This is a genomic window from Streptomyces litmocidini (assembly GCF_014649755.1).
Classification (GTDB): Bacteria; Actinomycetota; Actinomycetes; order Streptomycetales; family Streptomycetaceae; genus Streptomyces; species Streptomyces litmocidini.
In genome coordinates this window covers 1-54,373 of sequence record NZ_BMTQ01000005.1, presented here as the reverse complement: position 1 = coordinate 54,373, position 54,373 = coordinate 1, and the positions used below count along the sequence as shown (strand labels likewise).

General features: G+C 72.4%; 59 protein-coding genes. 36 read left to right on the top strand and 23 right to left on the bottom strand.

The features are described 5' to 3' along the window. The first annotated feature begins 80 nt into the window (after positions 1–80). From IE180_RS12535 to IE180_RS12525, 3 genes are all read left to right on the top strand, one after another. A complete protein-coding gene (locus tag IE180_RS12535) occupies positions 81–1,679 on the top strand; it encodes an ABC-F family ATP-binding cassette domain-containing protein (protein ID WP_190156929.1) in 1,599 nt (532 codons plus the stop codon). Between the two features lie 364 nt (positions 1,680–2,043). Next, positions 2,044–2,265 carry a helix-turn-helix domain-containing protein gene (locus tag IE180_RS12530; protein ID WP_006123601.1) on the top strand — a complete coding sequence of 74 codons (222 nt, stop codon included), beginning with the start codon at positions 2,044–2,046 and terminating at the stop codon, positions 2,263–2,265. Between the two features lie 133 nt (positions 2,266–2,398). Beyond that, positions 2,399–3,199 (top strand): enoyl-CoA hydratase/isomerase family protein, encoded by an 801-nt coding sequence (locus tag IE180_RS12525; RefSeq protein ID WP_190156928.1) that lies wholly within the window; start codon positions 2,399–2,401, stop codon positions 3,197–3,199. Between the two features lie 170 nt (positions 3,200–3,369). On the opposite strand, the gene IE180_RS12520 is transcribed toward IE180_RS12525, so the two are convergent. Beyond that, on the bottom strand, positions 3,370–4,056 hold the full coding sequence (locus tag IE180_RS12520) for a hypothetical protein (RefSeq protein WP_190156927.1): 687 nt from the start codon (positions 4,054–4,056) through the stop codon (positions 3,370–3,372). A gap of 93 nt (positions 4,057–4,149) precedes the next feature. Between IE180_RS12520 and IE180_RS12515 the strand changes: the two genes are divergently transcribed. From IE180_RS12515 to amaP, 5 genes are read left to right on the top strand one after another with little or no spacing between them, the layout of a single operon-like run. Then, complete coding sequence (locus IE180_RS12515) at positions 4,150–4,626, top strand: Asp23/Gls24 family envelope stress response protein (RefSeq protein ID WP_190156926.1); 477 nt, start codon at positions 4,150–4,152, stop codon at positions 4,624–4,626. Positions 4,627–4,668: 42 nt separating this feature from the next. Beyond that, positions 4,669–4,860: a hypothetical protein gene (locus IE180_RS12510; protein WP_190156925.1), complete on the top strand. Its 192-nt coding sequence runs from the start codon at positions 4,669–4,671 to the stop codon at positions 4,858–4,860. Between the two features lie 9 nt (positions 4,861–4,869). Continuing rightward, on the top strand, positions 4,870–5,235 hold the full coding sequence (locus IE180_RS12505) for an Asp23/Gls24 family envelope stress response protein (protein WP_229860457.1): 366 nt from the start codon (positions 4,870–4,872) through the stop codon (positions 5,233–5,235). After that, the gene (locus tag IE180_RS12500) at positions 5,232–5,885 is read left to right on the top strand and encodes a DUF6286 domain-containing protein (protein ID WP_190156924.1); all 654 of its coding nucleotides are present in this window, start codon (positions 5,232–5,234) and stop codon (positions 5,883–5,885) included. Before IE180_RS12505 ends, IE180_RS12500 begins: the two co-directional genes overlap by 4 nt. Then, positions 5,882–6,469 (top strand): alkaline shock response membrane anchor protein AmaP, encoded by a 588-nt coding sequence (gene amaP / locus IE180_RS12495; protein WP_190156923.1) that lies wholly within the window; start codon positions 5,882–5,884, stop codon positions 6,467–6,469. The genes IE180_RS12500 and amaP overlap by 4 nt, the downstream gene beginning before the upstream one ends. Positions 6,470–6,472: 3 nt before the next feature. On the opposite strand, the gene IE180_RS12490 is transcribed toward amaP, so the two are convergent. The 6 genes from IE180_RS12490 to IE180_RS12465 form a co-directional block, all read right to left on the bottom strand. After that, positions 6,473–7,228 carry an SDR family oxidoreductase gene (locus tag IE180_RS12490; RefSeq protein ID WP_190156922.1) on the bottom strand — a complete coding sequence of 252 codons (756 nt, stop codon included), beginning with the start codon at positions 7,226–7,228 and terminating at the stop codon, positions 6,473–6,475. 4 nt (positions 7,229–7,232) lie between these two features. Next, positions 7,233–9,017 carry a glycoside hydrolase family 15 protein gene (locus IE180_RS12485; RefSeq protein WP_190156921.1) on the bottom strand — a complete coding sequence of 595 codons (1,785 nt, stop codon included), beginning with the start codon at positions 9,015–9,017 and terminating at the stop codon, positions 7,233–7,235. Between the two features lie 34 nt (positions 9,018–9,051). Continuing rightward, on the bottom strand, positions 9,052–9,867 hold the full coding sequence (locus tag IE180_RS12480) for an SURF1 family cytochrome oxidase biogenesis protein (RefSeq protein WP_190156920.1): 816 nt from the start codon (positions 9,865–9,867) through the stop codon (positions 9,052–9,054). 81 nt (positions 9,868–9,948) lie between these two features. After that, positions 9,949–10,182 carry a metallothionein gene (locus IE180_RS12475; protein WP_086830155.1) on the bottom strand — a complete coding sequence of 78 codons (234 nt, stop codon included), beginning with the start codon at positions 10,180–10,182 and terminating at the stop codon, positions 9,949–9,951. Between the two features lie 63 nt (positions 10,183–10,245). Then, positions 10,246–11,220 carry a DEDDh family exonuclease gene (locus IE180_RS12470; RefSeq protein ID WP_190156919.1) on the bottom strand — a complete coding sequence of 325 codons (975 nt, stop codon included), beginning with the start codon at positions 11,218–11,220 and terminating at the stop codon, positions 10,246–10,248. Between the two features lie 212 nt (positions 11,221–11,432). After that, positions 11,433–12,056 carry a TetR/AcrR family transcriptional regulator gene (locus IE180_RS12465; RefSeq protein ID WP_190156918.1) on the bottom strand — a complete coding sequence of 208 codons (624 nt, stop codon included), beginning with the start codon at positions 12,054–12,056 and terminating at the stop codon, positions 11,433–11,435. Positions 12,057–12,154: 98 nt separating this feature from the next. Between IE180_RS12465 and IE180_RS12460 the strand changes: the two genes are divergently transcribed. The 8 genes from IE180_RS12460 (at position 12,155) to IE180_RS12425 (ending at position 19,584) form a co-directional block, all read left to right on the top strand. After that, positions 12,155–12,952, top strand: a complete 798-nt coding sequence (locus IE180_RS12460) for an acetoacetate decarboxylase family protein (RefSeq protein WP_190156917.1) — start codon at positions 12,155–12,157, stop codon at positions 12,950–12,952. Then, complete coding sequence (locus IE180_RS12455; protein WP_190156916.1) at positions 12,952–13,836, top strand: SDR family NAD(P)-dependent oxidoreductase; 885 nt, start codon at positions 12,952–12,954, stop codon at positions 13,834–13,836. Before IE180_RS12460 ends, IE180_RS12455 begins: the two co-directional genes overlap by 1 nt. 11 nt (positions 13,837–13,847) lie before the next feature. Further along, complete coding sequence (locus IE180_RS12450) at positions 13,848–15,140, top strand: amidohydrolase family protein (RefSeq protein ID WP_190156915.1); 1,293 nt, start codon at positions 13,848–13,850, stop codon at positions 15,138–15,140. Continuing rightward, a complete protein-coding gene (locus IE180_RS12445) occupies positions 15,137–16,399 on the top strand; it encodes an amidohydrolase family protein (protein ID WP_190156914.1) in 1,263 nt (420 codons plus the stop codon). Before IE180_RS12450 ends, IE180_RS12445 begins: the two co-directional genes overlap by 4 nt. Before the next feature lie 24 nt (positions 16,400–16,423). Beyond that, complete coding sequence (locus IE180_RS12440) at positions 16,424–17,140, top strand: VIT1/CCC1 transporter family protein (RefSeq protein WP_190156913.1); 717 nt, start codon at positions 16,424–16,426, stop codon at positions 17,138–17,140. Between the two features lie 102 nt (positions 17,141–17,242). Next, on the top strand, positions 17,243–17,860 hold the full coding sequence (locus IE180_RS12435) for a sterol desaturase family protein (protein WP_190156912.1): 618 nt from the start codon (positions 17,243–17,245) through the stop codon (positions 17,858–17,860). After that, a complete protein-coding gene (locus IE180_RS12430; protein ID WP_190156911.1) occupies positions 17,857–18,522 on the top strand; it encodes a lysoplasmalogenase in 666 nt (221 codons plus the stop codon). The genes IE180_RS12435 and IE180_RS12430 overlap by 4 nt, the downstream gene beginning before the upstream one ends. An 18-nt stretch (positions 18,523–18,540) precedes the next feature. Further along, positions 18,541–19,584, top strand: a complete 1,044-nt coding sequence (locus IE180_RS12425; protein WP_190156910.1) for a zinc-dependent alcohol dehydrogenase family protein — start codon at positions 18,541–18,543, stop codon at positions 19,582–19,584. Positions 19,585–19,887: 303 nt separating this feature from the next. Here the strand turns inward: IE180_RS12425 and IE180_RS12420 are convergent, their stop codons facing one another. Further along, the gene (locus IE180_RS12420) at positions 19,888–21,213 is read right to left on the bottom strand and encodes a CoA transferase (protein ID WP_190156909.1); all 1,326 of its coding nucleotides are present in this window, start codon (positions 21,211–21,213) and stop codon (positions 19,888–19,890) included. 91 nt (positions 21,214–21,304) lie between these two features. Next, on the bottom strand, positions 21,305–22,837 hold the full coding sequence (locus IE180_RS12415; protein ID WP_190156908.1) for a S8 family peptidase: 1,533 nt from the start codon (positions 22,835–22,837) through the stop codon (positions 21,305–21,307). A 273-nt stretch (positions 22,838–23,110) separates the two neighbouring features. Between IE180_RS12415 and IE180_RS12410 the strand changes: the two genes are divergently transcribed. The 3 genes from IE180_RS12410 (at position 23,111) to moaA (ending at position 26,245) form a co-directional block, all read left to right on the top strand. Further along, positions 23,111–23,482, top strand: a complete 372-nt coding sequence (locus IE180_RS12410) for a DUF485 domain-containing protein (protein WP_190156907.1) — start codon at positions 23,111–23,113, stop codon at positions 23,480–23,482. Further along, positions 23,479–25,104: a monocarboxylic acid transporter gene (locus IE180_RS12405; protein WP_190156906.1), complete on the top strand. Its 1,626-nt coding sequence runs from the start codon at positions 23,479–23,481 to the stop codon at positions 25,102–25,104. The genes IE180_RS12410 and IE180_RS12405 overlap by 4 nt, the downstream gene beginning before the upstream one ends. A 151-nt stretch (positions 25,105–25,255) precedes the next feature. Further along, complete coding sequence (gene moaA / locus IE180_RS12400; protein WP_190156905.1) at positions 25,256–26,245, top strand: GTP 3',8-cyclase MoaA; 990 nt, start codon at positions 25,256–25,258, stop codon at positions 26,243–26,245. Between the two features lie 82 nt (positions 26,246–26,327). Here the strand turns inward: moaA and IE180_RS12395 are convergent, their stop codons facing one another. Continuing rightward, positions 26,328–26,564: a hypothetical protein gene (locus IE180_RS12395; RefSeq protein ID WP_190156904.1), complete on the bottom strand. Its 237-nt coding sequence runs from the start codon at positions 26,562–26,564 to the stop codon at positions 26,328–26,330. A 134-nt stretch (positions 26,565–26,698) separates the two neighbouring features. Continuing rightward, positions 26,699–27,025, bottom strand: coding sequence for a DUF3099 domain-containing protein (locus IE180_RS12390; RefSeq protein ID WP_030691671.1), 327 nt, complete (start codon positions 27,023–27,025; stop codon positions 26,699–26,701). A gap of 169 nt (positions 27,026–27,194) precedes the next feature. Between IE180_RS12390 and IE180_RS12385 the strand changes: the two genes are divergently transcribed. Beyond that, positions 27,195–27,473: a GlsB/YeaQ/YmgE family stress response membrane protein gene (locus IE180_RS12385; RefSeq protein ID WP_190156903.1), complete on the top strand. Its 279-nt coding sequence runs from the start codon at positions 27,195–27,197 to the stop codon at positions 27,471–27,473. A 58-nt stretch (positions 27,474–27,531) separates the two neighbouring features. Here the strand turns inward: IE180_RS12385 and tyrS are convergent, their stop codons facing one another. The 3 genes from tyrS to IE180_RS12370 are packed head-to-tail and all read right to left on the bottom strand — an operon-like array spanning position 27,532 to position 31,764. Beyond that, positions 27,532–28,800 carry a tyrosine--tRNA ligase gene (gene tyrS / locus IE180_RS12380; protein ID WP_190156902.1) on the bottom strand — a complete coding sequence of 423 codons (1,269 nt, stop codon included), beginning with the start codon at positions 28,798–28,800 and terminating at the stop codon, positions 27,532–27,534. 52 nt (positions 28,801–28,852) lie between these two features. Beyond that, positions 28,853–30,244, bottom strand: a complete 1,392-nt coding sequence (locus IE180_RS12375; RefSeq protein ID WP_190156901.1) for a metallopeptidase TldD-related protein — start codon at positions 30,242–30,244, stop codon at positions 28,853–28,855. Continuing rightward, positions 30,241–31,764, bottom strand: a complete 1,524-nt coding sequence (locus tag IE180_RS12370; RefSeq protein WP_190156900.1) for a TldD/PmbA family protein — start codon at positions 31,762–31,764, stop codon at positions 30,241–30,243. The genes IE180_RS12375 and IE180_RS12370 overlap by 4 nt, the downstream gene beginning before the upstream one ends. A 254-nt stretch (positions 31,765–32,018) precedes the next feature. Between IE180_RS12370 and fabG the strand changes: the two genes are divergently transcribed. The 3 genes from fabG (at position 32,019) to IE180_RS12355 (ending at position 34,105) form a co-directional block, all read left to right on the top strand. Continuing rightward, positions 32,019–32,738, top strand: coding sequence for a 3-oxoacyl-[acyl-carrier-protein] reductase (fabG, locus tag IE180_RS12365; protein WP_190156899.1), 720 nt, complete (start codon positions 32,019–32,021; stop codon positions 32,736–32,738). 5 nt (positions 32,739–32,743) lie between these two features. Further along, positions 32,744–33,520 (top strand): enoyl-ACP reductase FabI, encoded by a 777-nt coding sequence (gene fabI / locus IE180_RS12360; RefSeq protein ID WP_030691677.1) that lies wholly within the window; start codon positions 32,744–32,746, stop codon positions 33,518–33,520. Between the two features lie 165 nt (positions 33,521–33,685). Next, complete coding sequence (locus IE180_RS12355) at positions 33,686–34,105, top strand: hypothetical protein (RefSeq protein ID WP_190156898.1); 420 nt, start codon at positions 33,686–33,688, stop codon at positions 34,103–34,105. Here the strand turns inward: IE180_RS12355 and IE180_RS12350 are convergent. Continuing rightward, positions 34,041–34,763 carry a FadR/GntR family transcriptional regulator gene (locus tag IE180_RS12350; protein ID WP_190157360.1) on the bottom strand — a complete coding sequence of 241 codons (723 nt, stop codon included), beginning with the start codon at positions 34,761–34,763 and terminating at the stop codon, positions 34,041–34,043. The genes IE180_RS12355 and IE180_RS12350 overlap by 65 nt on opposite strands. Before the next feature lie 63 nt (positions 34,764–34,826). On the opposite strand from IE180_RS12350, the gene IE180_RS12345 reads away from it, so the two are divergent. The 4 genes from IE180_RS12345 (at position 34,827) to IE180_RS12335 (ending at position 37,294) form a co-directional block, all read left to right on the top strand. Continuing rightward, complete coding sequence (locus tag IE180_RS12345) at positions 34,827–36,266, top strand: CynX/NimT family MFS transporter (RefSeq protein ID WP_190156897.1); 1,440 nt, start codon at positions 34,827–34,829, stop codon at positions 36,264–36,266. A gap of 17 nt (positions 36,267–36,283) precedes the next feature. Beyond that, complete coding sequence (locus IE180_RS37165; protein WP_256341457.1) at positions 36,284–36,400, top strand: SGM_5486 family transporter-associated protein; 117 nt, start codon at positions 36,284–36,286, stop codon at positions 36,398–36,400. Between the two features lie 136 nt (positions 36,401–36,536). After that, entirely contained in the window at positions 36,537–36,740 is a 204-nt protein-coding gene (locus IE180_RS12340) for a hypothetical protein (RefSeq protein ID WP_190156896.1), read from the top strand. Between the two features lie 35 nt (positions 36,741–36,775). Further along, positions 36,776–37,294 carry a SixA phosphatase family protein gene (locus IE180_RS12335; protein WP_190156895.1) on the top strand — a complete coding sequence of 173 codons (519 nt, stop codon included), beginning with the start codon at positions 36,776–36,778 and terminating at the stop codon, positions 37,292–37,294. A 127-nt stretch (positions 37,295–37,421) separates the two neighbouring features. Here IE180_RS12335 and serB read toward each other — a convergent pair whose 3' ends face one another. Further along, positions 37,422–38,639 carry a phosphoserine phosphatase SerB gene (gene serB, locus IE180_RS12330; RefSeq protein WP_190156894.1) on the bottom strand — a complete coding sequence of 406 codons (1,218 nt, stop codon included), beginning with the start codon at positions 38,637–38,639 and terminating at the stop codon, positions 37,422–37,424. 197 nt (positions 38,640–38,836) lie between these two features. On the opposite strand from serB, the gene IE180_RS12325 reads away from it, so the two are divergent. Then, positions 38,837–41,401 (top strand): ABC transporter ATP-binding protein/permease, encoded by a 2,565-nt coding sequence (locus IE180_RS12325; RefSeq protein WP_190156893.1) that lies wholly within the window; start codon positions 38,837–38,839, stop codon positions 41,399–41,401. 62 nt (positions 41,402–41,463) lie between these two features. Here IE180_RS12325 and IE180_RS12320 read toward each other — a convergent pair whose 3' ends face one another. The 3 genes from IE180_RS12320 to IE180_RS12310 all read right to left on the bottom strand — a co-directional run bounded on the left by IE180_RS12320 (position 41,464) and on the right by IE180_RS12310 (position 44,346). Then, positions 41,464–42,255 (bottom strand): transglycosylase SLT domain-containing protein, encoded by a 792-nt coding sequence (locus tag IE180_RS12320; RefSeq protein WP_190156892.1) that lies wholly within the window; start codon positions 42,253–42,255, stop codon positions 41,464–41,466. A gap of 292 nt (positions 42,256–42,547) precedes the next feature. Beyond that, positions 42,548–43,651 (bottom strand): S-adenosylmethionine:tRNA ribosyltransferase-isomerase, encoded by a 1,104-nt coding sequence (locus tag IE180_RS12315; protein ID WP_190156891.1) that lies wholly within the window; start codon positions 43,649–43,651, stop codon positions 42,548–42,550. Further along, complete coding sequence (locus tag IE180_RS12310) at positions 43,651–44,346, bottom strand: SDR family NAD(P)-dependent oxidoreductase (RefSeq protein WP_190157359.1); 696 nt, start codon at positions 44,344–44,346, stop codon at positions 43,651–43,653. The genes IE180_RS12315 and IE180_RS12310 overlap by 1 nt, the downstream gene beginning before the upstream one ends. A gap of 173 nt (positions 44,347–44,519) precedes the next feature. Between IE180_RS12310 and IE180_RS12305 the strand changes: the two genes are divergently transcribed. From IE180_RS12305 to IE180_RS12295, 3 genes are all read left to right on the top strand, one after another. Continuing rightward, positions 44,520–45,665 carry a GAF domain-containing sensor histidine kinase gene (locus IE180_RS12305; RefSeq protein WP_190156890.1) on the top strand — a complete coding sequence of 382 codons (1,146 nt, stop codon included), beginning with the start codon at positions 44,520–44,522 and terminating at the stop codon, positions 45,663–45,665. Further along, complete coding sequence (locus tag IE180_RS12300) at positions 45,658–46,305, top strand: response regulator (protein WP_190156889.1); 648 nt, start codon at positions 45,658–45,660, stop codon at positions 46,303–46,305. Before IE180_RS12305 ends, IE180_RS12300 begins: the two co-directional genes overlap by 8 nt. Before the next feature lie 152 nt (positions 46,306–46,457). Beyond that, positions 46,458–46,697 carry a chaplin gene (locus tag IE180_RS12295; RefSeq protein WP_190156888.1) on the top strand — a complete coding sequence of 80 codons (240 nt, stop codon included), beginning with the start codon at positions 46,458–46,460 and terminating at the stop codon, positions 46,695–46,697. A 150-nt stretch (positions 46,698–46,847) separates the two neighbouring features. Here IE180_RS12295 and IE180_RS12290 read toward each other — a convergent pair whose 3' ends face one another. After that, positions 46,848–47,639, bottom strand: a complete 792-nt coding sequence (locus IE180_RS12290) for an Rv1486c family protein (protein WP_190156887.1) — start codon at positions 47,637–47,639, stop codon at positions 46,848–46,850. 135 nt (positions 47,640–47,774) lie between these two features. Between IE180_RS12290 and IE180_RS12285 the strand changes: the two genes are divergently transcribed. From IE180_RS12285 to IE180_RS12270, 4 genes are all read left to right on the top strand, one after another. Next, entirely contained in the window at positions 47,775–48,572 is a 798-nt protein-coding gene (locus IE180_RS12285; RefSeq protein WP_190156886.1) for an ABC transporter ATP-binding protein, read from the top strand. Positions 48,573–48,648: 76 nt separating this feature from the next. Beyond that, a complete protein-coding gene (locus IE180_RS12280) occupies positions 48,649–49,077 on the top strand; it encodes an NfeD family protein (RefSeq protein ID WP_190156885.1) in 429 nt (142 codons plus the stop codon). A 118-nt stretch (positions 49,078–49,195) separates the two neighbouring features. Further along, positions 49,196–50,134, top strand: coding sequence for an SPFH domain-containing protein (locus tag IE180_RS12275; protein WP_190156884.1), 939 nt, complete (start codon positions 49,196–49,198; stop codon positions 50,132–50,134). 92 nt (positions 50,135–50,226) lie between these two features. After that, positions 50,227–51,000: a sulfite exporter TauE/SafE family protein gene (locus tag IE180_RS12270; RefSeq protein ID WP_190156883.1), complete on the top strand. Its 774-nt coding sequence runs from the start codon at positions 50,227–50,229 to the stop codon at positions 50,998–51,000. 123 nt (positions 51,001–51,123) lie between these two features. On the opposite strand, the gene IE180_RS12265 is transcribed toward IE180_RS12270, so the two are convergent. The 3 genes from IE180_RS12265 to IE180_RS12255 form a co-directional block, all read right to left on the bottom strand. Then, positions 51,124–51,630, bottom strand: coding sequence for an HNH endonuclease (locus IE180_RS12265; RefSeq protein WP_190156882.1), 507 nt, complete (start codon positions 51,628–51,630; stop codon positions 51,124–51,126). A gap of 165 nt (positions 51,631–51,795) precedes the next feature. Next, entirely contained in the window at positions 51,796–52,335 is a 540-nt protein-coding gene (locus tag IE180_RS12260; RefSeq protein ID WP_190156881.1) for a YbhB/YbcL family Raf kinase inhibitor-like protein, read from the bottom strand. 44 nt (positions 52,336–52,379) lie between these two features. After that, positions 52,380–53,162 (bottom strand): sporulation protein, encoded by a 783-nt coding sequence (locus tag IE180_RS12255; protein WP_190156880.1) that lies wholly within the window; start codon positions 53,160–53,162, stop codon positions 52,380–52,382. 88 nt (positions 53,163–53,250) lie between these two features. Here IE180_RS12255 and IE180_RS12250 point away from each other — a divergent pair, with 88 nt between their 5' ends. After that, on the top strand, positions 53,251–53,913 hold the full coding sequence (locus IE180_RS12250) for a DNA-3-methyladenine glycosylase (protein WP_190156879.1): 663 nt from the start codon (positions 53,251–53,253) through the stop codon (positions 53,911–53,913). The last annotated feature ends 460 nt before the right edge of the window (positions 53,914–54,373 follow it).

The window sequence follows — 54,373 nt, the reverse complement described above, 5'->3', positions numbered from 1 at the left end:
CCATTCTCCCCGTGCATTAGCGGCGTCGAAGCCCTCCACCCCGTCCTTCCGCCGTATCCCCACCGCCCTGGAGTCTGTCCGTGATCACCGCTTCCGGCATCGAGCTGCGCGCCGGCGCCCGAGTCCTCATCGAGTCCGCTTCCTTCCGCGTCGCCAAGGGCGACCGCATCGGCCTCGTCGGCCGCAACGGAGCGGGCAAGACCACCCTCACCAAGTGCCTCGCCGGCGAGGGACAGCCGGCCGCCGGCACCATCACCCGCTCCGGCGAGGTCGGCTACCTCCCGCAGGACCCGCGCACCGGCGACCTCGACGTCCTGGCCCGCGACCGCATCCTCTCCGCCCGCGGCCTCGACGTCCTCCTCAAGAAGATGCGGCAGAACGAGGAGCGCATCGCCACCGGTTCCGGCTCCACCCGCGACAAGGCGCTGCGGCAGTACGAGCGCCAGGAGACCGAGTTCCTGACCAAGGGCGGGTACGCGGCCGAGGCCGAGGCCTCCACCATCGCCGCCGCCCTCGGCCTGCCCGACCGGGTCATGGGCCAGCCGCTGCACACCCTCTCCGGCGGTCAGCGCCGCCGCGTCGAGCTCGCCCGGATCCTCTTCTCCGACGCCGACACCCTGCTCCTCGACGAGCCCACCAACCACCTCGACGCCGACTCCATCGTCTGGCTGCGCGACTACCTGAAGACCTACCGCGGCGGCTTCATCGTCATCTCCCACGACGTCGACCTCGTCGAGACCGTGGTGAACAAGGTCTTCTACCTGGACGCCAACCGCTCCACGATCGACGTCTACAACATGGGCTGGAAGCTCTACCAGCAGCAGCGCGAGGCCGACGAGAAGCGCCGCAAGCGCGAGCGCCAGAACGCCGAGAAGAAGGCCGCCGCGCTCAACTCGCAGGCCGACAAGATGCGCGCCAAGGCCACGAAGACCGTCGCCGCGCAGAACATGGCCAAGCGCGCCGAGCGGCTGCTCTCCGGCCTGGAGGCGGTGCGCGTCTCCGACAAGGTCGCCAAGCTCCGCTTCCCCGAGCCGGCGCCCTGCGGCAAGACCCCGCTGACGGCCGAGGGGCTCTCCAAGTCCTACGGCTCGCTGGAGATCTTCACCGACGTGAGCCTCGCGATCGACAAGGGCTCGCGCGTCGTCATCCTCGGCCTCAACGGCGCGGGCAAGACGACCCTGCTGCGCCTCCTCGGCGGCGTCGAGAAGCCCGACACCGGCGAGGTCACCCCGGGCCACGGCCTGAAGCTCGGCTACTACGCCCAGGAGCACGAGACGCTCGACCCCGAGCGGACCGTCCTGGAGAACATGCGCTCGGCCGCGCCGGACCTCGACCTCGTCGACGTGCGCAAGACGCTCGGCTCCTTCCTCTTCTCCGGCGACGACGTCGACAAGCCGGCCGGAGTCCTCTCCGGCGGCGAGAAGACCCGGCTCGCGCTCGCGACCCTCGTCGTCTCCTCGGCGAACGTGCTGCTCCTCGACGAGCCCACCAACAACCTGGACCCGGCCAGCCGCGAGGAGATCCTCGGCGCGCTGCGCACGTACAAGGGCGCCGTCGTCCTCGTCACCCACGACGAGGGCGCCGTGGAGGCGCTCGACCCGGAGCGGATCATCCTGCTCCCGGACGGCGTCGAGGACCTGTGGGGCGCGGACTACGCGGACCTGGTGGCCCTCGCCTGACCCTCCGAGGGGCGTCCCGGGCCCCGTCCGGCCCCGGATGATCATCCGGGGCTGGATCATTCGGCTCATGCGTGATCCTTCATCTGAGTGAGGATCTCTCGTACATCCCGGCGCGGTGCTCTGCCGAATCCTTCCGGCGGACCCGCGCCGTACGTGTGTTCCCTTTGCCGCGCTGACCTGGCACTTCCCGTACCGACCGGTTCGAAGGCGCGTTTTTGACCCCGCGGAATCAGGGCTTCCGTTCGTGATGGCGGCGTACCCGTCCACGAACCCGGCGGCACGGACCTTGTCGAATGGGTGGCCAGGACGGACGGGAGGGGTGATCATGAGAAGTCCAGAGCGCACTTCCCATGAGGAGGCACGGGTGGCCGAGACTCTGAAGAAGGGCAGCCGGGTGACCGGCGCCGCGCGCGACAAGCTCGCGGCAGACCTGAAGAAGAAGTACGACTCCGGTGCGAGCATCCGGGCGCTGGCCGAGGAAACCGGCCGCTCCTACGGGTTCGTCCACCGGATGCTGAGCGAGTCCGGAGTCACGCTGCGCGGACGCGGCGGAGCGACACGGGGCAAGAAGGCGGCCTCGGCCTGACATCGGGGCGGCTCGACCGGTCCACCGGGACCTCCCGGTGGACACCCGGTCGACCCTGCGGTCGGCCAGGTGGTTACTGTGCAGTCACTTAGCATGTCGCATGCAGTGCTGCACCGGAACCGGAGGCGCCCCCATGACCACGCTCCACGACTCTGAGCTCGTGTTCGACAAGGACGGTGTACGGCTCACCGTCGAGGACGCCGTTGCCACGGTGACCCTGACCAATCCGGCGAAGCGCAACGCCCAGTCTCCCGCTCTGTGGCGGGCGTTGACGGAAGCCGGCCGGTCGTTGCCCGGCAGCGTGCGGGTCGTCGTCCTGCGCGGCGAGGGCAAGTCCTTCTCCGCCGGACTCGACCGGCAGGCGTTCACGCCCGAGGGCTTCGACGGCGAGCCGTCCTTCCTCGACCTCGCGCGCGGTTCCGACGAGGACCTCGACGCGGTCATCTCCGCGTACCAGGAGGCGTTCACCTGGTGGCGCCGCAGCGACCTCGTGTCGATCGCGGCCGTCCAGGGCCACGCCATCGGCGCGGGCTTCCAGCTCGCCCTCGCCTGCGACCTGCGGGTCGTCGCCGAGGACGTGCAGTTCGCCATGCGCGAGACCAGCCTGGGCCTCGTCCCGGACCTGACCGGGACGCACCCGCTCGTCTCGCTCGTCGGCTACGCCCGCGCGCTGGAGATCTGCGCCACCGGCCGCTTCGTGCACGCGGAGGAGGCCGAGCGCATCGGCCTCGCCAACCTGGCCGTGCCCGCCGACGAGCTCGACGCGGCGGTACGGGACCTCGGCGCCGCCCTGCTCGCGGCGCCCCGCGACGCGGTCAACGAGACCAAGGCGCTGCTCCAGGGCGTCTCCGGCCGCTCCTACGAGGAGCAGCGCGCCGCCGAGCGCGCCGCCCAGGCCCGCCGCCTGCGCGACCTGGCGGGCCTCGGCGACTGACGCACGCGCGCGTCAAGGGTGCTCGACGCGCGCGTGCGGCGCTTCGGGCGCGCCCGCCCGTTCGGCGCAGCGCCCACGCGGGCACCCGTTCGGCGCAGCGCCCGCGTACGTGCCCCCTCGGCGTGGCGCGCACGCGCGCGTGCGGCGCGGCACTCGGGCACGCGCGTGTTTCAGCGCAGTTCCGACACCAGCACCGTGACCGCGGTCGCCCCGTCGGCGGCCGCGGTCGCGGCGTTCCGGGCGGCGCGGGCCACGTCCAGCGGACGGTGGCCCGCCGTCACGGCCAGCTCCACCCGCATCCCCTCCGGGCCCCGGTGCACCGGCGGCCCCCAGGTGTCCGTCACGCCCGCCACGCCCTCGACCCGCAGGACCGCCAGGGCCACCGGATCGTCCGTCGCCGGGGCCGGCCGCCCCGGCGGGGGAGCGTCCTGACCCGCCTCCGGCCCGAGGTCGAGCAGCTCCGTCACCCGCAGGTCCACGGCCGTCACGAGCAGCCCGAGACCGTCCCGCGCCGCCCCGAGCAGGGCCGCCCGCAGCTCCTCGGCCAGCTCCGGCAGCGGACGGCCCGCGACCGCCCCGAAGTCCGCGGTGATCCGCAGCAGTCCCGGCCCGAGCGCGCCCGGCGGCACCGGGAACGGCTCGGCCCCCGCCGCCCCCTCGTTCTCGGCCTCCAGGTCGGGCCCGACCCGGATCCTGCCCGGCACCACTCCCCGTACCGCCGCGGCGGCCGGGCCGAGGGCCCCCCGTACCGCCCGCTCGGTGATCCACGTGCCGTCCCCGGCCGTGCCGAGCGGCAGCAGCCTGCCCGGCGCGAGCCGCTCCCGTACCGCCGCTGTCCATCCTTCAGCCGTCGTCATTCCCCCAGCCTGCCGCATCCGTGGCGCGAATTGGGGCAACCGCCCTTAATGTGGGCGAGGAACCCCGAAATATGACAGAAGGGGCTAGATCTCATGACGGACACCACTCACTCCGGAGAGCTCGCGACGGACGAGTCGCGTCGCTCCTCCATGACCAAGCGCGGGGGCGGCCTGGCGGGCGCCCGGGGCCGGACGACCATCGCCGACGGGGTCGTGGAGAAGATCGCCGGTCTCGCCGCGCGCGACGTCGACGGCGTCCACGCCATGGGCAGCGGTCTCTCCCGCACCTTCGGCGCCGTCCGCGACCGGGTCCCCGGCACGGGCGGCAGCAAGTCGAACGTCACCCGGGGCGTCAAGGCCGAGGTCGGCGAGGTGCAGACCGCGCTCGACCTGGAGATCGTCGTCGTCTACGGCGTCTCCATCGCCGACGTCGCCGGTGACGTCCGGGAGAACGTCATCGCCGCCGTGGAGCGGATGACGGGCCTCGAAGTCGTCGAGGTCAACATCGCGGTCAGCGACGTGAAGCTGCCCGAGGACGAGGAAGAGGAGCCGGAGCCCCGGCTCCAGTAGGCGTCGGAACCCCGGCGACAGGGGCCAGGGAAGGGACTCGGAATGAGCATGGCGATGGTCGGCCTACTGGCCGGCATGGCTCTCGGATTCGCCGGATACTTCGGCGGCTTCGGAGCGTTTCTGGTGATCGCGGCCCTCGGCGCGATCGGCTTCGTGGCCGGGCGGTTCCTCGACGGGGACCTCGAACCCGGAGACCTGTTCCGAGGACGCGACCGCGGCGACCGGCGGCGGTGACCCGAGGTGGTGACGGACCTGGCAGACGATCCGGTACGGGACGGAGTGCGGGACCGGGGGGCGACCACCATCGCCGACCGCGTCGTCGCGAAGGTCGCCGCCCGGGCGGCGAGGGAAGCCCTCGACTCCGTCCCCGAAGGGGGATCGAAGCCGCACGCCTCGGTCGTCGTCCACCGGGACACCGCCCGTGTCTCGGTGAGCCTCGACCTCGACTACCCCTCCGACGTCGGCCGCCAGTGCGGCGCCGTCCGGAACCGGGTACGCACCCGCGTGGAGGAACTCGTCGGCCTGGAGGTCCATGAGGTGGCCGTCCACGTCGAGCACCTCCACTCCGCGCACACCCGTCACACCTCGCCGAGGGGCCGCCTCGCATGACCACCACCCCGGAAACGGACCCCACGGCGAACGCGGGCCCCCAGGCCGGACCCCCGGGCGGCGCGGCGGCCGTCCCGGCCGACGCGCCGGTGCCCCGCGCCCGCCGCTTCTGGGCCGTCCGCCGCATCCCCGCCGCCCTCCTCGCGGCCGTCGTCCTCGGCGCCGCCGGGCTGCTCCTCTACGACGTCGCGGCCGTACGGGCCGACCGCTCCGCCATGTCCTGGCGGCGCCGGCTCGCCCACGCCCTGGCGACCCGCCCGCTCGACGACGTGGTGATCGTCGTCGGCGCCTCCGTCGCCGTCCTGCTCGGCCTGTGGCTCCTCCTCCTGGCCCTCACCCCCGGACTGCGCGACGTCCTCCCCATGCGCCGCGAGCACACCGACGTGCGGGCGGGACTCGACCGCAAGGCCGCCGCCCTCGCCCTGCGGGACCGCGTCATGGAGGTCTCCGGGGTCCAGTCCGTCCGGGTGAAGGTCGGCCGGTCCAAGGCCCGCGTCCGGGCGGTGTCCCACTTCCGTGCCCTCGACGAGGTCCGCGCCGACGTGGAGACGGTGCTCGCCACCGGGATCGACGAGCTCGGCCTCGCCCGCCCGCTCGCTCCGACGGTACGGGTGGCCCGGCCGTCCCGGAAGGAAGGGAAGGCCAAGTGACCCGCGTCCTGCGGCGTGTCAACCGCGTCCTGCTCGGTCTCGCCGGGCTGCTCCTCGTGGTCGTCGGCGGCGCGGTCCTCGCCGCCGCCCTCGACCTGTCCGTACCGTCCTGGTGGCCCTGGTCGGGCTCCTCCGACGTGCTGCTCTCCACCGCCGACCGGCAGCGCTGGCGGGACGAGAGCTGGTGGTGGCCGGTGGTCATCGCCGTCCTCGGGCTCATCGTCCTGCTGGCCCTGTGGTGGCTGCTCGTCCAGTTCCGGCGGGCCCGGCTCGCCGAGGTCCTCGTCGACACGGGCGACGGTGAGGCGGCGCTCCTGCGCGGCCGGGCCCTGGAGGCCGTCCTGGAGGCGGACGCCGCCTCGCAGGACGGCGTCGCCCGGGCCAAGGTCGCCCTCACGGGCCGCCGGACCACCCCCCGTGCCCGGATCGCGCTCCTCCTGGAGCCGCACGCCTCCCCGGGCGACGTCCTGTCCGCCCTCAGCACCCGGAGCCTCGCCCACGCCCGTACGTCGACGGGACTGCCCGCGCTCCCCGCGGAAGCGCGGCTGCGCGCGGTGAAGCACCGCGCCCGCCGGGTCGCCTGAGGGTCAGAACCCGGCGCGCGCCCCGCCGTCCACCGGCAGCATCAGCCCCGTCAGGTACGAGGCGGCCGGCGAGAGCAGGAAGGCCGCCGTGCGCCCGAACTCCTCCGGGGTGCCGTAGCGCCGCAGCGGGATCGTGAGCTCGTTCGCCGCGCGGGCCGCGTCCGCGTCGCCGGAGAGCGCGTCCAGGGAGCGGACCCGGTCCGTGTCGATGCGGCTCGGCAGCAGACCGACGACCCGGATCCCGCGCGGGCCCAGGTCGTTGGCGAGGGACTTGGCGAAGCCGGCCAGTCCCGGGCGCAGCCCGTTGGAGACGGTGAGGCCGGGGATCGGCTCGTGGACGGAGCCGGACAGGACGAAGCCGATGACCCCGCCCTCGGCGAGCGTCTCGGCGGCCGCGCGGGCCAGCCGCACCGCCCCCAGGAAGACCGTGTCGAACGCGGCCGCCCACTCCTCGTCGGTGTTGTCCGCCGCGAAGCCCGGCGCCGGGCCGCCGACGCTGATCAGGATGCCGTCGAAGCCGCCGAAGCGGGCCCGCGCCCCGGCGATCAGCCGGTCCGGGGTCCCCGGGTCGGCGTTGTCGGCGGCGATCCCGGCCGCCCCCTCGCCCAGCTCGGCCACCGCGTCGGCGACCGCCTCCTCCTCGCGCCCGGTGACCAGCACCTTCGCGCCCTCGGCGAGCAGCGCCTCGGCGGAGGCCCGGCCGAGCCCCCGCGTCGCACCGGTCACCACGTACACACGGTCCTTCAGTCCAAGATCCATGCCCCTATCCTGCCGCGTCCTCGGCGGCCAGGGCGAGAGCCGTCCCCACCAGGCCGATGTGGCTGAAGGCCTGGGGGAAGTTCCCCAGCTGCCGCTTCGCCACCGGGTCGTACTCCTCCGCCAGGAGCCCCACGTCGTTGGTGAGGGTGAGGAGCCGCTCGAAGAGCTCGCGGGCCTCCTCGGGGCGCCCGGTCAGCCGCAGCGCGTCCGCCAGCCAGAACGAGCAGACCAGGAAGGTCCCCTCCTGCCCCGGGAGCCCGTCCAGGGCCGTCGAGTCGGGGCTGTACCGGCGCAGGAAGCCGCCGTGCATCAGCTCCTCCCGCACCGCGTCCACCGTCCCCACCACCCGGGGGTCGTCCGGCGGCAGGAAGCCGACCTGCGGGATGAGGAGGGTGGCGGCGTCTAGCCCGGACGAGCCGTACGCCTGGGTGAAGGTGTTCCGCACGGGGTCGTACGCCCGCGCGCACACCTGGGCGTGGATCTCGTCCCGCATCGCCCGCCACCGCCCCGCGTCCCCCGGCAGCGTGGGGTCGGCCTCCAGGGTGCGGACCGCCCGGTCGGCGGCGACCCAGGCCATCACCTTCGAGTGGGTGAAGTGGCGGCGCGGCCCGCGGACCTCCCACAGGCCCTCGTCGGGCTCCCGCCAGGTGGACTCCAGGAAGCCGAGCAGGCTCAGCTGGAGGTTCCAGGCGTGCCGCTCCGGCGGGATCCCGGCCTCACGCGCGCGGTGGAGGGAGTCCATGACCTCGCCGTACACGTCCAGCTGGAACTGGTCCACCGCCGCGTTCCCGGTCCGGACCGGCGCCGAGTCGGCGTAGCCGCGCAGCCACGGCAGGCTGGTCTCCGGCAGCCGGCGCTCCCCGGCGGGCCCGTACATGATCTGCAGGTCGGCGGGGTCGCCCGCGACCGAGCGGAGCAGCCAGTCCCGCCAGGCGGCCGCCTCCTCCTCGTACCCGGCGGCGAGCAGCGCGCCGAGGGTGAGGGAGGAGTCGCGCAGCCAGCAGGCGCGGTAGTCCCAGTTCCGCACGCCGCCGAGCTCCTCCGGCAGGGAGGTGGTGGGGGCGGCCACGATCCCGCCGGTGGGGGCGTACGTGAGCGCCTTGAGGGTGATCAGGGACCGCAGCACCGCCGACCGGTACGGGCCCTCGTAGGTGCAGCGGGCCGCCCACTTCCGCCAGTCCGCGAGGCACTGCTCCAGGGCCTCGAAGGGGTCGACGAGGTCCGGGCGCGGCTCGTGCGAGGGGTGCCAGGTCAGGACGAAGGCCACCTTCTCGCCGGCGGCGACGGTGAAGGAGGACCGGGTGGAGAACTGCTGGCCCCAGGTCTTCACGTGCGGCTCGCTGCGCAGCCAGGCCGAGTCCGGCCCGGCGATCGCGACCCGCTGGCCGTCGACCCTGCGCACCCACGGCACGATCGAGCCGTAGTCGAAGCGGAGCCGCAGCACGGAGGCCATCTCGACGCTGCCGCTGACGCCCTCGACGATCCGCATCAGGTCGGGGGAGGTGTCCCGCTGCGGCATGAAGTCGACGACCTTGACGGTGCCGGTACGGGTCTCCCAGTAGGTCTCCAGGACGAGGGTGTCCTCGGCGTAGCGGCGGGTGGTGCAGCTGGTGGCCCCCTTGGGCGCGAGGGTCCAGTGGCCGTTGTTCTCGTCGCCGAGGATGGCGGCGAAGCAGGCGGCGGAGTCGAAGCGGGGCAGACACAGCCAGTCGACCGACCCGTCGCGGCCGACGAGCGCGGCGGTCTGCAGGTCCCCGATGAGGGCGTAGTCGTCGATGCGTTGCGTCACGCTTCGGCCTGTTCCCGGAAGCGGCGACGGTCAATCAGCGGGACGGAGCGGCCTGCGCCTCCGCCGTGTCCCGCTCCGGGGTCCCGGGGACGTCGGCGGCGTCCCCGGCCTCCCGGTCGTGCTTCTCCCGGCGCACCAGGATCACCCAGCCGACGGGCACCCCGGCGGCGAAGAGCCACCACTGCACGGCGTACGCCATGTGGGGACCGATCGACTCGTGGTCCGGCTCGGCGATCGTCTCGGGGGTGCCGCCGGCCGGCTCGGGCGCGGTCAGCTCCAGATAGCCGCCGAGCACCTCGCGGCCCGTGAGCCCGGCCTGCTGCCGGCTGCTGATGAGCATGACCTGCCGGTCCGGCAGGCCCTTCAGGTCCTTGATGCCGCTGGCGCCCGTCGTCTCGTCGGCCTTGAGCCGGCCCGTGACGGTGACCTCGCCCTTGGGGGCGGGCGGCACCGGCGGGTAGGAGTGCTGGTCGGCGGCGGCCGGGACCCAGCCGCGGTTGACCAGGACGACCCGGCCGTCGCGGAGGACCAGCGGGGTCAGGACGTGCACGCCCACCTGGTCGTCGGAGGAGGTGCGGCGGCGGACGACCACCTCGTGGGCGGTGTCGAAGGTGCCGGTGGCGGTGACCCGCCGCCAGTAGTCGGCGCGCGGGACGGTGTGGCCGGGGGAGGTGAGCTCCTCGACCGGGACCGGCTCCGCCCTGAGGTTGTCCGCGATCAGGGTGTTCTGGGCGACCCGGTGCTCGTGCCGGTGGAACTGCCAGAATCCCAGCTGGATCATCGTGGGGATGAGGGCGAGGGCGCCGAGGGTGAGGATCACCCACTGCCGGGACAACAGGAAGCGGTACACCCCACGACCGTACAGCGCGGGTCGAGGGGTGCACGCACGGGGGGTTCGGGTCGGTTCGCCCGACCGCCCGGGATCGTTTCCTCACACCCTGTCGACGATGCCCGCCTTTCCCTCCGCGCGGGCGCAGTGGCCGCCGCAGTACCAACTGCCCTCGACCTCGACGCCCTGTCCGATGATCTGGACCCGGCAGTGCTCGCAGATGGGCGCCATGCGGTGGATGGCGCAGGCGAAGCAGTCGAAGACGTGCACCGCGCCCTGCGCGTGCACTTCGAAGGACATGCCGTAATCGTTTCCGCAGACCTCACAACGTGCCATGCGCCACAGGGTGGAGCGCCCGGCGGGCGCGCGCAGCACGGCGCGCCCGCAGAGCCGGGGGCGTCACCCGTCTGCCGGGGCCACGTCCCGCAGCAGCTGGGTGTAGGCGGCCTCGTCGACGACCGGGGTGCCGAACGAGCGGGCCTTGAGGGTCTTGGAGGTGGTGGAGTCCGGGTCGTTGGTGACCAGGAGGCTGGTCAGCCGGGAGACGCTGGTGGCGACGTGGAGGCCGGCCTCGACGGTGCGGTCCTCCAGGAGCTCGCGGTCGACGGAGGTGTCTCCGGAGAACGCCACCCGCATGCCCTGCTTGAGCGGCTTGTCCGACTCGTACCGTCCGGGGTTGGGGTACGGGCACGCCGGACGCTTCCGCGAGGGCCGCCAGCTGCCCGCCCGGTAGGAGGACGGGTGGCCCGCCCGGGGCTGCGTCGGCGTCGAGGCCCACTCGGTGAGCGGCCGGCACTCCAGCAGCGGCAGCCGTACGTTCCGCTCGGCCGCCGCGTGCAGGCTCGGCCGGAAGGCCTCGGCGAGCACCCGCGCGTCGTCGAGCGCGTTGTGCGCGCGCTGCTGCACGACGCCGAAGTGCGCCGCGAGCGACTCCAGCTTGTGGTTGGGCAGCGGCAGCGACAGCTCCTTGGCGAGCGCGATCGTGCACAGCCGCTGGCGCACCGGCGCGGCGGACTGCGCGCGCGCGTACTCCCGGGCGATCATCTGCCAGTCGAACATCGCGTTGTGCGCGACGAGCACCCGCCCGTCGAGCCGCGCGGCGAACTCCGCCGCGATCTCCGGGAAGAGCGGCGCGCCCTCCAGGAGGTCGCTGGTCAGGCCGTGGATCCAGACGGGGCCGGGGTCCCGCTCGGGGTTGACCAGGGTGTACCAGTGGTCCTCGACGTTCCCCTGGGCGTCCAGTCGGTAGACGGCAGCCGACACTATCCGGTCGTCGCGGGCGAGTCCGGTGGTCTCCACGTCGACCACCGCGTACCCCTGCGGGTAGGCGGCCGGCCACGTCGCTGCTGTCGTACGGTCGTCAAGCACGGTCATTGAGAATACGGGCCTCCACGGACAACCGGGCCCCCGGTTCCGGATTCCGCGGCGGCGACCCGCCACCGTTCCGGTCGTGATCCGCTCCCGTCCCGGCCGTGATCCGCCGCCGTCCCCCGCGCGCGGGGGCGCGGGCGGCGTGCGGTGCGGTGCGGCTTTCCCGGCGGCCCGGCGCGGCTTCTCCGGTGGCCCGGCGCGGCGGCCCGGTCTCCTCAGGGCAGCAGCCCCGCCACCAGTGCGCGCACCGCCACCAGGAACACGGCCTCCGTGTCGACCGGGGCGGCGAGGGCGCGGGCGAGTTCCGGGTCGGGAGCGGGGAGGCCGGTCGGCTCCGTGGCCCAGAGGTCCGTCTCGGCCGGCGGCTGGGCGGGGGCGCGTTCCCGGTTGCGCTCGACGAGGACGTGGCCGACGACCTGGAACTGGACCGCGTGGACCAGGGCGGCCGCGCGGGAGCCGCGCAGCCCCGCCGCGTGCGCCTCGTGGACCAGGGCGCGCTGGGCCGGCAGGAACATGCGTTCCGTCAGGCCGCGCTCGTGGACCATCGCCACCAGGTGCGGGCGCTCGCGCAGGGCGCGGCGCAGCGCGCGGGCGACCGAGACGATCCGCTCGGCAGGGGTCGCGCCCCGGGGGCGGATCGTGCCGAGGTCGGCGACGGTGCGGGCGACGAGGGCGTCGAGGAGCGACTCGCGGTTGCCGACGTGCCAGTAGATCGAGGTGACCGCGGTGCCGAGTTCGGCGGCGAGCCGACGCATCGTCAGCGCGGCCGGGCCGTGCTCCCTCACCAGGGCGGCCGCCGTGTCCAGGACCTCGTCGCGGGTCAGCGCGGAGCGTGTCATCGGTTCCCCCAACTCCTGTTCGTGCGGCCCTCTTTCCCCTTCGCGGCGGTCGGTGTAACAGTGTTACAGGCCGATACGTTCCCGAAGGGCGGTACGTCATGGCACGAGTACGGTACGGGGCTCGCGGCGACGCGGAGGCGGCGGCGGCCCGCGAGCGGTCCGCCAGGCTCCCCGACATCTGGTCCACCGGCGTGGTCGCCGTCTGGGAGACCGACCCGGACGTCGTGGCGGCGGTCCTGCCGCCCCCGCTGAAACCCACCGCGCGCCCTCTCGTGCGCGCCAACATCAGCAAGGTCGACCTGCCGAGCCATCCGCTCGGCGCCGGCTCGGTGGCCGTCGCCGCAGCCCACGGCGACCGGGAGGGCTGGTACCCGCTGGTCATGCCGATGACCCACGAGCGGGCCCTGATCGGCGGGCGCGAGGTCTTCGGCGAGCCGAAGAAGCTGGGCGAGGTCACCGTCGTGCGCGACGGGCTCGTCGTGCGCGCCGCCCTCGCCCGGCACGGCATCGCCTTCGTGGAGGTGCGCGGCGCGGTCTCCGGCCCGCTGCCGCTGCCGGAGCCCGTCGAGAAGACCGACTTCTACTTCAAGTTCCTGCCGGGCGTGGAGGGGACCGGCTTCGACGCCGACCCCGTCCTCGTCCACTGCGTCCGGAACGAGAAGGTGCGGAAGCTGGAGCGGATCACGGGCGACGTGGTCCTGCGCGAGTCCATGTACGACCCGGTCGCCGACCTCCCCGTGCGCCGGCTCGTCGAGATCACGATCGGCGAGAAGACCACCGACCAGAAGGGCACGGTCGCCGAGCGCGTCTCCGCCCGGGACCTGCTGCCCTTCGTCCACCAGCGGTACGACGACCCGCTCCAGATCCTCGACGGACCCCCGGAAGGAAGCGCCTGATGGAGCTGCGCGAGGGACAGGTCGCCGTCGTCACGGGCGCGGCGAGCGGCATCGGCCTCGCGATGGCCCGCCGCTTCGCCGCCGAGGGCCTCGCCGTCGTCCTCGGGGACGTCGAGCGGGGAGCGCTCGCGGAGGCCGCCGACGAGCTGATGGCGAGCGGGGCGCAGGTCCTCGCCCGGACGGTCGACGTCTCGGACCCCGACGAGGTGCGGGCGTTCGCCGACGCCGCGTACGACGCCTTCGGGGCCGTCCACGTCCTCTGCAACAACGCGGGCGTCGGCTCCGGCGCCGAGGGCCGCATGTGGGAGCACGAGCCGAACGACTGGAAGTGGGCCTTCTCCGTCAACGTCTGGGGCGTCTTCCACGGCGTCCAGGCCTTCGTCCCCCGCATGCTCGCGGGCGGCGAACCCGGCCACGTGGTGAACACCTCCTCCGGCGACGGCGGCATCGCCCCGCTGCCCACCGCCTCCGTGTACGCGGTCACCAAGGCGGCCGTCGTCACCATGACCGAGTCCCTGTACGCGCACCTGAAGGCCGAGCACGCGCGCGTGGGCGCCTCCGTGCTCTTCCCGGGCCCGCACATGCTCCGCACCGGACTGTGGGAGTCGCACCGCAACCGGCCCGAGCGGTACGCCAAGCAGCGGCCCCGGAAGGCCCCGTACCGCAGCCTCGACCAGTGGGAGGCGGCGATGAAGGAGGCCGGGCGCGAGGTGGCCTTCACGCCGGTGGAGGAGGTCGCCGGGCACGTCGTCGACGGCATCCGCGCCGACCGCTTCTGGATGCTGCCCGCCAGTGAGCACAGCGACCGTCAGATCAAGGCGCGCTCGCAGTCCATGCTCGACCGCGCCAACCCGTCGTACCTGGAGAGTTTCATCCTCGACTGAGGGGCTTCGCCATGAGCAACGAGCGCCATGAGGACCCGTATCTGATCATCTCCTCCGACTGCCACGCCGGGCTGCCCACCGAGGAGTACCGGCCCTATCTCGACCCCCGCTTCCACCGGGACTTCGACGACTTCCTGGCGGGACGCGAGGCCCGCCGGGAAGCCATGACCCGGCTCGGGGTGCGCAACGAGGCCTTCGCGGCCACGTGGTTCAGCGACAACGAGGAGGGTCTGCGGGGCGGTTGGGACCCGGCCCGGCGCATCAAGGAGCTCGACGGCGACGGGGTGGCCGCCGAGGTCGTCTTCCCCGACGCGGACGCCGTCGACAGCCGGACCGCCGCGCCCTTCGGCGTCGGCCTCGGTCTCTCCGGCGACCAGGACCCGGAGCTCGGCATGGCGGGTGCGCGGGCGCACAACCGCTGGCTCGCCGAGTTCGTCTCCGCGAACCCGTCCCGGCACTGCGGGGTCGCCCTCCTCCCCGTCACCGCCGACGTCCGCGAGGTCGTCGCCGAGATCCACCGCGCCAAGGAGTCCGGGCTCGGCGCGCTCATGATCCCCTCCATGTGGGTGGACAAGGCGCCGTACCACGACCGGTGTTACGACCCGGTGTGGGCGGCGGCCGCCGAGACCGGCATGCCGGTCGTCACGCACTCCGGGGCGGCGCCGCGCGAGGAGTACGGGGACCACCTCGGGATCTACGTCTCCGAGGTCACCTGGTGGCCGGCCAGGCCGCTGTGGTTCCTGCTCTGGTCGGGCGTCTTCGAGCGCCACCCCGGACTGCGGTTCGGGATCGCCGAGTCCGGCTGCTGGTGGCTGCCGAACCTGCTCTGGTTCATGGACCGGCTCTACCTGGGCGCGCACGGCGGCAAGAAGCTGTCCCCGTTCGCGGAGCTGAAGCGGCCGCCGAGCGAGTACCTGGACCGGCAGGTCTTCGTCTGCGCCACCAACACCAAGCGGCGCGAACTCGCGCAGCGGTACGAGATCGGCGTCGACAACATCCTGTGGGGCTCGGACTTCCCGCACCCGGAGGGCACGTGGCCGGACACGCGCGCGTGGCTGCGGAAGACCTTCCACGACATCCCGGTCGGGGAGACGCGGCGGATGCTCGGTCTCGCCGCCGCGGAGGTCTTCGGGTTCGACGTCCGGACACTGGATCCGACAGCCCGTCGCATCGGCCCCACCCCCGCCGACCTCGGCCAGCCCGCCGACCAGGCCGCCGTCGAGGCCTCCTGGGCCCGCTCGCGCGAGGCCGGCAGGCACTGGCTCACCGACCACGAGTTCCCGGTCCTGGGGGTGAACCCGTGACCGACCGCCGCCCCGCGGCCGACCGCTCCACCGCCACCGACCGCTACACCGTGATCTCCGCCGACTGCCACGCCGGCGCCGACCTCCTCGACTACAGGCCGTACCTGGAGAAGAAGCACCACGACGACTTCGACGCCTGGGCGGCGACCTACGTCAACCCCTACGAGGACCTCCTCGCCGACACCGCCGACCGCAACTGGAACTCGGGGCGCAGGCTGCGCGAACTGGAGGCGGACGGCATCGTCGCCGAGGTGGTCTTCCCGAACACCATCCCGCCGTTCTTCCCCGGGGCCTCCCTGATGGCCCAGCCCCCCACCCGCGCCGAGTACGAGCGGCGCTGGGCCGGGCTCCAGGCGCACAACCGCTGGCTGGCCGACTTCTGCGCGGACGCACCGGGGCGCAGGGCGGGCGTGGCGCAGATCCTCCTCAACGACGTGGACGCGGCGGTCGCGGAGATCCGCCGCGCCCGCGAGGCCGGGCTGACCGGCGGCATCCTGCTGCCGGGGGTCCCGCCGGGCTCGCCCGTCCCCGAGCTGTACTCCGAGGCGTACGACCCGATCTGGGCGGTCTGCGCCGAGCTCGACGTCCCGGTCAACCACCACGGCGGCTCCGCCTCGCCACCGCTGGGCGACGAACCGGCCGCCCGCGCGGTGTTCATGGTGGAGACCACCTGGTTCTCCCACCGGGCCCTGTGGCACCTGGTCTTCGGCGGCGCGTTCCGGCGCCACCCGGGGCTCAAGCTGGTCCTGACCGAGCAGGGCTCGGGCTGGATCCCGGGCGTGCTCGACATGCTGGACTACTACCACCGGCGTCTGGTGTCGGCCGCGACGAGGGCCGCCACCGCCGAGTCCAGGTTCGGCGCCGGCCTCGCCGAGTCCATGGGCAAGGGCCCCGGCGAGGTCTGGCGGGACCACTGTTTCGTCGGCGCGAGCTTCATGCGCCCCCACGAGGTGCCGCTGCGCGACCGGATCGGCCTCGACAAGATCATGTGGGGCAGCGACTACCCGCACGACGAGGGCACCACCCCGTACTCCCGCGAAGGCCTCCGCATCGCCTACGCGGGGCTGCCCCGGGAGGAGGTCGCCGCCATGGCCGGCGGGAACGCGGCCCGCGTCTACGGCTTCGACCTCGCCCTCCTCGACCGCCTCGCCGCCGTCCACGGCCCGACCGTCGAGGAGATCGCCCGGCCCCTGGAGGAGGTCCCCGCGGACGCCACCAGCCCGGCCTTCGCCCCGGGCGGGTCGGTCCGCGTGTGGTGAGGCGGCGGATGCGACCCTCCTGGAGTGACTGAAGCCCCCGTACACGAGGACGAGGCCCACGGCGGCGGCCTCGGCACCCGTCTCAACTGGCTCCGGGCGGCCGTGCTCGGAGCCAACGACGGCGTCGTCTCCACCGCCGGCCTCGTCGTCGGCGTCGCCGGCGCCACCGAGTCCCGGGCCGCCCTGCTCACGGCCGGCCTCTCGGGGCTGCTCGCCGGTTCCATGTCGATGGCGGCGGGGGAGTACGTCTCGGTCTCCAGCCAGCGCGACTCGGAGCGGGCCGCGCTCGCCCAGGAGAAGCGCGAGCTGCGCGAACAGCCGGAGGCCGAACTCGCCGAACTGACCGACCTGCTGGCCGCCCGGGGCCTCTCCCCGGAAGTGGCCCGCGAGGCCGCCGAACAGCTCACCGCCCGCGACGCCCTGCGCGCCCACGCGCGCGTGGAGCTCGGCATCGACCCCGACGACCTCACCAACCCCTGGCACGCGGCCGGCGCCAGCTTCCTCGCCTTCACCGTCGGCGCCCTCCTCCCGCTCCTCGCGATCGTCCTCCCGCCGGCCTCCGCCCGCCTCTGGATCACGGTCCTCTCCGTCCTCGCCGCCCTCGTGCTCACCGGCTGGTGGAGCGCCCGCCTCGGCGACGCCCCCACGGGCCCCGCGATCCTGCGCAACGTGGCGGGCGGCGCCCTCGCGATGGCGGTCACCTACGGGGCCGGGACCCTGCTGGGAGCGGCGGGGGTCTGAGCCGCTTGTCGGAAGGTGCCGAAGCCTGCTGACAAGTCGTCTCGCATACTTGTCGGTAACGACGTCTGGCCGCCCACGGCCGCCGCCCCTACCCTCGAGGCCATGCCGAACCCGCCCGATGTCGTGCTCCGGTCCGTACCGGCGTTCGCCCTGCTCACCGCCCTGGAGACGGCCGGCCACCGGATCCACCCCGACGAGGGCGCCGCCGGGCACGAGGCGAAGGACGCCGCCACCGGCATCGGCACGGGCCCGGGAAGCCCCCTCTCCGACGCGCTGTGGAAGATCCCCGTCGTCGCGGTCCGCACCGCCGTGGACGAGCTGACCCCGCTCCGCGTCCCCGTCCTCCGGTGGACGATCCCGCTCATGCCGCTCGCGCGGGACTTCCCCTCCTGCTGGCGGCACCGCGGACACCACGCCTTCCGGGGCGGCTACCCGGACCGGAACTTCGGCGGCGTCCTCATCGTCCGGGACCGGATGTTCGGCTCCTGGGCCGGCGAGACCGTGCGGCCCGTCTACGGCCTCACCAAGGACATCGCCACCCACAACCCGCTGCGCGTCGCCACCCACGAGCACGCCGCCACCGCCCGCGACCTGCGCGCCGCGCAGGACTGGCGCGAGCGTGCCGGACGGGTCTTCCGCGGCCGGGGCCGGCAGCCGGCCCCGGCCACCGGGGCGAGCCCCGCCCCGCAGGCCGGCACCGCGCCCGGGGCCGCCGCGTGAGCACCGCCCCCACGGCCGCCCGCGCCGTCCCGACCGCCGCCTCCCGCGCGCTCCTCGCCGCCTTCGGGCTCGCGGCCGCCGTCGACCTGGTCTCCCTGCTCGCCGGCGCCGACCTCGGCCACCAGATCGCCAAACCGCTCCTGATGCCCCTGCTCGCCGCGTACGCCGTCGCCCTCGGCGCCCCGAAGCCGCTCACCGCCGCGCTCCTCCTCGGCTGGGCCGGCGACGTCCTCCTGCTCTCCGGCTCCGACCGGTCCTTCCTCCTCGGCATGGGTTCCTTCGCCGCCGGACACGTCTGCTACCTGGTCCTCTTCGGGCGGAGGCGTACGTCCCCGGTCCTCGGCGCCCTGTACGCGGCCGCGCTCGCCGGCACCGTCGCGCTCCTCTGGCCCGACCTCCCCGCCGGGCTGAGGATCCCCGTCGCCGGCTACTCGCTGCTGCTCACCGCGATGGCGTACCGTTCCAGCGCCCTCGGGCTCCCCGCCGGCCTCGGCGGCGCCCTGTTCCTGCTGTCCGACACCCTCATCGCCACCGGCGTCGCCGGTCGGCCGCAGCTGCCGGTGCCCGACTTCTGGGTCATGCTGACCTATGTCGCGGCGCAGTGCCTGCTGACGGCGGGAGCGCTCCGCGCGATGTACGGTGAACGTCGTACAACCGTCTGACAGCAAGGACCACCCCCCATGCGCGCCACCACCATCCACGCCCCCTTCGACATGCGCGTGGAGGACGTGCCCGATCCGGTGGTCCAGGAGCCCACGGACGTCGTCCTGCGGGTCCTGCGCGCCTGCATCTGCGGCAGCGACCTGTGGGCCTACCGCGGCGAGGCCGCCCGGCAGCCCGGCCAGCGCATCGGCCACGAGTTCCTCGGCGTCGTCGAGGCGGCCGGCTCCGACGTCACCGGCTTCGCCGTCGGCGACCTCGTCGTCGCCCCCTTCGTCTGGTCCGACGGCACCTGCGAGTACTGCGCCGAAGGCCTCCAGACCTCCTGCCCGCGCGGCGGCTTCTGGGGCTCGGTCGGCTCCGACGGCGGCCAGGGCGAGGCCGTCCGCGTCCCCTTCGCCGACGGCACCCTCGTCAAGCTCCCCGCCGACGCCGCCTCCGACGACCGGCTCCTGACCGCGCTGCTCGCCCTCTCCGACGTCCTGGGCACCGGCCACCACGCCGCCCTCGGCGCGGGGGTCACGAAGGGCTCCACGGTCGCCGTCGTCGGCGACGGCGCCGTCGGCCTGTGCGGCGTCCTCGCCGCCAGGCGGCTCGGCGCCGAGCGGATCATCGCGCTCGGCCGGCACACCGCCCGCACCGACATCGCCCGCGCCTTCGGCGCCACCGACGTCGTCGCCGAGCGCGGCGAGGCCGCCGAGGCCGCCGTCCGCGAGCTCACCGGCGGGCAGGGCGCCCACGTCGTCATCGAGGCCGTGGGCACCGAGCAGTCCATGCGCACGGCCGTCGCGATCGCCCGCGACGGCGGCTCCATCGGCTACGTCGGCGTCCCGCACGGCAGCGGCACCGGCCTCGACCTGTCCGTCATGTTCGACCGCAACATCGCGCTGCGCGGTGGCGTCGCCCCGGTCCGCGCGTACATCCCGGAGCTCCTCCCGGACGTCCTGGCCGGCACCATCGACCCGTCCCCGGTCTTCGACCTGACGGTCGGCCTGGACGGCGTCCCGGCCGGCTACAAGGCGATGGACGAGCGCACGGCCCTGAAGGTCCTGGTCAAGCCGTAACCCGGCAGGACCACCGTCTCCCGCGCCCATCACGCGGGCCCGGGAGGCGGCCGGCGGGCACCCGTGCGAGCGCTCCGGCCCACGATCACGTGCACGGACGCCCCGGCCTCGCCGTCGACCGTGCGGGCAATCGTCCCGCAGGGCGGAACGGGTGGGCACACCCCCGTCGCCGGGCACCCGTCCCGGAACCCTCGCCCCGTACGGCCCCGCGCCGGCGCCCCGCCAGGGCCCCGTCCCGCGGGCCCGGCGGCGCGGAACCGGCCCCGGGCGCGGAGCCGCCCCGGGCCCGGGCCCGGGGGCCCCTCACCCCCCGTCCCACTCCGCCGCGTCCGCCCCCGCGAGCCCCGGCGGCCGGGACCAGTTCGCGGGCCCGCCCTCGTACGAGACCGGGGACAGCGAGTGCCGGAGGCGGCCCAGCGGCCCCTCCGACTCCGCGAGGTACCGCTCCGGCGAGTACCGCGGCAGCGAATCCGTCAGCCAGTGCCCCGTCTGCGCGAGGGCCAGGCGGACGAGCCGGCTCCCGCCCTCCGTCCGCTGTTCGGTCAGCGACCGCAGCACCGCCGCCGCGAGCAGGTACCCCGTCCCGTGGTCCAGGGCCTGTGCCGGCAGCGCGCCCGGCTCCTCCGCCGACCCCTCCACGGCGGCGATCCCCGTCGCCACCTGCACCAGGGAGTCGAAGCCGCGCCGCCCGCCCCAGGGCCCGTAGTCGCCCCAGGCGGAGAGGCGGGCGGTCACCAGGCCCGGCCGCTCCAGGTCGAACCGGTCGAGCGCACCGGGCCGGTAACCGGTGACCAGCACGTCGGCGGAGTCGAGGAGTTCGTCGAACGTGCGCCGGTCCGACGGCCGGTCCAGGTCCAGCGCGGCCGTCCGCTTGCCGACGTCCGCGTCCGCGTGCTGGTCCGGCAGTTCGGGGTTGCCCGGCGGGTCGATGCGCAGCACGTCCGCGCCGAGCAGCGCCAGCGTCCGGGTCGCGACGGGTCCGGCGATCACCCGGGTGAGGTCGAGGACCCGCGGCGGACGCCCGTTCCCGGCCCGCGGCGCGGCCTCGTCGAGCCGCTCGCGGGTCAGCAGCGGCCGTGCCGCCACCTCCCGGCCCTGCTCGCTCGCCGCCCACTCCCCGGGCGTGCGCAGGGCGACGGCCAGGCCCCCGGCCGCGTACACCGCCGTCTCGACCTCGACGGCCCTCCGCCCGCCGATCGCCGCCGCGACGGCCTCCACGGAGCCGGAGCCGGGGCCGGAGGCGGAGTCCGGCACGCCCAGGGCCGCCAGCAGGGCCGCCTCGTGGTGGGGATAGTTGGCGTGCGTACGGACCCAGCCGTCGGCCGCCCGCCAGAACCGCGACAGCGGCGCGAAGTTCACCGGCGTCCGCCCGTCGACCCGCAGGTGACGCTCGCTCACGAAGGCGGTGGCCACGGCCCCGTCGTCGACCCGTACCGGACCCGGGAGTCCGGCGTGCTCCACCGCGGCGAGCGAGCAGACCGCGACCGCCGCGCGCGCCAGGTCCATCACCGGAAGCCGCGCGGGCAGCAGCCCGGAGACCCCGCCGTACTCCACGCGGTCGACGAGGGCGGGATCGCCGCCCAGGGCCGACCACAACGACTCCGTACCGGTGCGCACCGTGTTGTCCATGACCGCAGTGTGGCACTCAGTGCCACCCCGTGGACAGGGAGGGGCCCCGGTGCGGCGCGCCGCACCGGGGCCCCTCCCGCAGGGGTACCGCTTACTTCACGGCGTCCAGCGCGTCGATCAGACCGGCTCCGTAGAAGCCGTTCTTGTGCACGCCGCCCTCGCAGACGGCGTCGATCTTGCCGTCGCCCTCGATGTCGTACGGGTTGGTGCAGGCGCGGTCGTCGGCCTGCGCGTACAGCAGCGCCTTCAGCGCCGCCGGGCTCGCGTGGGGGTGCGTCGACTTGAGGAGCGCCAGGACGCCCGCCGCGTGCGGCGAGGCCATCGACGTGCCGGCCTTGTAGTTGTAGCCGCCGTCGACCGTGGTCGACAGGATGCGGCCGTTGACCGCCGGGGCGTCCGGCGTCTGGTACTCGGTGCGGTCACCGCCCGGGGCGGCGACGTCGATCACGCCGAGACCGTAGTTGGAGTAGGACGCCTTGAGGTCCTTGGCGCCGGTCGCGGAGACCGTCACGACGCCCGGCAGCATGGCCGGGTAGTCGAAGCACTCCTTCGGGTCGATGTCGCGGGTGACCGCCGTGGTGTCGTTCGGGCTGCTCGTGTCGGTGATCTTGTCGGCAGCCAGGTCGAACTTGGAGTTGCCGGCCGCGGCGACGTTGACCGTGCCCTTCTTCTCCGCGTAGCGGGTGGCACGGGTGACCGCCTCGATGAGGGCCTTCTGGTCCTCGTCGTTCTTGCAGGCGAACATCCACGGGTCGGTGTAGTAGCTGTTGTTCGTGACGTCGATGCCGTGCTCGGCCGCCCACACGAAGCCGCAGACCACGGCCTCGGTGTAGAAGAAGCCGTCCGGGGTGGACACCTTGATGCCGGCGAGCTTGACGCCCGGCGCGACACCGGTGATGCCGATGCCGTTCTTGGCGGCGCCGATGGTGCCCGCGACGTGCGTGCCGTGGTCGCTCTCGCCCTTGTTGGGGCGCCACGAGCCGGGGGTGGTGTCCGGCTTGCCGGACACGCAGTTGGCGGAGGCGGCGGCGTCGAAGTTCGGCGCGAGGTCCGGGTGGGTGTCGTCGACGCCCGTGTCGATGATGCCGACGGTGACCCTGCTGCTGCCGAGCGTCTTCTCGTGGGCCTTGTCGGCCTTGATCGCCGGGAGGTCCCACTGCAGGGGCTCGAGCGGGTCCTGGCCGTCCGTGGCGGCGGCCGCGGCGGCCTTGGCCTCGGCCGGGGACAGGGTCTGCGCGCCCTCGTCGACGGAGTCGTCGGACTGGACGGAGAGCGGGGCGGTGCGGGTCGCGCCGGCCGACACCACACCGGGCGCCTGACGGATCGTCCTCGCGAACTCGGGGTTCTGCGAGTGGACGACGATGACGCCTATCCGGTCGTACGAGACGACCACCTCGCCGCCCGCGGCGGCGATCGCCTTCTTCACCGAGGCGCCGGTCCAGCGACCGCCCTCGACGTTGACGACGTACGAGAGCTTCGGGCCGTTCGCGGCCGCGGCGGCCGGAACGTCGCTCAGTTCCGCGGCGGAGGCGGCACCGGGGGCGAGGAAGCCGAGCGAGGCGGTGAGTGCGAGACCTACCGGCAGAGCAAGAGCTCGGCCGCGCCTCGATCCCAGATGAGCCATGGGTTCTCCACATCATCCGTATGTACTGTCCTCGCGCGGGTTTGCGCGTGGACAGGTGCATGACGAGTGAAGCTATCGCTGATCTTCCGGAACCTTCAATGAGTTGAGAAGACTTCATGAAGATCTGCTCAAGAAAATCCCGCGGGTGAACCGCTTCGCTTCCGGCTCCGTGCCGTTGGGCAGGGGAGGGGCTCCGCTCGGAGCCCCGCTTTCCGCACCCCTGGTGAGGCCCCCTTGACCACGCCGCCCGCCCCCGCGTCACGAGGAGATTCCGTGGCTACCGAAGCACCGCCGCCCAGAAACGGCACGGAGACCGCCCACGCTCCCGCCTCGCCCACGACGGAGCAGTTCGTCGAGGTGCAGGAGGGGGCGGAGTTCGGCGAACTGCGCCGGACGCACCGCTCCTTCGCCTTCCCCCTCACCCTCGCCTTCATCGCCTGGTACCTGCTGTACGTGCTGCTCTCCAACTACGCGGGCGACTTCATGGGGACCAAGCTGTTCGGCAACGTCAACGTGGCGCTCGTCCTCGGCCTCGGCCAGTTCGCCACCACGTTCCTCATCGCCTGGCTCTACTCCCGGCACGCGGCGAACCGCCTCGACCCCAAGGCCGAGGCCATCAAGCACCGCATGGAGGCCGACGCATGAGCACCCCCGTCCTGCTCGCGGCGGGCAACGCCACCACCGAGCACCGACCCCTGATCATCGCCCTGTTCGGCGCCTTCGTCGTCGCCACCCTCGTCATCACCGTCTGGGCCGGCCGCCAGACCCGCAGCGCCGCCGACTTCTACGCCGGCGGACGCCAGTTCACCGGCTTCCAGAACGGCCTCGCGATCTCCGGCGACTACATGTCCGCCGCGTCCTTCCTCGGCATCGCCGGAGCCATCGCCCTCTTCGGCTACGACGGCTTCCTCTACTCGATCGGCTTCCTCGTCGCCTGGCTCGTCGCCCTGCTCCTGGTCGCCGAACCGCTGCGCAACTCCGGCCGGTTCACCATGGGCGACGTCCTCGCCTACCGGATGCGCCAGCGGCCCGTCCGCACCGCCGCCGGCACCTCGACCATCGTCGTCTCGATCTTCTACCTGCTCGCCCAGATGGCGGGCGCGGGCGTCCTCGTCTCGCTCCTGCTCGGCATCACCAGCGACGGCGGCAAGGTCGCGATCGTCGCCCTGGTCGGCCTCCTGATGATCGTGTACGTGACGATCGGCGGCATGAAGGGCACCACCTGGGTGCAGATGGTCAAGGCGGTCCTGCTCATCGCGGGCACCCTCCTGATCACCTTCCTGATCCTCCTGAAGTTCCACTTCAACGTCTCGGAGCTGCTCGGCGCGGCCGCCACCAACAGCGGCAAGGGCGCCGCCTTCCTGGAGCCCGGCCTCAAGTACGGCGCCACCGCCACCTCCAAGCTGGACTTCCTCTCGCTCGGCATCGCGCTCGTCCTCGGCACGGCCGGCCTGCCCCACATCCTGATCCGCTTCTACACGGTGCCGACCGCCAAGGCCGCGCGCAAGTCCGTCAACTGGGCCATCGGCATCATCGGCGCCTTCTACCTGATGACGATCGTCCTCGGCTTCGGCGCCGCCGCCCTCCTCAAGAACGGCGACATCGTCGCCTCCAACAAGGCCGGCAACACGGCGGCCCCGCTCGCCGCCCTGGAGATCGGCGGCGGAGCCGGGTCCACCGGCGGCGCGATCCTCCTCGCCGTCATCTCCGCCGTCGCCTTCGCGACCATCCTCGCCGTCGTCGCCGGCCTGACCCTGGCCTCCTCCTCGTCCTTCGCGCACGACATCTACGCCAACGTCATCCGTCGCGGGAAGGCCACCGAGCAGGAGGAGGTGCGCGCCGCCCGGTGGGCGACCGTCCTCATCGGCGTCGTCTCCATCGCGCTCGGCGCCCTCGCCCGCGACCTCAACGTCGCCGGCCTGGTCGCCCTCGCCTTCGCGGTCGCCGCCTCGGCCAACCTGCCGACGATCCTCTACTCGCTCTTCTGGAAGCGGTTCACCACCCGGGGAGCCCTGTGGTCGATCTACGGAGGCCTGATCTCCGCCGTCGTCCTCGTGGTCTTCTCGCCGGTCGTCTCCGGCAAGCCCACGTCGATGTTCAAGACGGTGGACTTCTACTGGTTCCCGCTGGAGAACCCCGGCCTCGTCTCCATCCCGCTCGGCTTCCTGCTCGGCTGGCTCGGCTCGGTCCTCTCCAAGGAGGAGCCGGACAAGGGCAAGTACGCGGAACTGGAGGTCAAGTCCCTCACCGGGGTCGGAGCGCACTGAACCGTATACGTTCCGCGACCGTCCGGCGGCCGCGTCGTAGAGTTCTACGACGCGGCCGCTCCGGTCCTCGTGACAATCTGCCCTGCTCGTTGTCCGTGCGCTCGCGTAGGCTCGAAGAACACGCATCCGGAATACGGGGAGGGGGCCCACAGTGCTCATCGACACCTACGGCCGTGTGGCCACTGACCTGCGCGTCTCGCTCACGGACCGGTGCAACCTGCGGTGCACGTACTGCATGCCGGAAGAGGGCCTCCAGTGGCTCGCCAAGCCGGACCTCCTCACCGACGACGAGATCGTCCGGCTGATCCGCATCGCGGTCACCGACCTCGGCGTCACCGAGGTCCGCTTCACCGGCGGCGAACCGCTGCTCCGCCCCGGTCTGGTCGGGATCGTCGAGCGCTGCGCCGCCCTGGAGCCCCGCCCCCGGATGTCCCTCACCACCAACGGCATCGGACTCAAGCGCACCGCCGCCGCCCTCCAGGCGGCCGGCCTCGACCGGGTCAACGTCTCCCTCGACACCCTGCGCCCCGACGTCTTCAAGACCCTCACCCGGCGCGACCGCCACCAGGACGTCCTCGACGGCATGGCCGCCGCCCGCGAGGCCGGCCTCACCCCGGTCAAGGTCAACGCCGTCCTGATGCCCGGGCTCAACGCCGACGAGGCCCCCGACCTGCTGGCCTGGGCGATCCAGGAGGGGTACGAGCTCCGCTTCATCGAGCAGATGCCCCTGGACGCCCAGCACGGCTGGAAGCGCGACGGCATGATCACCGCCGGGGACATCCTGGAGTCGCTGCGCACCCGCTTCACCCTCACGCCCGAAGGCTCCGAGGAGCGCGGCTCGGCCCCCGCCGAGCGCTGGGTGGTCGACGGCGGACCGCACACGGTCGGCGTCATCGCCTCGGTCACCCGCCCGTTCTGCCGGGCCTGCGACCGCACCCGCCTCACCGCCGACGGCCAGGTGCGCACCTGCCTCTTCGCGACCGAGGAGACGGACCTGCGGGCCGCGCTCCGCTCGGACGCCCCGGACGAGACGGTCGCGGAGCTCTGGAAGAAGGCCATGTGGGGCAAGAAGGCGGGCTCGGGCCTCGACGACCCGAGCTTCCTCCAGCCCGAGCGCCCGATGTCGGCGATCGGCGGCTGACGTCCGACGTCCGGATCTCCGGAGAGGCTGACATCCAGGTCTCCGGAGAGGCCGACGTCCAGGTCTCCGGAGAGGCCGACGTCTAGGACTCCTGCGAGCCGGACTCCCACTCGCCCAGCGGCACGACGTCCTTCAGGAAGCCCCGTACCCCCAGGAACTGGGAGAGGTGCTCGCGGTGCTCCTCGCACGCGAGCCAGGTCTTGCGGCGCTCGGGCGCGTGCAGCTTGGGGTTGTTCCACGCGAGGACCCAGACGGCGTCGGCGCGGCACCCCTTGGCGGAACAGATCGGCTTGTCTTCGCTCACTGGACCATTGATCATCCGGTCATTGTCCAGCAACAGCGATGCCGGGCAGCCACGGGGGGAGCTGCCCGGCATCGGTCCGTCGCTCCGACGGGGGATGCGGAGCGCGTAGGCAGTATGTCACGGCACCTGGGGTGCGGTGCACCGGATCGTCATGATTGATCTGAGGTTTTCTTGAGGTTCGGAGGGTCGAGCGCGGGACGCACCGGAGGGGGGACGAAGGTGGAGGGAAGGGACGGAGCCCTCTCGCGTCCCGCGTTGGCGATCACCACGGCGATGTAGGGCAGCAGAAGGCCCAGGCCGAGCGCCACGAAGGCCACGTGCCGCTCGACGTTCCACAGCACCGTCGCGGCGATCACGGAGAGCGTCCGCACCGTCATCGAGATGACGTAGCGCCGCTGTCGCCCCCGTACGTCGTCGGCGAGCCCCTGTCGGGCTCCCGTGATCCGGAAGACCTCGGTCCCGCCATGCTTCAGCATCGCCGTTCACCGCCCACAGGTCGTGCCGGACCCTCCCCGGTCCGGACCTGGTTCCACGGTACGCCCGCCCTCCGCCGTCGACGAGGCCGGGGCACGTATGGAGCTGTCCGACATGCGCTGTATGGCCGATGCGCCGAGACTGGCCCCACATGCGTACTAGGAGGCGACGATGGGTTGGTTGTGGGCGATCATCGTGGGACTGGTCCTCGGTCTGATCGCGAAGGCGATCCTGCCGGGAAAGCAGCAGATCCCGCTGTGGCTGACGACCGTGTTCGGCATTCTCGGCAGCGTGCTCGGAAACGCGGTCGCGACCTGGATCGGAGTCAATGACACCAAGGGCATCGACTGGACCCGGCACCTGCTCCAGCTGATCGGCGCCGTCGCCGTCGTCGGCGTGGGCGACATGCTGTGGGCCTCGATCAGGGGCAACAGGCGACAGCGCGCCTGAGAACGCGAGGGGCCCGGTACGCGCACCACGCGCGTACCGGGCCCCTCGCACGGTCCCGCTAGCCGGCCGCGAACTCGATCGCCGCCAGGTTCTTCTTGCCGCGCCGCAGCACCAGCCAGCGGCCGTGCAGCAGCTCCTCCGCCGACACCTCGGCGTCCTCGGCGGTCACCTTCACGTTGTTCACGTAGGCCCCGCCCTCCTTCACCGTGCGGCGCGCCGCCGACTTGCTCGCCACGAGGCCGACCTCGGCGAACAGGTCCACGACCTGGCCGAGGGTGCTCACGCGCGCGTGCGGCAGCTCGGACAGCGCGGCGGCCAGCGTCGGCTCGTCCAGCTCGGCCAGGTCGCCCTGCCCGAACAGCGCCCTGGAGGCGCCGATGACGGCCGCGCACTGCTCGGCGCCGTGCACCAGGGTGGTGAGCTCCTCGGCCAGCGCCCGCTGCGCGGCACGCGCCTGCGGCCGCTCGGCGGTCTGCGCCTCCAGCTCCTCCAGCTCCTCGCGGGACTTGAAGGACAGGATCCGCATGTACGTCGAGATGTCCCGGTCGTCCACGTTCAGCCAGAACTGGTAGAACGCGTACGGCGTCGTCATCTCCGGGTCCAGCCAGACGGCCCCGCCCTCGGTCTTGCCGAACTTGGTGCCGTCCGCCTTCACCATCAGCGGGGTCGCGAGCGCGTGCACCTCGGCGCCCGGCTCCAGGCGGTGGATCAGGTCGAGGCCGGCCACCAGGTTGCCCCACTGGTCCGAGCCGCCCTGCTGGAGCGTGCAGCCGTAGCGGCGGTACAGCTCCAGGAAGTCCATGCCCTGGAGCAGCTGGTAGCTGAACTCGGTGTAGCTGATGCCCTGCTCGGACTCCAGGCGGCGGGCGACGGAGTCCTTGGTCAGCATCTTGTTGACCCGGAAGTGCTTGCCGATGTCCCGCAGGAACTCGATCGCCGACATCCCGGCGGTCCAGTCCAGGTTGTTCACCATGACCGCCGCGTTCTCCCCCTCGAAGGAGAGGAAGGGCTCGATCTGCGAACGCAGCCGGTTCACCCAGTTCGCGACCGTCTCGGGGTCGTTCAGGGTGCGCTCGGCCGTCGGTCGCGGGTCGCCGATCTGCCCGGTGGCCCCGCCGACCAGCGCCAGCGGCCGGTGACCGGCCTGCTGGAGCCGGCGGACGGTGAGCACCTGGACCAGGTGGCCGACGTGGAGACTGGCCGCGGTCGGGTCGAAACCGCAATAGAACGTGACGGGACCGTCCGCGAGAGCCTTGCGCAGTGCGTCCTCATCGGTGGACTGGGCGAACAGCCCGCGCCACTTCAGCTCGTCGACGATGTCCGTCACGATCGTCCGTCTCCTCAGAAAGTCGTCAATGGTACGGCTCAGTCTAGGCGGGTCAGACCCCCTTGCTGACCGAGCTCATGTTGAAGTCCGGCACCCGCAGGGCGGGCATCGCGGCCCGGGTGAACCAGTCGCTCCACTCGCGCGGCAGCGTCTTCTCCGTACGGCCCGCCTCCGTGGTCCGCGACAGCAGGTCCACCGGCGACTCGTTGAACCGGAAGTTGTTCACCTCGCCGACCACCTCGCCGTTCTCGACGAGGTAGACGCCGTCCCGGGTCAGCCCGGTCAGCAGCAGCGTCGCCGGGTCGACCTCGCGGATGTACCAGAGGCAGGTCAGCAGCAGTCCCCGCTCGGTGGAGGCCACCATCTCCTCCAGGGAGCGCTCGCCGCCGCCGTCCAGGATCAGGTTCCCCGCTCCCGGCGCCACGGGCAAGCGAGTGAGCCCCGCCGTGTGCCGGGTGGTGATCAGGTGCGCCAGGGCGCCGGCCTTCACCCAGTCGACCGGCCCGACCGGCAGGCCGTTGTCGAAGACGGAGGAGTCGTCGCCGGAGGAGTGCGCGATCACGAACGGCGAGGACTCCAGGCCCGGCTCGTTCGGGTCGCTGCGCAGCGTCAGCGGCAGCGGCGAGAGCGTCTCGCCGAGCCGGGTGCCGCCGCCGGGCTTGGAGAAGACCGTACGGCCCTCCACCGCGTCCCGGGCCGCCGAGGACCACAGCTGGTAGATCATCAGGTCGGCCACGGCGGTCGGCGGCAGCAGCGTCTCGTACCGCCCGGCGGGCAGCTCGATCCGCCGCTCCGCCCAGCCGAGGCGGGTCGCCAGCTCGGCGTCGAGCGCGGCCGGGTCGACGTCCTTGAAGTCCCGGGTCGAGCGCCCGGCCCAGGCGGAACGCGAGCGGTCGGGGGACTTGGCGTTCAGCTCCAGGGTCCCGTTGGGCTGGTCGTGGCGCAGCCGCAGCCCCGTGGACGTGCCCAGATAGGTGGAGGTCAGCTCGTGGTTGGCGAAGCCGTAGAGCTCCCGGCCGCCCGCACGCGCGCGGGCGAAGGCCTCGCCGAGCGCCGGGGCGAAGTCGGTGAAGACGGCGGAGGAGGTCTCCGCCGGGGCGTCCGTGAAGTCGGGCGAGGCGGGCACGCCCTCCACCAGCGGCTGGGCGTCCTCGGCGGGCCCGGCGGCGCGCGCGGCCTCCTCGGCGGCCCGGACCAGGGGCTCCAGGTCGTCGACGGTCACGGCGGACCGCGAGACGACGCCGGAGGCGGTGCCCCGGGCGCCGTCGACGGTCGCGATCACGGTGAGCGTCCGGCCCCGGGTCACCCCGTTCGTGGTGAGCGCGTTCCCGGCCCAGCGCAGGTTGGCCGAGGACTCCTCGTCGGCGATGACGACGCACCCGTCCGCGCGGGACAGCTCCAGGGCCCGCTCGACGATCTCGTACGGCTTGCTGAAGCGGCTCATCGACCGGCCTCCTGCGTGGTGTTGAGGATGTTGACACCCCGGAACAGGGCGGACGGGCAGCCGTGCGACACCGCCGCGACCTGGCCCGGCTGGGCCTTGCCGCAGTTGAAGGCGCCACCGAGGACGTACGTCTGCGGGCCGCCGACCTGCTCCATCGAGCCCCAGAAGTCGGTGGTCGTCGCCTGGTACGCCACGTCCCGCAGCTGCCCGGCGAGGCGGCCGTTCTCGATGCGGAAGAAGCGCTGGCCGGTGAACTGGAAGTTGTAGCGCTGCATGTCGATCGACCAGGACCGGTCGCCGACCACGTAGATGCCGCGCTCCACGCCCCCGATCAGGTCCTCCGTCGACAGACCGCCCGGGTCCGGCTGGAGCGAGACGTTCGCCATCCGCTGCACCGGGACGTGCGCGGGGGAGTCGGCGAAGGCGCAGCCGTTCGACCGGCCGAGGCCGGTGAGCTTCGCGATCCGCCGGTCCAGCTGGTAGCCGACGAGCGTGCCGTCCTTCACCAGGTCCCAGCTCTGCGCCTCGACTCCCTCGTCGTCGAAGCCGACCGTGGCGAGACCGTGCTCGGCGGTCCGGTCACCCGTCACGTTCATGATCGAGGAGCCGTACGCCAGCTTGCCCAGCTGGTCGAAGGTGGCGAACGAGGTGCCCGCGTAGGCCGCCTCGTACCCCAGCGCCCGGTCCAGCTCGGTGGCGTGCCCGATGGACTCGTGGATCGTCAGCCACAGGTTCGACGGGTCGACGACCAGGTCGTACCGGCCCGCCTCCACGCTCGGCGCCCGCATCTTCTCGGCGAGCAGCCCCGGGATCTCGTCGAGCTCCTCGTCCCAGTCCCAGCCGGTCCCCGTCAGGTACTCCCAGCCCCGTCCGACCGGCGGCGCGATCGTCCGCATCGAGTCGAACTCGCCGGTCGTCCCGTCCACGGCGACCGCCGTGAGCTGCGGGTGCAGCCGGACGCGCTGCTGCGTGGTCACGGTGCCGGCCGTGTCCGCGTAGAACTTGTTCTCGTGGACGGTCAGCAGCGAGGCGTCCACGTGCGCCACGCCCTCCGCCCGGAGCAGCCGCGCGCTCCAGTCGGCGAGCAGCGCGCTCTTCTCCTCCGCGGGCACGGAGAACGGGTCGATCTCGTACGAGGAGACCCACGTCCTCTCCGCGTGCACCGGCTCGTCGGCCAGCTCCACGCGCTCGTCCGAACCGGCCGCCGCGATCACCTTCGCCGACAGCTTGGCCATGGCGACCGCCTGCGAGGCGACCCGCGCGGCCCCGTCCATCGTCAGGTCGACGCCGGAGGCGAAGCCCCAGGCCCCGCCGTGCACCACCCGCACCGCGTAGCCCAGGTCCGTGGTGTCCGAGGACCCGGACGGTTTGGCGTCGCGCAGCCGCCACGAGGCGCTGCGCACCCGCTCCAGGCGGAAGTCCGCGTGCTCGGCGCCCAGCGCGCGCGCTCGGGCGAGCGCGGCGTCGGCGAGCGCCCGCAACGGCAGCGCGACGAACGAAGGGTCGATCTGGTGGACCACGAGCGGCCTCGCTCTCGGCGATCGGAAGACGGCGGTCTGGAACTGCTCCGGAAGTCAATCACGGGACGGGCGGCCGAGTCCGCGCATTGGATCGGAGTGCGCTCCCGGCGAACCCGCGGGCCGGTCCGTACCGGCCCCGAGCTGTAGGGACCCGACAGCGACGCCCCTGCGCCACTGTCGGAGGTCGATTCCTCATGTCGGGAGCGATACCGATAGGTTTTCGGCTACCAGACCGCTATCGAAAGGGTGATCCGTTGAGCCGCTCGGTTCTCGTCACCGGAGGAAACCGGGGCATCGGCCTCGCCATCGCCCGCGCGTTCGCCGAGGCCGGCGACAAGGTCGCGATCACGTACCGCTCCGGCGAGCCCCCGGCCGCCCTGGTCGAGCTCGGCTGCCTCCCCGTCAGGTGCGACATCACCGACGCGGAGCAGGTGGAGACGGCCTACAAGGAGATCGAGGAGAAGCACGGTCCGGTGGAGGTCCTCGTGGCCAACGCCGGCGTGACGAAGGACCAGCTCCTCATGCGCATGAGCGAGGAGGACTTCACGTCCGTCCTCGACACCAACCTCACCGGCACCTTCCGGGTCGTCAAGCGTGCCAACCGCGGGATGCTGCGGGCCAAGAAGGGCCGTGTCGTCCTGATCTCCTCGGTCGTCGGTCTGCTGGGCTCCGCGGGCCAGGCCAACTACGCCGCCTCCAAGGCCGGCCTGGTCGGGTTCGCCCGCTCCCTCGCGCGTGAGCTCGGCTCGCGCAACATCACCTTCAACGTCGTCGCCCCCGGCTTCGTCGACACCGACATGACCGCGGTGCTCACCGACGAGCAGCGCGCGGGCATCGTGTCCCAGGTGCCGCTGGGCCGTTACGCGCAGCCGGAGGAGATCGCCGCCGCGGTGAAGTTCCTCGCCTCCGACGACGCCTCGTACATCACTGGAGCCGTCATCCCGGTTGACGGCGGATTGGGCATGGGTCACTGATCACCATGAGCGGAATTCTCGAGGGCAAGCGCATCCTCATCACCGGTGTGCTGATGGAGTCCTCCATCGCCTTCCACGCCGCGAAGCTGGCCCAGGAGCAGGGTGCGGAGATCATCCTCACCGCCTGGCCGCGGCCGACGCTGACCGAGCGCATCGCCAAGAAGCTCCCCAAGCCCGAGAACGTCAAGGTCCTGGAACTCGACGTCTCCAACGACGAGCACCTCGCCCGCCTGGAGGGCCAGGTCCGCGAGCACCTGGGCGACCGGCTCGACGGCATCGTGCACTCCATCGGCTTCGCGCCGCAGGACGCGCTCGGCGGCAACTTCCTCAACACGCCGTTCGAGTCCGTGGCCACCGCCATGCACGTCTCCGCCTTCTCCCTGAAGTCGCTGACGATGGCGCTGCTGCCGCTGATGTCCGAGGGCGGTTCGGTCGTCGGCCTCACCTTCGACGCCAAGTTCGCCTGGCCGCAGTACGACTGGATGGGCCCGGCCAAGGCCGCCCTGGAGGCCACCAGCCGCTACATGGCGCGCGACCTCGGCAAGCAGAACATCCGCTGCAACCTGATCTCGGCGGGCCCGCTCGGCTCCATGGCCGCGAAGTCCATCCCGGGCTTCGGCGAGCTGGCCTCCGTGTGGGACAGCCGCTCCCCGCTGGAGTGGGAGCTCTCGGACCCGGAGCCGGCCGGCCGCGGCATCGTCGCGCTGCTCTCGGACTGGTTCCCGAAGACCACGGGCGAGATCATCCACGTGGACGGCGGTCTGCACGCCATCGGCGCGTAACCGCTCCGTACCCCCGTACAGCAGCAGAGGGCCGTGTGTCCGCCGAGTGGCGGACACACGGCCCTCGCCGTTCCGCAACTCCTGCACGGGTCGAAAATCAGCCCGAACGGCCCCAGACTGAGGCAGAGCGTGAGGTTCTGCTGCTGACGGGGAGGAGGTACGGACATGCGCGCGATACGTCACGGCTTCGGGGCGATCGCCTCCGTCGCCGTTCTGATCACCGGCACAGCCGTGGCCACCGAGCTGCGGAACCCTCCCGGCCCCGCCGAGGAGCTCTCCACCACCGCCCCGGCGACCGGGGAGCCGGAGGACTTCGGAGCCTCCTGCCGCACGGTCGTCGAGGGCTCCCGCGTCACCGCCCACTGCAGCAACCCGTACCCCCGCACCGACCGCGTCCGCCTCCACGTCGAGTGCGACCGCTGGTGGGACCTCGACAGCGACAGCGCCCCCGTGGAGGTCGGCCCCGCCGACTACGCCCGGGTCACCGGCCGCTGCTGGAAAGAGGTCCGGTCCGCCTGGATCACGCACCAGCCCGCGGATCCGGCCCCCGCTCCGGGGCAGCCTCTTCCGGTGCGGGGCTCCTGAGGCACAGGAAGGGGTAACCGGCCGCCTCCGTGCCGGCCCGCTCGGCATCGCCCTCGCGGATCGCGTCCACCAGGCGCGCGTGGTCCATGTGGTTCTCCGGCCGCAGCACCTGCCCCACGTCGTCGCGCAGCCAGTCCCGCAGCAGGTCGCCCAGGTCCGCGTAGAGCTCCGTCAGCACCTCGTTGCCCGAGGCGGCGACGACCGCGTGGTGGAAGGCCGCGTCGGCCGTCACGAACCGCTCGGCGTCCCCCGACCCCCAGGCCTCCTCTCGCCGCACGAGCAGGGCGTCCAGCTGCTTCAGGTCCCGCTCCGTGCGCCGCCCGGCCGCGAACCGCGCCGCCGCGGACTCCAGCGTAGAGCGCAGCTCGGCGACGTGCCGGGGGTCGGAGCCGGCGAACCGCCGGTGCATGACGCCCGCCAGCTCGCTGGTGGCGACGACGTAGGTCCCCGAGCCCTGGCGGATGTCGAGCAGACCGTTGTGCGCGAGCGCGCGGACCGCCTCGCGCACCGTGTTGCGGGCCACGCCCAGCTGCTCGACCAGTTCGGGTTCGGTCGGGATGCGCGAACCCACCGGCCACTCGCCGGAGGTGATCTGGTTCCGCAGCTCGGCGATCACCTGGTCGGAGAGACCGGTGCGCCGGGGGTGACCGAGGGCCATGGAGCGCCTTCCCATTCGTTCGAGATTGGACAACCAATCATCCCATGATTCTATGATGGCTTCATGCCTGACGAGCCGAAGACCCTCGACCCCGCCGCACCACCGGCCGGAGACACCGCGCGACCGGCCGGGATCCCCACCGCGACCGCGTCCTCCGGAGCGCCCGCCACCGCCGGCGATTCTCCCGCACCGGGCCCGGCACACCGCCGGCTCCTCGTCCTCGTCGCCGTCGGACTCGTCCTGGCCGCCCTCAACCTGCGCCCCGCCATCACCAGCCTCGGCGCCCTCCTCGAAGAGGTCGGCGAAGACCTCCACATGAGCGGCAGCGTCGCCGGCGTCCTCACCTCCGTCCCCCCGCTCTGCTTCGCGGTCTTCGGCATCACCGCGCCCCGCCTCGCCCGCCGCTTCGGCCCCGCCGTCGTCGTCTGCGCGGGCATGGCCGCGATCTTCACCGGCCTCGTCCTGCGGCCCTTCGCGACCGGCACCGCCGCCTTCCTCGCCGCCAGCGCCCTCGCCCTCATGGGCATCGCCGTCAGCAACGTCCTGATGCCCGTCATCGTCAAGCGGTACTTCCCCGACCGCGTCGGCAGCATGACCGGCCTCTACTCCATGGCCCTCGCCCTCGGCACCTCCATCGCCGCGGCCGCGACCGTGCCCATGACCGACGCCCTCGGCGGCGACTGGCGCCTCGGCCTCGGCGTCTGGGCGGCCCTCGCCGCCCTCGCCGTCCTGCCCTGGCTCCCGCTCCTGCGCGACCGGGACACCGGCACGGCCGTCCCGGCGACCGCGAGCCCCGACACGGCCCCGCGGACCGCGGGAGCGGCCCCGCGGGGCGGGGAAGCGGCCTCGCGGGGCGGGGAAGCGGCCCCGCGGGGCGGGGAAGCGGCCTCGCAGGGCGGGGAAGCGGCCTCGCGCGCCCCCGCGCCGCGCATCACCCGCAGCCGTACCGCCTGGGCGCTCGGCGTCTTCTTCGGCCTCCAGGCCACCGGTGCCTACATCACCATGGGCTGGATGCCGCAGATCTTCCGCGACGCCGGCGTCCCCGCCGCCACCGCGGGCGTGCTCCTCGCCGTCACCATGGTCATGGGCGTCCCGCTCGCCTTCGTCATCCCCCGCCTCGCGACCCGGATGAAGAACCAGGGACCGATCGTCGTCGCGCTCGGCCTGTGCGGACTCACCGGCTACACCGGTCTCTCCCTCGCCCCCGCCGGCGGAGCCTGGATCTGGGCCGTGCTCCTCGGCGTCTCCAACTGCTCCTTCCCCCTCGCCCTCACGATGATCGGCATGCGCTCGCGCACCGGCGCCGGCGTCGTCCGCCTCTCCGCCTTCGCGCAGAGCGTCGGCTACCTCATCTCGATCCCCGGCCCCCTCCTCGTCGGCGTGCTCTACCAGCACAGCGGCGGCTGGGGACTCCCCATCGTCCTCATGGGCGGGCTCATGGTGCCGCAGATGATCGTCGGAACCCTGGCGGGCAGGGACCGGACGGTCGAGGACGAATGCTGAGATGCGAGACTGTCCCCATGCCAGTCCTCGAACCCAACCCCCAGAACGGCCAGAAGAAGCTGCTCCTCGTGCTCGGCGCGATGCTCGGCATCACGGTCGTCATCGCCGTCATCGCCTCCTTCGCCTCCCCGTGAGGTGGGGATAGCCCCCGCGTCCCCTAGGGGGCGGGGCTCAGGGTGAAGTGGGTGGATCACCGGATGGGCCGGAGGACGCGCGGTCCGTACGTTGGTGACAACGGCGAAAGCGCGGAACTCACCCACGGAGGCGGTCATGTCGGCCCCCACGCACCCCGGCGTCCGGACCACGGCCACCGGCGTCGACACCCGGCTGCCCTGGTGGGCCGTCGTCCTCCCGGCAGCGGCCTTCCTCGCCCTCCTGCTCCTCATGACCGGGTCGGACGGGGCCCGGGCGACCACCGGTGAACTCGCGACCGGCCGCGTCCTGGAGCACCTCTGGCAAACACTCCCTCTCTGAGTCGGAGTGGCCTGTTTCGTGCGAAGCTGTGGACCATGAGCGTCGATACACCCCGCAGCATCGTGCTCCTCCGGCACGCGAAGGCAGACTGGAACGACGGACCGGACCACGAGCGTCCCCTCGCGGAACGAGGCCGCAAGGACGCCCCGGTGGCCGGCAGGCGGCTCGCCGACAGCGGCATCGCCTTGGACCTGGCCCTCTGCTCGACCGCCGTCCGCACCCGTGAGACCTGGAAGCTGGCCGTCCACGAGCTGCCCGCGCGCCCCAAGACGGTGTACGAGGAGCGGATCTACGAGGCATCCCTCGGCGAGCTCATCGCCGTGGTCAACGAGACCCCGGAGACCGTGAACAACCTCCTGCTCGTCGGCCACAACCCGGGGATGCACGCGCTCGCCGACGCTCTGGCGGGCACGTCCGAGGGCGACCTCATGCCCCGGATGAACCGCAGCGGCTTCCCGACCTCCGCCTTCGCCGTCATCACCTTCGACGGCCCGTGGAAGTCCGTGGAGCACGGCGTGGGACGGCTCGTCGACTTCTGGGCCCCGCACGCCTGATCCCGCACGTCCGATCCGTACGTCCGATCCGTACGTCCGATCTTCCGTACGTCCGATCTCCCGCACGCCCGATGAGGAGGGCCCGGGCGTCGTCCGACGCCCGGGCCCTCCTCCGTACCGTCACCGCTCAGTGCGGCAGGTCGTCCTCGCCGAAGTCCGCCGCCTCGACCTCCTCGCGCGTGATGCCGAGCAGGTAGAGCACGGTGTCCAGGAACGGGACGTTCACCGCCGTGTGGGCCGCCCGGCGCACCACCGGCTTCGCGTTGAACGCCACCCCGAGCCCGGCCGCGTTCAGCATGTCCAGGTCGTTGGCCCCGTCGCCGATCGCCACGGTCTGCGCCAGCGGCACCCCCGCCTCCGAGGCGAACCGGCGCAGCAGCCGCGCCTTGCCCGCCCGGTCGACGATCTCGCCGGTCACCCGGCCGGTGAGCTTCCCGTCCACGATCTCCAGCGTGTTGGCGGAGGCGAAGTCGAGACCCAGACGTTCCTTCAGGTCGTCGGTGACCTGCGTGAAACCGCCGGAGACGACGCCCACCTGGTAGCCGAGCCGCTTGAGCGTACGGATCAGGGTCCGGGCACCCGGAGTCAGCCGCACCTCGGCGCGGACCTTGTCGACCACCGAGGCGTCGAGACCGGCGAGCAGCTCCACGCGCGCGTGGAGCGACTGCTCGAAGTCCAGCTCCCCGCGCATCGCCGCCGCCGTCACCTCGGCGACCTTGTCCTCGCAGCCCGCGTGGGCGGCGAAGAGCTCGATCACCTCGTCCTGGATCAGGGTCGAGTCGACGTCCATGACCACGAGCCGCTGGGCCCGCCGGTGCAGGCCGGCGGAGACGACGGCCACGTCGACCCCGATGCCGTGCGCCTCGACGGCCAGCGCGGTCCGCAGCGGCTCGGTCTCGCAGCCCGAGACGGCGAACTCGACCGCCGTCACCGGGTACTTCGCGAGGCGGAAGATGCGGTCGATGTTGCCGCCGGTCTCCGCGATCCTGGCCGCTATGGCCGCCGTCTGCTCGGCGGTGAGCGGGTTGCCGAGCACGGTGACGTGCGAGCGTCCCTCACCGCGGGGACGGTTGTCGCCCGTGCCGGAGATGATCTCGGCCTGGAGCTTCAGCGACTCGGCCCAGCTGTGGATGGTGGCCCGGAGCTCGCCCTGCGGGGCGACGGTCGGCTCGGTGACGAGCGCGCACAGGACGAGGCGGCCCCGGGAGACCACCTGTTCGATGTCCACGACGTCGACGGAGTAGGCGGCGAGGGTGTCGAAGAGTCCCGCGGTGATCCCGGGACGGTCCTTCCCGAAGATCTTGACGAGAAGGGTGGGAACGTCTGAGGTCTGCGATGCGCTCATGGTGGTTCCACCGTATCGGGCGCCATGTGCCGCCCGACCCCCCGTCCCGCCCTGCGGACACCCGACCGGTCCAGGAGTCGCCCCGAAGGTCTTCACGCGGCCCGACTTTCCGAGACGGGACCGGGCCTGAAATAGTTCCCCAGGATGATTCGCCATCCCTGGACTCCCGACGACGGGGGTACATCGGGGGACAAGTAGTGGGGCATGGAGTGCCAGAACTCGTACTGGAATTGAACGGCAGGACCTGGACGCTCGATCCGTCCCGGTCGTACACCCTGGGCAGGGACCCCCAGGGTGACCTGGTGATCGACGACGCCAGGGTCTCGTGGCGCCACGCCACCATCAGCTGGGGCGGCCGGAGCTGGGTCATCGAGGACCACGGCTCCACGAACGGCACCTTCCTCCAGGGCCAGAGGATCCACCAGGTGGAGATCGGCCCCGGTTCGGCCGTCCACCTGGGCAACGCGACCGACGGCCCGCGGCTGAATCTCGCCGCAGCCGGCGCAGCCGGCGCGGCCGCCGCGCCCCAGCACCAGGCGCCTCAGCAGGCCCCGGCCCAGCAGGCTCCCGCCCACCAGGCCGCCGGTGCCGCCGCGCAAGCCGACTGGGCCACGCACCAGGCGCCTCCGCAGCAGCCGGGCTGGCAGCAGCCGCCGGCCCACCAGCAGGTCCCGCACCAGCAGGTCCCGCACCAGCAGGGGCCCGGGCAGGGGCGCCCCGGTGGCGCCGCGGGGGCGCCGTCGCCCTACGGCGACCGCAGCCCGACCACCTTCTACCAGCTGGACCTCGGCCGTGTGATGCGCATCGGCCGTGCCCTCGAGAACGAACTGGTCGTCTCCGACCTCCAGGTCTCGCGGCACCACGCCGAGTTCCACGCGACGCCCGACGGCCGCTTCGAGATCCGCGACCTCGGCTCGCACAACGGCACGTACGTCAACGGCCAGCCGATCCCCAAGGGCGGCACGGCCCTCCTCGGCCCGCAGGACATCGTCGGCGTCGGCCACTCGACCTTCCGGATCGTCGGCGGCCAGCTCGAGGAGTTCGTCGACACCGGCTCGGTCTCCTTCTCGGCCCGCCACCTCACGGTCACGGTCGACGGCGGCAAGCAGATCCTCAAGGACGTCACCTTCGGCGTCCCGGAGAAGTCGCTGATCGGCGTCATCGGCCCGTCCGGCTCCGGCAAGTCCACCCTGCTCAAGGCGCTGACCGGCTACCGACCCGCCAACGAGGGCGACGTCCTCTACGACAACCGGAGCCTCTACAAGCAGTTCGCCGAGCTGCGCCAGCGCATCGGTCTGGTCCCGCAGGACGACATCCTGCACAAGGAGCTGACCGTCCAGAAGGCACTGCGCTACGCGGCCAAGCTCCGCTTCCCCGGCGACACCGCGACCGCCGAGCGCGAGGCCCGCATCGACGAGGTGCTGCGCGAGCTCAAGCTCGACATCCACAAGGAGAAGAAGGTCACCTCCCTCTCCGGTGGCCAGCGCAAGCGCGTCTCCGTCGCCCTGGAGCTCCTCACCAAGCCCTCGCTGATCTTCCTGGACGAGCCGACCTCCGGCCTCGACCCGGGCATGGACCGCGACGTCATGCAGTTGCTCCGCGGCCTCGCGGACGACGGCCGCACGGTCCTCGTCGTCACCCACTCGGTGGCCGAGCTGGGCCTCTGCGACAAGCTGCTGGTGATGGCGCCCGGCGGTTCCGTGGCGTACTTCGGCCCGCCGGAGGAGGCGCTGAACTTCTTCGGCTACTCCACCTGGGCCGACGTCTTCTCCGCCTTCGAGAACTACCGCGACTACGACTGGGCGGGCCGCTGGAAGGGCTCGCAGCACTACCAGATGTACGCCGCGGACATCGACGCGGTCGCCGCGCAGCCCGTCCAGATGCCGCCGCAGGCGATGGCCCGGCCGCCGAAGCCGCAGGGCTGGGGCTCCCAGCTGTGGACCCTGATCCGCCGCTACGTGTCGGTGATCGCCTCCGACAAGGGCTTCATGGCCCTGATGGTGATCCTGCCCGCCGTCCTCGGCGCGGTCTCCGTCGTCATCCCGGCCGACTTCGGCCTGGGCCGGCCCAAGCCGCCGTCCCGCTTCAACGGCGACGCCGGCACGATCATGCTGATCCTGGCGGTCGGCATGTGCTTCTCCGGAGCGGCGAACTCCGTACGAGAGCTGATCAAGGAACGGGTCATCTACGAACGGGAGCGCGCCGTCGGCCTCTCCCGCTCCGCGTACCTCATGTCCAAGGTCATCGTCCTCGGCCTGATCACCGCCTTCCAGGGCGTGATCATCTGCGGCATCGGCTTCTCCACCCGTGAGCTGCCCGAAGAGGGCCTGTTCATGCCGCCGGCCGTCGAGCTCTGCGTCCAGGTCATCGCGCTCGGCCTGACCTCGATGATGGTCGGCCTGGTCATCTCCGCGCTGGTGAAGACCGCCGAGAAGACCATGCCGCTGCTCGTCATGTTCGCGATCATCCAGGTCGTCTTCACCGGCATCCTCTTCCAGGTGTACGGCTCGCCCGGCCTGGAGCAGTTCGCCTGGCTCATGCCCTCCCGCTGGGGCATCGCCGGCGCCGGCACCACCCTCGACCTGGCGCACCTCATGCCGCCGTGGGACCACAAGGACCCCACGAACACCGACCCGCTGTGGGAGCACACGGTCGGCCAGTGGAGCCTCGACCTCGGCATCCAGCTGATCATGGCCACGGTCTGCTGCGTCCTCGTGGCGCGGCTGCTGCGCCGCCATGAACCCGAGGTCATGCGCAAGTAACGGCCGTCGGTCACACCACGCCGAAGGGCGGCACCCTCTCCGGGGTGCCGCCCTTCCGCGCGTCAGTACGCGCTGTTGACGTTGTCGATCGAGCCGTAGCGGTCGGCCGCGTAGTTGGCGGCGGCGACGATGTTGGCGACCGGGTCGTACTGGTCGAACTTGGTGCCGGCGATGTGGTACGCCTTGAAGGTCGGGTAGATCACCTGGAGCAGGCCCTTGGACGGGATGCCGTTGATGGCGTTGATGTCCCAGTTGTTGATGGCGTACGGGTTGCCGCTGGACTCGCGCATGATGTTCCGGTGCAGGCCGTTGTAGGTGCCCGGGATGTCGTGCTTGTCCATGATGTAGAGCGCCTCGCGGATCCAGCCGTCGAGGTTGTTCGCGAAGACCGGCTTGCGGGCGACGGAACGGTTCGCGGCCGCCTTCTCCGCGGCGCGCTTCTTCGCGGCGGCCTTCGCCTGGGCCTCGGCCTTCGCCTGGGCGGCGGCCCTGGCCTTCGCGGCGGCCTTCGCCTGGGCGGCGGCCTTGGCCTTGGCGGCCTTCGCCTGGGCGTCGAGCTTCGCCTTGGCGGCGGCCTTCGCCTTCGCCTCGGCCTCCTCCTTGGCCTTCAGACCGATGACGGTCTGCTGCTCGTTGATGCTGGCGGCCAGCGCCTTGGCCTGCGGGCTGTTCGCGTCGTACGACCAGGCCACCTGCCGGGTGCCGGACAGAGCCTGCGGCTCGGTCTCGGTGCCGCCGTGGTGAGGCACGAGGGAGAGGGTGAGAGCTGCGGCGCCCAGAGCGGCGACGCCGGCGATCGTGGCCTTGTGGGTCTTCTTCAGACCACGACTGTGGCCAGGGGTGTTCGCAGACATGCAGGACTACCTCTTCGAATCGCTGGGGGTCGTCGCTCGGCCGGGGCGGCGCTGCGCCTGCTCGGCGGCGACGGAGGCAATTCTTAGCGGCAGCAAAATCCTGTGGCAAAGGTGTGATCTACGATCCCCGGTAGTGGATCAGGGACTCGTGCACGGGCCACACGATGCCCCCTGTGGCCCGTTTCATCCGTTCATATCCGGCGGCTGGGTATCCACTAGGGGGCTTCGTAAGTGATGTACGTCCTATGCGCGGCCTCACACGGGCCACACGGTGAACTCACCATGAGTTGCTTCAGCAATGCGTACGGTGAGCCCCCTCCTCCGGGAGGAGGAGATGGAGATCGCCGAACTCGTGCCAGAGGTAGCGCTCCCGCACCGCGGCGGCGTACGCGCTCCGCAGCGCGGGCCTCCCGGCGACCGCCTCCAGCATCAGCAGATGCGAAGCCTCCGGCTCGTGCAGCCCGGTGAGCAGCCCGTCCACCACCCGTACCCCGCGCGCGGGCGTCACCACCAGATCGGTCCACCCCCGGGCCGCCCGCACGGGCCCGCCGCCCCCGGCGCCCGCCCGCCCGGACCCCGCCGCGGCCGATTCCAGCGCCCGCACCACGGTGGTCCCCACCGCGACGACCCGGCCGCCCCCGGCACGGGCCGCGTTCACCACGGCCGCCGTCGCCGCCGGGACCTCGAAGCGCTCCGGGTAGGGCGGCTCGTGCGCCTCCGCCGACGCCACCCCCGTATGGAGGCAGAGCGGAGCGATCCGTACGCCCCGGCCGCCCAGCTCCGCCACCAGCCGGTCCGTGAAGGGCCGCCCCGCGCTCGGCATCTCCGCCGAGCCCGACCCGTCGGGGGAGGGGCGCGCGAAGACCGTCCGGTACGCCGACAGGGGCTGGTCCCGGTCCGTGTACCCGTACCGGATGGGCCGCCCGTACCGTCCGAGCAGCTCCGGCACGTCCACGCCCACCCGCGCCCACCACAGCCGCCCGCCACCGGGCACCAGCGGCTCCGCGAGCACCAGCCGCGCCCCTCCCGGAAGCCGGACGACCGCGCCCGCGGGACCGCCTCCGCGCGGGTGCGTACTGCCCGACGGCTCCGGAGCCCGCAGCTCCACGGCCCAGCGCCCGTCGTCCCCGCGCGTCGAGAAGTGCACCACCACCGGCTCCCCGCCCGGCTCGGGACCGAGGCGACCGTCCACGGCCGCCGCCAGCGTCGTCGAGGTGTTGACGACGAGCACGTCCCCGGCCCGCAGCAGCGCGGGCAGCTCCCCGAAGGAGTGGTGCGACACCGCCGCGCCCCGCGAGACGAGCAGCCGCACGTCGTCCCGGTCGCGCCCGGGCCCCCGCTGCTCGGCCGGCACCCGCGCCGACAGCTCCGCCGGCACCTTCACGGTCAGTGCCATCACGCCTCCGGGAAGGCCGGCGCGGCATACCGGCCGCTGGCCGGCCGTTCGTCCAGCAGCCGCAGGAAGACGGGGGCGACATCGGCCGGAGCGGGAGTCCCGGACAGGTCCTCGCCGGGCTCCGCGGCGGCCAGCATGTCCGTCCGCATCCCGCCCGGGTCCACCCACCAGACCCGCAGCCCCGGTTCCTCCACCGCCAGCACCGCCGACAGCTGGTCGAGCGCCGCCTTCGTCGCCCCGTACGCCCCCCAGGTCCGGTACGCCTCCGCCGCCGCGTCCGAGCTCAGATTGACCACCGCGCCGGCGGGTGCCGTGCGCAGCAGCGGCAGCGCCTCCTGCAGCAGCCCCAGCGGGGCCACCACGTTGACCTCCAGCGCGGCCCGGAAACCGTCCAGCGGGTGCCGGTCGAGCGGCACCAGCGGCTCCGCGCCCAGCACCCCGGCGTTGTTCACGAGCAGATCGAGCCCGCCGAGCCCCTCCGCCGCCGCCACGAGCTCCCACCGGTGCGCCGCGTCCGTCACGTCCCCGGCCAGCGCCACCACCCGGGCGCCGCGCGCACGTGCCACCGCCGCGCTCTCCTCCAGCACGTCCGCCGTACGGGCGTCCAGCACCAGGTCCCAGCCCCGCCCGGCGAGAGCCCCGGCCAGCGCCCTCCCCAGACCCCTCGACGCCCCCGTGACGATCGCGACAGCCATGACGTCCATCCCCTCTCTCCTTCGGATGGCTCCACCCTCCGGCCGCCGCCCCGACCACCGCCTCGTCCCCGGGCCCGGACCGCCGAGGGCACTTCGACCTAGGCCTCCGGACCTGCTCCGCCCTCGTCCCCGGACGGATACGGACCGTCACACCCCGCCGGTACGGTGAACACATGAGCCATCGACCGAGCTCCGGCCTGGCCGCCGTGAGCACCGCCCTCCTGGCGATGAGCCGCCACCTGGAGGTCCGCGACGTCCTCAAGACGATCGTGGCCTCCGCGCGCGAGCTGCTCGACGCCGAGTACGCCGCGCTGGGCGTCCCCGACGACCACGGCGGCTTCGCCCAGTTCGTGGTCGACGGCGTCAGCGACGAGCAGTGGAGGGCGATCGGCCCGCTGCCCCGCCAGCACGGCATCCTGGCCTCGATGCTCCACAAGGCCGAGCCCGAGCGGCTCGCCGACGTCCGCGCCGACCCCCGCTTCGAGGGCTGGCCCGAGGCCCACCCCGAGATGTCCGACTTCCTCGGCCTGCCCGTCCGCGACGGCGACGAGATCCTCGGCGCCCTCTTCCTCGCCAACAAGCGCTGCCCGAAGCCCGGCGGCGGCTGCGGCTTCACCGCCGAGGACGAGGCCCTCCTCTCGATCCTCGCCCAGCACGCGGCCATCGCCCTCACCAACGCCCGGCTGTACGAGCGCAGCCGCGAGCTCACCATCGCCGAGGAGCGCTCCCGCCTCGCCCACGAGCTGCACGACGCCGTCAGCCAGAAGCTCTTCTCGCTCCGCCTGACCGCCCAGGCCGCCGCCGCCCTCGTCGACCGCGACCCGGTCCGCGCCAAGGGCGAGCTCCAGCAGGTCGCCGCGCTCGCCGCCGAGGCCGCCGACGAGCTGCGCGCCGCCGTCGTCGAGCTCAGGCCCGCCGCCCTCGACGAGGACGGCCTCGTCCACACGCTCCGCACCCAGATCCAGGTCCTGGACCGCGCCCACTCCGCCCGGGTGACCTTCGAGAGCCCGGGGACCCGGGCCCTGCCCGCCGCCCAGGAGGAGGCCGTCCTCCGGGTCGCGCAGGAGGCCCTGCACAACGCCCTGCGGCACGCGGACGCGGATCTCGTCGCGGTCTCCCTCGCCCGCAGCGGGCAGGGCGCGCGGCTCACCGTCACCGACGACGGCAAGGGCTTCGACCCGCGCGCGGTCCACCGTGCCGGCCGCCACCTCGGCCTGGTCTCCATGCGGGACCGCGCGAGCGGCGTCGGCGGCAGACTCACGGTGACCTCGGCCCCGGGCGAGGGCACCACGATCGAGATGGAGGTCCCCGGTGGCTGACGAGCCGATCCGCGTGCTCCTGGTCGACGACCACCAGGTCGTCCGCCGGGGTCTGCGCACCTTCCTGGAGGTGCAGGACGACATAGAGGTCGTGGGGGAGGCCTCCGACGGCGCCGAGGGCGTCGCCAGGACGGAGGAGCTGCACCCGGACGTGGTCCTCATGGACGTGAAGATGCCGGGCACGGACGGCATCGAGGCGCTCAAGCGGCTCCGTGAGCTGGCCAACCCCGCCAGGGTCCTGATCGTCACCAGCTTCACCGAGCAGCGGACGGTCGTCCCCGCGCTCCGCGCCGGCGCCCGTGGATACGTCTACAAGGACATCGACCCCGACGCCCTGGCCGGCGCGATCCGCTCCGTCCACGCCGGGCACGTCCTGCTCCAGCCCGAGGTGGCCGACGCGCTCCTCGCCCAGGACGACTCCCCCGGCGGGGGCACGGGGCGGGGCTCCACCCTCACGGAGCGGGAGCGCGAGGTCCTCGGCCTGATCGCGGACGGCCGGTCCAACCGGGAGATCGCCCGCGCCCTCGTCCTCTCGGAGAAGACGGTCAAGACGCACGTCTCGAACATCCTGATGAAGCTCGATCTCGCGGACCGCACCCAGGCGGCGCTGTGGGCGGTACGGCACGGCCTCACCGACTGACGCGCCCCCTGTGCGCCGGGGCGCACGACCGTTCAGTACTTCATACCGTCGTGTGGATGTCCCCCGTTCGGCGCAACCCGGCGGGGGGTGCGGCGTTCTCCATGGCGTGCTGCGGCGGACCGGCCGCAGCGATGACCAGGAGGATGTACCCAGTGAAGAACCTCAAGAAGGCCGTCGCCCTCACCATGGTCGCCGGTGGCATCGTCGCCGCCGGCGCGGGTGTCGCCTCCGCGAACGCGGACGCCGACGGGCAGGCCCTCCACTCGCCGGGCGTCGGCTCCGGCAACCTGGTGCAGGTCCCGGTCCACGTCCCCGTGAACGTCTCCGGCAACACGGTCGACGTGATCGGCCTGCTCAACCCGGCCTTCGGCAACGGCGCCGTCAACGGCTGACCGCCACCCCGGCACCGGTCCCGTGTGGGCACGCGTTCCGCGAAGGCGTGCCCACACGGGACCCACCGGCGTGCAGCCGTCCGGCCACCTCGGGCCCACGGCCCGCCGCGTCGGACTCCGTCCGCCGGCTCCGGGGGCCGCGGTGCGGTTTCAGAAGCCCCGTTCCCGTTCCCGTTCCTCCACGTAGGCGTTGTACGCCGCGACCTGCGCCCGTCGGGCCACCCGCTCCACCGGCCGCAGCGCCTCCCCCCGCGCCGCCATCTCCGAGGCGCTCACCGCGCCCCCGTGACCGTGGTCGTACGCCAGGTCCACGAGCAGACCGATCCGCTGCGCCAGCTCCAGGACCCGTACCGCGCGCGGCGGGTAACCCGGGGCCAGCACCTCGCGGCCCACCTCCGCCCGCGCCCGGTACGCCTCGCGCGCCGCGTCCGCCGCGGGCCCCGAGGCCGCCACGTCGAGCCGGGTCAGCACCGCCGTCGCGTCCCGCAGCGCCTCGGCCAGCTCCCGCTCGGCCTCGCCGAGCGAGGGCACATCGGCGGGCGGGGCCTCCCGTACGGCCAGACAGTGCCAGACCACCGAGACGTGCACGTCACCCGCGGGACCCGCCTCGGTGACCTCCGGCACGAGACCGTACGGCGCACCGAAGCCCACCACCGCCTCCTCCGCCTCCAACGCGCGCGCGTTGAAGTCCGGCGGCCCGCTCAGCCCCAGCGGATGTCCCGGCGCCGGCAGCGCGACCCGCCACCCGGTCACCCCGAGCCGCCGCAGCCGGCCCAGCGCGAGCGTCAGCCCCACCGGACCCGCCTCACCGGGCAGCCCCTCCACGCGGTGCACCGCGTCCTCCCCGACAATCGCCGACGCCGCCTCGTCCGGCGACACCGCCCCGGCCAGCAGGGCATTGCCCCAGGCGGCCAGACGTCCTGAGCGTGGTTCCGAAAGCATCCCCCCAGACTAAGGACTCAAAGGAAGCCCTACGGACCGGTCCGCTCCGTCGATAACGTAGGTTTTCCCCTGGACGCCGCGCCCATCGGCGCAAGGCGACGACAAGACTCGACCGCAAGGGGAGACAACGCGCTCATGAGCGATGTACTGGAGCTGGTGGACGTATCCGTGGTCCGCGACGGACGGGCTCTGGTGGACGATGTCTCCTGGTCGGTCAAGGAGGGCGAGCGCTGGGTGATCCTCGGACCCAACGGCGCCGGCAAGACCACCCTCCTGAACATCGCCTCCAGCTACCTCTTCCCCACCAAGGGCACCGCCCGCGTCCTGGGCGAGCAGCTCGGCGGCGTCGGCACCGACGTCTTCGAGCTCCGCCCCCGCATCGGCGTGGCCGGCATCGCGATGGCGGAGAAGCTCCCCAAGCGCCAGACCGTCCTCCAGACCGTCCTCACCGCCGCGTACGGCATGACCGCCACCTGGAACGAGGACTACGACCCGGTCGACGAGAAGCGCGCCAAGGCCTTCCTCGACCGGCTCGGGATGAACGACTACCTGGACCGCAGGTTCGGCACCCTCTCCGAGGGCGAGCGCAAGCGCACCCTCATCGCCCGCGCGATGATGACCGACCCGGAGCTCCTCCTCCTCGACGAGCCCGCCGCCGGCCTCGACCTCGGCGGCCGCGAGGACCTGGTCCGCCGCCTCGGCCGCCTCGCCCGCGACCCGTACGCCCCCTCCATGATCATGGTCACGCACCACGTCGAGGAGATCGCCCCCGGCTTCACCCACGTCCTGATGATCCGACAGGGCAAGGTCCTCGCCGCGGGCCCCGTGGAGATGGAGCTCACCTCCCGCAACCTCTCGCACTGCTTCGGCCTCCCGCTCGTCGTCGAGCGCGTCGGCGACCGCTGGACCGCCCACGGCCTGCCCCTGAAGTGACCGGCCGGGGCACCGGCGACCCGCACAGCCGCCCGCGCCCTGTCCCGGAAGGACCCCACCGCCCTACCATGACCACGTGGACATCGACGCGTGGGTCTGGTGGCTGATCGGCGCGGTGGGGCTCGGCATTCCGCTGGTCCTGACCGCGATGCCGGAGTTCGGCATGTTCTCCGTCGGCGCGGTCGCCGGAGCGGTGACCGCGGCCCTCGGCTTCGGCGTCGTCGCCCAGGTGCTCGTCTTCGTCGTCGTCTCCGTGGCGCTCATCGCGGTGGTGCGTCCGATCGCCGCCCGCCACCGCGACGGCAGACCCGGACTCGCCACCGGCGTCGACGCCCTGAAAGGACGTCAGGCCGTCGTCCTGGAACGGGTCGACGGCGGCGGAGGCCGCATCAAGCTCGCCGGCGAGGTCTGGTCCGCCCGCGCCCTCGACACCGGCCAGACCTTCGAACCGGGCGAACGGGTCGACGTCGTGGACATCGACGGAGCGACCGCCGTGGTCATGTGACGTGGGGTCACGTGACGTCATGTGACCGAACCTCGCCCATGACGCTCCGCCATCTGGGAAACTCGATCATCAGAAGAAACCCGGCAGACAACCGGCAGCGAAGGGCACGGGGAACACGATGTCAGCAGTCATCATCGTCCTGATCATTCTGGTGGTGCTCGTCTTCATCGCCCTGATCAAGACGATCCAGGTCATCCCGCAGGCGAGCGCGGCGATCGTGGAGCGCTTCGGCCGCTACACCCGCACGCTCAACGCCGGGCTCAACATCGTCGTCCCGTTCATCGACTCGATCCGCAACCGGATCGACCTCCGCGAACAGGTCGTCCCGTTCCCGCCGCAGCCGGTGATCACCCAGGACAACCTGGTCGTCAACATCGACACCGTCATCTACTACCAGGTCACCGACGCGCGGGCCGCCACCTACGAGGTCGCCAGCTACATCCAGGCCATCGAGCAGCTCACCGTCACCACCCTCCGCAACATCATCGGCGGCATGGACCTGGAGCGGACCCTGACCTCCCGCGAGGAGATCAACGCGGCCCTCCGCGGCGTCCTCGACGAGGCCACCGGCAAGTGGGGCATCCGCGTCAACCGCGTCGAACTCAAGGCCATCGAGCCGCCGACCTCCATCCAGGACTCGATGGAGAAGCAGATGCGCGCCGAGCGCGACAAGCGCGCCGCGATCCTCACCGCCGAGGGAACCCGCCAGTCCGCCATCCTCACCGCCGAGGGCGAGAAGCAGTCCGCCATCCTGCGCGCCGAGGGCGAGGCCAAGGCCGCCGCCCTCAAGGCCGAGGGCGAGGCGCAGGCCGTCCGCACCGTCTTCGAGGCCATCCACGCCGGAGACCCGGACCAGAAGCTCCTCTCGTACCAGTACCTCCAGATGCTCCCGAAGATCGCCGAGGGCGACGCCAACAAGCTCTGGATCGTGCCCAGCGAGATCGGCGACGCCCTCAAGGGCCTCTCCGGAGCCTTCGGCAACGTGGGCGGCGGCGCCCCCGGCTTCAACGTCAAGGGCGGAGCGACCGAACGGCGAGACGAACCGTCGGTTGACTGACACGTACACGTAATCCTCGTGCATGATCGGTGCGAGCCCCTCGACCCCGACGGCCTCGGGGCGGGGAGGCGACTCACTGACCATGTAAGGAGATGGCGTTGTCCATCTGGGAAGCCCTGGCAGTCTTCGCCGCCGGCATCGGCGCCGGCACCATCAACACCATCGTCGGATCGGGAACGCTCATCACGTTCCCGGTCCTCCTCGCGACCGGACTCCCCCCGATCACCGCGAACGTCTCCAACGCCCTCGGCCTCGTCCCCGGCTCCATCAGCGGAGCCATCGGCTACCGCCGCGAACTCAAGGGCCAGAAGACCCGCGTCCTGCGCCTCGGCGGCGTCGCCCTCCTCGGCGGACTCATCGGAGCGATCCTGCTCCTGGCCCTGCCGTCCCAGGCCTTCGACGCGATCGTCCCCGTCCTCATCGGCCTCGCACTCGTCCTGGTCATCCTCCAGCCCCGCATCGCCGCCGCCGTGCAGCGGCGCCGGGAGCAGACCGGCACCGAGGCCCACCCCGACGGAGGCCCCGCCCTCCTCGTCGGCCTCCTCCTCGCCAGCATGTACGGCGGATACTTCGGCGCCGCCCAAGGAGTCCTCTACCTCTCCCTCATGGGCCTGCTGCTCCACGACGACCTGCAGCGCATCAACGCCGTCAAGAACGTCCTCGGCGCCCTGGTCAACGGAGTCGCCGCCCTCTTCTTCCTCTTCGTCGCCGACTTCGACTGGACGGCCGTCCTGCTCATCGCCCTCGGCTCCACCCTCGGCGGCCAGCTCGGCGCCAAGGTCGGCCGCAGGCTGCCCCCCACCGTCCTGCGCGGAGTGATCATCGCCGTCGGCGTCGTCGCCATCCTCCAACTGACCCTCGGCTAGGCCACGACGACGGAAGGGCCCGCCTCCCCACCGGGGGAAACGGGCCCTTCCGCACGTCCACGCCTCGTGTACGCCCGCGGACCACGTACGTCCACGCCTCACGTACGCCCGCGGATCACGCCCCTACGCGGCCGAGTCGGCCAGCCACGCCGGCAGCGCCGACCGCTCGCTCGCCCGCATCGCGAGCAGCATCGCGTCCGCCGGGGTCGGCTCGAACGGCTGGTGCAGCAACGGCATCCCCGCCTGCTCCGGCGTCCGGTCCGCCTTGCGGTGGTTGTCCTCGGCGCAGGAGGCGACCGTGTTCAGCCAATTGTCCCCACCCCCCTGCGCCCGCGGCACGACGTGGTCGACCGTCGTGGCCCGCCGCCCGCAGTACGCGCACCGGTGCTGGTCCCGGACCAGCACCCCCCGCCTCGACCACGGAGCCTGTCTTCGGAACGGCACCCGTACGTACCGGCAGAGCCTGATCACCCGCGGAACCGGCAGGTCGACGGCGGCACCTCGCACCCGCAGCTCGGGATGGGCCTGCTCGACGACGGCCTTGTCCTGCAGGACGAGCACCACCGCACGGTTGAGCGTGACCGTCGAAAGCGGCTCGAAGCTCGCGTTCAATACCAGCGTGTCCCGCATGTTGCCCACCTCCCGTGTGCCGGCCCCAGCCCCCGCACGGGGGCTCCGGGCTCGGACCAACGATGGCCGGGCCAGCCGGGTCGGACAACGCAATTTCCTGCGCAACAAAAGATGCCCGCTTCTGATCTCTCCAAGACCAGAAGCGGGCAAACAACAAACGAACGATCAGGCCGACGCGGGAGCCGCGTACTCACCGACCAGCTGGGCACGGCCGAGCGTGTGGAACCGCAGGTTGAACCCGACGGCCGCCGGCGAGGTGTCGGAGTCCGTACCGAGCTTCTCCTCGTCCACCGCGTACACCGTGAAGACGTACCGGTGCGCCGGATCCCCCGCCGGGGGAGCGGCACCGCCGAACTCCTTCGAACCGTAGTCGTTCCGCGCGTGCACGGCACCGGCCGGCAGCCCCTCGAACGACCCCGACCCGGCCCCGGCCGGCAGCTCCGTCACCGACGCCGGGATGTCGAACAGCACCCAGTGCCAGAACCCGCTGCCCGTCGGGGCGTCCGGATCGAAGCAGGTGACCGCGAAACTCTTCGTCTCCGCCGGGAACCCCTCCCAGCTCAGGTGCGGCGAGGTGTTCCCCGCCGCGTACACCTGAGCGTCCTTCAGCACCCCACCCGGCGCGATGTCATCGCTCACCACGGTGAACGCCGCCACCGGCGGATGGAAGTCATGGGGGAGCGGCGCCCTCTTGCCCTCGGACACGTCGAGTACCTCCGAATCGTCCGTCAACGCTGACGGTCCCGAGCCTAGAGCCAGTTGCGACGACCGCCGACCTCGGCGAGCCACTGGTTGAGGTAAGCCGCCCAGTCGGTCGTGTGGAAGTCGTGCAGACCCACCGTGAACGCACGGAAGGAGTCGCTGCCCTCGGTGAACAGACCCGGCTTCTTGTCCATCTCCAGGACGACGTCCATCTCGCGGTCGTCCGCCACGAAGCTGACCTCGACCTGGTTCAGACCCCGGTACTGCTGCGGCGCGAAGAACTCGATCTCCTGGTAGAAGGGCAGCTTCTGCCGCGTCCCCCGGATGTGCCCGCGCTCCATGTCCGCGCTCTTGAAACGGAAGCCCAGCTGGATGAAGGCGTCCAGGATCGCCTGCTGCGCCGGCAGCGGGTGCACGTTGATCGGGTCCAGGTCACCGGAGTCCACGGCCCGAGCGATCTCCAGCTCGGTCGTCACCCCGATGTTCATCCCCCGCAGCTGCTGCCCGGCGATGGCGGTGACCGGCGTCTCCCACGGGATCTCCAGACCGAACGGCACGACGTGCACGGCTCCGGCCTTGACCTCGAAGGCACCGCCGAGACGCGTCTTCACGAACTCGACGTCCTGCTTGTACTCCTGGTCACCGCCCTCGACCTCGACACGCGCCTGCAGTCCGACGGAGAGCCCCTCGATCTGCTGGTCGACACTGCCGCCCTGGATCCGCACCTCGCCCTGGACGACCCCACCCGGGACGACGTTCTCCTCCGTGAGCACCGTCTCCACGGTGGCCCCGCCGGCACCCAGGCTCGCGAGCAGCTTCTTGAATCCCATGACTTCCACTCCTTCTCGGGTCCTGACCCCTACATACGCGCGACGACCGTAGCCGGTTCCCCTCCGGTCCCCGGTACGCTCGGACGGCATGAGCGAGAGCCCCGACCGTACGCCGCTCCCGCGGACCTTCTTCGACCGCCCCGTACTGGAAGTGGCCCCCGACCTCCTGGGCCGCACCCTCGTCCGCAACACCGACGAGGGCCGCATGGAACTGCGCCTCACGGAGGTGGAGGCGTACGCCGGCGCCATCGACCCCGGCTCGCACGCCTTCCGCGGCCTCACCCCGCGCAACGCCGTCATGTTCGGACCCCCCGGCCACGCGTACGTCTACTTCACCTACGGCATGTGGCACTGCCTCAACCTGGTGTGCGGACCCGAGGGCCACGCGAGCGGTGTCCTGCTGCGCGCGGGCGAGATCATCGAGGGCGCCGACCAGGCCCGCCCCCGCCGCCGCTCGGCCCGCTCCGACCACGAGCTCGCCAAGGGGCCGGCCCGCCTGGCCACGGCCCTCGACGTCGCCCTCTCCCTGAACGGCACGGACGCCTGCGCCGGCCAGGACGGTCCGCTCGCCCTCCTCGCCGGCAGGCCCCCGGCCCCGGACCACATCCGCAGCGGTCCCCGCACGGGGGTCGGCGGCGAAGGCGCCCCGCACCCCTGGCGCTTCTGGATCACGAAGGACCCGACGGTCAGCCCGTACCGGCCCCACACCCCCCGCAAGCGAAGGCTTGACTCGGCGAGGACGACCGACTAACGTGGCCCGAGCCGCTGGAACCTGGCCTGCTTGTTCAAGCACCCCGGGGAGCGGCCACCCACTACTCAAGATGATCACCCCGGTTGGGGTTCATTTCGGCATTCCGAAATTCGTTTCGAATGACTCGATTATGAGCCTCCAGGGAAATCAGCTAACGTAGTGACCACGCCGGAAGGCCTCGAAGAAAACAAATTCGGGACCGGAAAGCACCGAGGAAATCGGATCGGAAAGATCTGATAGAGTCGGAAACGAAGGAAGCGCCCGGAGGGCCCGGAAACGGGACCGAAGGAAGCGTCCGCACCTTGAGAACTCAACAGCGTGCCAAAAATCAACGCCAGATTAGTTGATACCCCGTCCATCCTTCGGGATGGTCGAGGTTCCTTTGAAAAAGTCCATCCCTTCGGGGGTGGCACACGACAGCGAGGACGCTGTGGACAGCCGGCCCCATTCCGGCCTGGCT

Coding starts and splice junctions, on each gene's coding strand:
- IE180_RS12525 (WP_190156928.1), top strand. CDS start 2,399: ATGACCACGCTCCACGACTCTGAGCTCGTGTTCGACAAGGACGGTGTA.
- IE180_RS12520 (WP_190156927.1), bottom strand. CDS start 4,056: ATGACGACGGCTGAAGGATGGACAGCGGCGGTACGGGAGCGGCTCGCG.
- IE180_RS12515 (WP_190156926.1), top strand. CDS start 4,150: ATGACGGACACCACTCACTCCGGAGAGCTCGCGACGGACGAGTCGCGT.
- IE180_RS12510 (WP_190156925.1), top strand. CDS start 4,669: ATGAGCATGGCGATGGTCGGCCTACTGGCCGGCATGGCTCTCGGATTC.
- IE180_RS12500 (WP_190156924.1), top strand. CDS start 5,232: ATGACCACCACCCCGGAAACGGACCCCACGGCGAACGCGGGCCCCCAG.
- IE180_RS12490 (WP_190156922.1), bottom strand. CDS start 7,228: ATGGATCTTGGACTGAAGGACCGTGTGTACGTGGTGACCGGTGCGACG.
- IE180_RS12475 (WP_086830155.1), bottom strand. CDS start 10,182: ATGGCACGTTGTGAGGTCTGCGGAAACGATTACGGCATGTCCTTCGAA.
- IE180_RS12470 (WP_190156919.1), bottom strand. CDS start 11,220: ATGACCGTGCTTGACGACCGTACGACAGCAGCGACGTGGCCGGCCGCC.
- IE180_RS12465 (WP_190156918.1), bottom strand. CDS start 12,056: ATGACACGCTCCGCGCTGACCCGCGACGAGGTCCTGGACACGGCGGCC.
- IE180_RS12460 (WP_190156917.1), top strand. CDS start 12,155: ATGGCACGAGTACGGTACGGGGCTCGCGGCGACGCGGAGGCGGCGGCG.
- IE180_RS12455 (WP_190156916.1), top strand. CDS start 12,952: ATGGAGCTGCGCGAGGGACAGGTCGCCGTCGTCACGGGCGCGGCGAGC.
- IE180_RS12450 (WP_190156915.1), top strand. CDS start 13,848: ATGAGCAACGAGCGCCATGAGGACCCGTATCTGATCATCTCCTCCGAC.
- IE180_RS12435 (WP_190156912.1), top strand. CDS start 17,243: ATGCCGAACCCGCCCGATGTCGTGCTCCGGTCCGTACCGGCGTTCGCC.
- IE180_RS12425 (WP_190156910.1), top strand. CDS start 18,541: ATGCGCGCCACCACCATCCACGCCCCCTTCGACATGCGCGTGGAGGAC.
- IE180_RS12420 (WP_190156909.1), bottom strand. CDS start 21,213: ATGGACAACACGGTGCGCACCGGTACGGAGTCGTTGTGGTCGGCCCTG.
- IE180_RS12415 (WP_190156908.1), bottom strand. CDS start 22,837: ATGGCTCATCTGGGATCGAGGCGCGGCCGAGCTCTTGCTCTGCCGGTA.
- IE180_RS12405 (WP_190156906.1), top strand. CDS start 23,479: ATGAGCACCCCCGTCCTGCTCGCGGCGGGCAACGCCACCACCGAGCAC.
- IE180_RS12395 (WP_190156904.1), bottom strand. CDS start 26,564: ATGATCAATGGTCCAGTGAGCGAAGACAAGCCGATCTGTTCCGCCAAG.
- IE180_RS12390 (WP_030691671.1), bottom strand. CDS start 27,025: ATGCTGAAGCATGGCGGGACCGAGGTCTTCCGGATCACGGGAGCCCGA.
- IE180_RS12385 (WP_190156903.1), top strand. CDS start 27,195: ATGGGTTGGTTGTGGGCGATCATCGTGGGACTGGTCCTCGGTCTGATC.
- IE180_RS12375 (WP_190156901.1), bottom strand. CDS start 30,244: ATGAGCCGCTTCAGCAAGCCGTACGAGATCGTCGAGCGGGCCCTGGAG.
- fabI (WP_030691677.1), top strand. CDS start 32,744: ATGAGCGGAATTCTCGAGGGCAAGCGCATCCTCATCACCGGTGTGCTG.
- IE180_RS12355 (WP_190156898.1), top strand. CDS start 33,686: ATGCGCGCGATACGTCACGGCTTCGGGGCGATCGCCTCCGTCGCCGTT.
- IE180_RS12350 (WP_190157360.1), bottom strand. CDS start 34,763: ATGGCCCTCGGTCACCCCCGGCGCACCGGTCTCTCCGACCAGGTGATC.
- IE180_RS12345 (WP_190156897.1), top strand. CDS start 34,827: ATGCCTGACGAGCCGAAGACCCTCGACCCCGCCGCACCACCGGCCGGA.
- IE180_RS37165 (WP_256341457.1), top strand. CDS start 36,284: ATGCCAGTCCTCGAACCCAACCCCCAGAACGGCCAGAAGAAGCTGCTC.
- IE180_RS12340 (WP_190156896.1), top strand. CDS start 36,537: ATGTCGGCCCCCACGCACCCCGGCGTCCGGACCACGGCCACCGGCGTC.
- IE180_RS12335 (WP_190156895.1), top strand. CDS start 36,776: ATGAGCGTCGATACACCCCGCAGCATCGTGCTCCTCCGGCACGCGAAG.
- serB (WP_190156894.1), bottom strand. CDS start 38,639: ATGAGCGCATCGCAGACCTCAGACGTTCCCACCCTTCTCGTCAAGATC.
- IE180_RS12320 (WP_190156892.1), bottom strand. CDS start 42,255: ATGTCTGCGAACACCCCTGGCCACAGTCGTGGTCTGAAGAAGACCCAC.
- IE180_RS12315 (WP_190156891.1), bottom strand. CDS start 43,651: ATGGCACTGACCGTGAAGGTGCCGGCGGAGCTGTCGGCGCGGGTGCCG.
- IE180_RS12310 (WP_190157359.1), bottom strand. CDS start 44,346: ATGGCTGTCGCGATCGTCACGGGGGCGTCGAGGGGTCTGGGGAGGGCG.
- IE180_RS12305 (WP_190156890.1), top strand. CDS start 44,520: ATGAGCCATCGACCGAGCTCCGGCCTGGCCGCCGTGAGCACCGCCCTC.
- IE180_RS12290 (WP_190156887.1), bottom strand. CDS start 47,639: ATGCTTTCGGAACCACGCTCAGGACGTCTGGCCGCCTGGGGCAATGCC.
- IE180_RS12285 (WP_190156886.1), top strand. CDS start 47,775: ATGAGCGATGTACTGGAGCTGGTGGACGTATCCGTGGTCCGCGACGGA.
- IE180_RS12275 (WP_190156884.1), top strand. CDS start 49,196: ATGTCAGCAGTCATCATCGTCCTGATCATTCTGGTGGTGCTCGTCTTC.
- IE180_RS12270 (WP_190156883.1), top strand. CDS start 50,227: ATGGCGTTGTCCATCTGGGAAGCCCTGGCAGTCTTCGCCGCCGGCATC.
- IE180_RS12265 (WP_190156882.1), bottom strand. CDS start 51,630: ATGCGGGACACGCTGGTATTGAACGCGAGCTTCGAGCCGCTTTCGACG.
- IE180_RS12255 (WP_190156880.1), bottom strand. CDS start 53,162: ATGGGATTCAAGAAGCTGCTCGCGAGCCTGGGTGCCGGCGGGGCCACC.
- IE180_RS12250 (WP_190156879.1), top strand. CDS start 53,251: ATGAGCGAGAGCCCCGACCGTACGCCGCTCCCGCGGACCTTCTTCGAC.